Raw genomic sequence first — 43952 nt, forward strand, 5'->3', positions numbered from 1 at the left:
AGAAGAATCTTCCAACTCAAGCTCATACGCGTCCACGCGTGTGCCGTAGACAAACTCCCTTGCTGCTTCAACTTTCCAAGTTCGTCACCGGCCGCGCCGATTTCATCGGCCTTGACTTGGGATTCGACAATCCGCTCGTCGGCCTCAAGCAGGATACTTACCGCCGTCACGACCTCTTCGCGCAGCGACTCCAGATGCAAAAGTTCGTTGCGCAGAGGCTCCAAATCCGTCTTAAATGGCTGGCTCCGATGCTCCAGTTCGAAGGCCGCCTTGGCGACAGCCTGTCGCTTTTCGATGTGGGTGTTGTACTTTTGCAAATGCTCCATCTTGGCTTTAGCCTAATGACATACGTAGATCGTTCTTGCGAGCAGCGACGCATCGGCCCATGAACCTATCGGCCGACGTCGCTTCCGCCATTGGCCGGTTCGTCAGTACTTCGGCCTGCATCTGTGCGAGGAGACGCAGCGGTTGTTTACACTGTCTGGAAAATGATGAAGCAGTCGATTCCTCATGTTTCATGAACGGCCGCCCAGTCCTTCGCTTCGCCGTTCCCGCGCAAGCCGGCGAGGCCTAGAGGGTGTGCTTACGCCTCAAATGCTCAAGGAGCTCAGCAGAGCGCTTCGCAACAGGGTCAGCACCGTCTTCGGCCGACATCGATTCATGCCGCACCGCCTCTCCGACTTGCAATCCGAGATAGATAGGCGCGATGACCTGGAACGGCTGCCCGCCAGGGAAGGTCACCTCGAGACATTCATGGTCCTCCTCATTCGGATCCGGAACCGCCTGGACCACGACACCGGTTAGTGCGCAATTCACCCTATTTTCGATATGCGAGTCCTGCAGTGCTGCGTAGAACTGCGGCAGCTGGGCAAGTGCATCAATGTAGCGTTCGCTTTTGGTTCTCATCATTGCCCCTATCGGTTGTTATGGTTGTTGCCGTCCGGTTAGGCCGAACAAGTCTTCGTCGATTTGCTCAGCGTTCCGTCGTTGCAAACGAACTTTCCGCCACTGCAATGTGAAACGCCTCCCTTGCTACCTGAACAAGGTTTGCGGCCTTTAGCATGGGCTGTGTTGCTGAACATCAGGAAGCACACCAGAACTGCGGAGGTGGATTTGAGCACGTAGTTTGATCTGTATGAGAAAGGCCCTAAGTCTCCTCACCCAGAGCAATGGCGAAAACCCTTCGCGAGTAGGACTGGATTCCGCGCCCGCGCAGTCTGGTTGGGCACAGGGGCGTCCCCGCAGCAAGACTTCTTTAGGCGACCAGGGAGCTCAACGTCGGGCTGCACGTTGCCAGCTGGTCTAGGTCGTCTCCAATGAACCAGAGGCACCCTATGCCCAGCGACTTCAACAGTCCTTTCACCTCTTTTGTCGGCTCCACAGGCTGCAGGATTGCCCGGTGAGGCCTCGACGTCGATTGCAGATGGTAATCTGCGATGACACTTACCAGCTGATTGGTGTCCCGCTTTCTTTGTGCCGCTTTTTTCGACATCCGGTCGACTCTGTTTTCTTCAGTGATAGCAAGTGCAACGGTACAGACACTGCGAGACTTGACCCCACAAGAGACTGGGAACTCGTATTGAAAATGCCGGCGACCGAAACTGCCATTAAGAATTGCTAGTACCTATCCCGAAAAAGCCGAGACCAGCTGGGGAATTCTTCGCCGTTATAACCAAATCATAGCTCTGAAGCCATTGGTTATCTCGACAAAGTATCACCATCGACCGGTTATGACCCTCCTGCGAACGTATACAAGTAGGTCACACGTCGGCCGAGCGCAAAGCCGCCCGACGGGAGGGCCACCCTTTCCTCCTGAAAGGCTTCGGTGGTGACCGCCTCGTTGGTCGGCTTGATACGGCAGCGGCGAGGGGAGACTGGTCTCTGCGGGGGTAGAGCTGAGACGACCAGCGTGCGGACGAGGATAGCGCACGGCTCGAAAAGACTGTCGGAATCTGGCGATCCGCCGGACGGAAGGCAACACCCAAGCTTGCGCATAGGGGGCCTTCGGCTGTCCCTTTCATACCTCAAGAAAGATCTCCTCCCAAAAGCATAGCGTCTCTGTGAGTGAGGATATGTTTAGGGTTATTCCTTTGAATTGCTAAGCTTGAGATCGTTACTGGAATAACCTTCGTAGATGTCCGCGATCTAGATATTGCGTTTGTTTGCGTGCATGTTGCCCGCTTCGCGGTCGGCAGCCAGGGTGCAGAGGTTGATGGCGAGCAGCCGCTTCCTTGCGCCGCTCGAGTCTCACAGCGAGCCTCGGGTTGGGGGTTTCGAATCCCTCTTTTCGGGTCCGAGACTTGAGCCTCGGGACTCGGATGCTGTGTTGCCGTGGGGAAAAGTGAACTCTCCAATCATAGCCTGGGCACCCCCCTTCACCGCGGTGGGGCGTCAGACCTGGCTGCCCCCGGTGTTGGTTCGCTTCTGACTTCGCTCTATCGCTAGAGATTCGCTCCGCGAAAGCAAGAAGGGAAGCTTTGCGCTTCCCTTCTTGCTTTCTGGCGAGCCCTTGAACTTACAGGGCAGCGTCCTTCAGCTTCTTCAACGGGCGAACCTTGACCTTCACGGATGCCGGTTTGGCAGCGAACCACTGTTCGGCACCCGTGAACGGATTCTTGCCGAAGCGCTTCTTCGTTGCTGGCACTTGGATGGCCGAGACCTTGAAAAGGCCCGGCAGCGTAAATTCGCCGGCGCCCTTCTTGTGGATCGAGCTCACGATGGTGTTCTCGAGGTGAGACAGGACAGTTTGCACCGTCTTCTTGTCCAGCTCAGTCTGGGCAACCAAGTGGGCCAGAAGGCTCGACTTGTTGAACATATCCTTCAACGGCTTTGCGACCGGCGCTGCGGCTGCCGCCTTCTTCGCTACGGGTGCAGCCTTCTTTGCCGGTGCCGCTGCTTTCTTTGCCGCAGCTTTCGGGGCGGCCGTCTTCTTCGTTGCCATGTGGTTCCTATCGCAGAACTACCGGCACCATTGCCGGAATTCACTGAGCATATCGAATTTCGGCATCAACGTGCAACGGGAAGAAGTTAAGCGACCGAAGCAGTAAACGTGCGCACGTCGACAACAGCTCATCACCCTAAGGTGGGGGATGGCCTCTACACCAGCCTTCCTGATCGCCTTTTTGGCTATCATCCTTGCGCAAAGGACAGCAATACCGGCCATTGCGCTCTCGTCTCATGAGCAAGCCGACAACAAGGCAGTAACACTGAGGAGATTCGATGAAGAGGGAAGACGGGCTCGCAAGCGCAACCGCGCTCGATCCTTTTGAGCAGTGGCTGACGGAGCGCCACAAGTGGCTTCAAACAGCAGCAGCAAGAATGATCAGAACTCGCGGGCGGCCAGATGGGCCTGCCATCAAGGAGCTCGCTGATCTATGCGTACTAGAGGCCGCCAAACAGAAGAGTGACCAGTTTGAATCGGTTGGCGCCGGTGTTCTAGCGCAGCCGATAAGTCAACCTCCTATCCGGCTCAGAAAGATCTGCGAGGTGGCCGGAGTGAACGCCATCAAGGACGGGGCTTCACTCGACTTCGGAACGACCGGACTTTTCGTTGTCTACGGCGCCAACGGCTCAGGGAAGAGCGGGTACTCAAGGCTCATAAAACAGTTCTGCGGCTCTCGCGCCAAGGAAGATCTTCTTGGGAATGTCTTTGCCAAGGAGCAATGTGAACCGACCGCGAAGATACACCTCTCCGTTGGTGATGTGGAAAAGGACGGTACGTGGAAGCTGTCAGATGGCCCGATTCCCCAACTCCGACATGTGCACGTGTTCGATTCCAACGTCGCAACCATGTACTTTGGCGCGAAGAATGAAGCAACGTACGAGCCTTCTCGGATGCGTTTTGTTTCGTCTCTGATCAGGATCAGCGATCTAGTCTCTGAGGAACTGCTGGAGAGAAAGAGCAGGTTGCACTGCAAGCTGCCGAAATTGCCTGAAAGTCTCGCCGGCACCTCGTCCGCGAGCTTCCTTACTTCGATGAAGGGCGACACGTCTCCTGAAGCCATCGAAGCCGCGTGTCGTTTCACCGAGGACATGGACCGAGAGCGCATTGCAGGCGAGGCGAACCTCGCCGAGAGGAACATCCCTGGAAGACTGAAGACCATCGAACGCGAGATTACCGCCCTCAATGTGGTCCAAACAATGGTGCAGGGCTGGAAGAGTGCACTCGGCGACGAAAGCGTTTCCAAGCTAGTAGATGTGCGAGCTTCCGCTATTCGGAAACGCAAGGCGGCAAGCGAAGATGCCGAGAAGGTTTTTGCGGGGTCGCCGTTGGAGGGAGTCGGACAAGAATCGTGGCGTGAACTGTGGGAAAAGGCTCGCGAATTCTCGGTTTCTCACGCTTACAAGAACAACCCCTTTCCAAATACTTCCGATAACGCACGTTGCGTCCTATGTCAGCAACCGGTCGATGAAGAGACCAAGGCTCGTCTAACGCAATTCGAGAAGTTCGTACGGGGAGAGTTGGAGAAGGACGCCACGGCTGCTGAAGCAGCGCTGGGCAAGGCTGTGAGGGCATTGCCCGTTCTTCCTGACGCGAAGGCGTGGGTGGTAACCGCCAACCCGATCAAACTCGAGGAGAACGCTGCATCAGAATGGCTTAGCGCTTTGACTGCACGGCGCGAGGCAGCGAACGTCGCTAACAATATCAACGAAGTACCGGCGATTGACTGGTCTGCCCTCGAGGTGCCCATCGCCACTGTCCTGGGTCAACTTTCGGCAGAGAAGAAGACATTGTCAGGCATGTTAGAGGACGACAAGCGAAAGCAACTCGCTGCGCGCGTGCAGGAACTGATTGCATGCCAATGGCTGAACCGGGAGATTGACGCGGTCCGTGCTGAGGTCGAACGACTAAAGATCGCCGCGACCCTCAGCAAGGCAATGTCGCTGTGCTCAACCACGGCTCTTACCAAAAAGAACACGGAGCTCGCGGAGTTGGAGCTGAGAGGAGGCTACCAAGACAGGTTTGCTCGCGAACTAAAAGCTCTTGGCGGCACCAGGCTGCCCGTCCAACCCAAGAGCAAACAGCAAGGCAAAGGAAAAGTCACTTTCTCGCTTTCTGTCAAGGAGGCTGGGGACAACGTCAACGCGGAATCCATTCTGAGCGAGGGTGAGCGTCGAATCATCGCCCTAGCCGCATTTCTCGCCGACATCTCGGGCTCAGGTCAGCCCACACCCTTCGTGTTCGACGACCCCATCTCATCCTTGGATCAAGACTTTGAAGAGCATGTCGTTGACCGACTCGTGTCGCTGGCACAGGAGCGCCAAGTAATCGTCTTTACCCATCGGCTCTCCCTGTTGGCTCAAGTCGAAACTACGGTAAAAAAGCTCCGTGATCAAGCTGAACTCGAAAAACGGAGTGCTCCGGTCGACTTGGCAACTATTTCTCTGCGACGTCTTGGGCCCAACGCTGGCCTGGTTGCCGACATGAGCGTCCGGGATGCGAAGCCGGAAAAGGCTCTCAACAAGATCCGCAATGAATCGATTGCACAACTGAGGAAGCTTTACGAAGCCGCTGAGGTCGAAGAGTACGAGCAACGGGCAAAGAGCGTGTGTAGCGACATTCGCATCTTGGTTGAGCGCTGCGTCGAGACCGTGCTGCTTAACGGCGTACTGATTCGATTCCGCCGAAGCATCACGACTCAGAACGTCATCGGCAAGCTCGCCCGCATTCAGACCAGCGACTGCATGATGATTGATGATCTCATGACGCGCTACTCCGTGTTCGAGCACTCTCAGTCGAGCGAGTTGCCAGCCGAATGCCCCGCAATCGAGGTTCTGGAGCGCGATGTCGACAACCTCATTGTCTGGATCAAGGAGTTCTCTGGTCGCGTCGTGAAGGATGGAGAGGCGCAAGCCGAAGTGCACTAGCGGTCTTCGCACCGCCTCACTGCTTTGCTGCCTGCTGCCTGCTGCAGCAGAGCAGTGAACCGTGTCGAGGAGACGAGCGCGCACGAGTGGTCGGAGTAGGCGAATCGTCCCTCCACCCCAGTCAGCTGCAACCAGTAGGCCGTGAATGTCCCTCATGAAGGTTCCTGGAATTCCAGCCAGATCAACCCTATCACCGGTCTCTCACAACTCGAAGCCTCAAGGACCACAAGCCCCAATGCTTCACTATCTCCGGGGGTGGACGAGGACGTCGATCGCTTGCAACCAAAGCAGTGCAGCGGGCTGCGACAGAATTCCGTGACTGAAAGTATCGGCCAACTTCGGGCCTTCTATTCGTCGAACCGTAGCACAATGCCTGTATAGACCGAACTGAAATCAACCTTGAAGCGAAGGCTACTCCCGTTCTGAGACAACTCTGGCTTCACGCCGTGCCAAAAGAGGGTCGTGCCCTTCCCGACAAAGCTCGCGATATGCTCGGGGGTCTCGTTCTGATTCAAGGTGAGGCGTAGCGGCACCTCAGTTGCGGCTGTTTCGGCCAAGAATTTTTTCCAGCTCTCGATGAGTATCATGTGCTTGAACGGCCAGACTTTCACCGCGCCAAAGACAATCCGGGCGTCGAGATTCAGCGTAGCAACTTCACAGGGACGAGGCAAGTCACGCACAAAGGTGAAGGCGGTAGCGTATGTGAGTGTGTGAGTACCAATCGTTAGTGGTCGCAGATGCCGTTCCTCGGGCGCCAATCGAATCCATGCATCGACGACTTCTTCCAGAGTGCCTGGATGCAGAACAGGACGGCCTCGTACGGCACTGGCAAGCTGCTTCAACTCTTCACGCGTTGGCGCTCGTGGCTTGGGCTTCAGTTTGGGAGGTTGGCCAAGCAGGTTTGGGACTGGCACGTCTCGGACCTGAGCGGACCGAATTCGAGGTGCGCCGAGCTGCGATGACGCTTCAGTAGAGCGCGCTTCGTTTGGACAGCCTCTGACATGTCTGTCTGGCGCGACGAAGTACGTGTTCTTCTTGGTTGCGGTATGTACTTTGGCTAGACATACTTCGTGCGGGCAATAGAATGCGAAGCCTTCGCTTACCTTGGCCGCGTCCGCGTACTCCGCGGTGACTTGCGTTTCCAACTCCCAGCACAACGCATCCGACATTAGCTCGTCACGCATATCTCTCGACTATTTGGCTCTCACTACGAACACGAGGCCAGGACCTTCATTCCTCCGGTCATACCAATGGCTTCAGCGTGCTCCGCCCCGCTTCGTTATTTATCGGCCAAAGACAAGCGATCTTGAGAATGGCAATGAGAGGTTGGCAGCACAGAAGCGAAGCTCTGCGCCGAAACTAAGAGCGGTTGACGTGGTTAGTGTTTTCCCCGCCTGCACGACCACTCTGCTGCCACTGACGGCAGACAAGAATCGAGAACCGGAAGGGCCTAGGTACCAAGCCTCACATCGCAGCATGCCCGGACAATGCTCTGTCCGTGGCCTCAACGAGAGTCTTCAAGAAACGTATCGCCTTCTCCAGATCATCGCGTTTGACGAGATGAGGCGGAGGGACACCTTGCACCACCGGCCGAGCGCGATGAGCAGCATCGCCTCTTTTACTGATGAGGTCATCCAGCGTTTTCTTCACCCGCGCGCAGTCGTACTGCGGCCAGTCCCAGTATTCGGTAACGTCTATGCCTGCATACTCGTGGAAAAGGCGCCTAGTTTTGTCCGCACTCGGAGTGTGGAAGCGTTTCAGTTCCTCCTCCAAGCGGCGGTTCACAAATTGGCCAACGGGGCTCCCTGCTATAACCCTCAGCCTTACATTCATCTCCTCGCGAATCCTGTCCTCGACATACGTTTCCCATGCTGTCAGAGCCATAATTAGACCGGCACGTTTAAGAACCTCGGCACTGTCAGGAGGTGGCTTCGAGTTCATGGAGTCAAACAACGACAACAACACTTCCGCGTCTGAAATGGCGTAGGTGAACGTGTTGCTTGCCCGGGACGTTGATTGCATAGACCGTTGGCGTGATGGTGGGCTGCCGGCCATGCAATGCATGGCCCTCTTGCATCAGCAGTGAAGAGCGACTACCGTCATTCTTCACCAATCAAGAATCGCTTCGGATTCTTGCCCAACCACGCCGGTGCCCTACCCCGACCGGACCAAGTCGCACCAGTCTTCGGGTCACGATATTTCGGAGGCAACGGCTCCTTCGCTGCCTTGGCGGCACCGCTGCCGGCAGGCCGACCACGACGGCGCTTCCCTTGAATATCTTCGACGGACAGACCGTACTGCTCCATCAGCGTGCGGATCTGCTCGATAACGCCTGCCACTTCATTTGCGCGGACTTCTGCGAGTTGAGCTTCCAGAGCTTCTTTTTGGGCCAGTAGTTGCTTATAGGTTGCCATGCGGGTTCTCCTTGTGGATCCACCGCGATGATACTCCCACTCGAAGAAAGTTAAATCTAGCCTCGATTGCCACAAAAACAGCCCGGGTAGCCGCCTCAGAATTTCAGGAAGACGAAGGGATATGCTCCGAACACAAACAGGATTGCCGACAGCCAACCTGAAAATTCCGCACCTATGAAGCACCATTTGCCAGCGGCAGTATCTTTCAGAAGTTTTTTTGCCTCTGGCTCCCCAGGCCCAGGATGATTATCCCAAATCCTAAGCCTGGCATCGAGGTCCTTCATTCGCGAAAGTGCACCGAGAGAATTGAAGTACATATCAAGAACGGCGAGCGCTAGGCCGACTGCAAAAAAGACAGCGGCGGGCACTCCTAGCAATCCAGACACCTTCTTAGCCGCATCCGTACTTGCATAAAGGGCGGCAGCACCTGCCAGCCCTGCGCCATTCACGAACGCTAAGTGCTTTACGGTTTCGATTGTCCAGACGTCGTGCTGTGAACGATGGTCTTCGCGCCAAGCTACCGCTGCGGCACGGATCCTTGTTCTGTATTCTCTAATACCAGCTTCGTCATGCCCCATCTGAATCTCGCGTAATTGAAAGCGGCACGAGGTACCGCATGCACTAGCACGTCAAGAACGCCTACTGAAAGTTGACGCTGGTCTGCCATGCAACTTGTAAGCGCTCGCGACTGGCTGCTCTCAGCTTCAATAAGCCCAACTCTCGCGCCATAAGCGTCAGTGCCGCTTCTTCGTCATGGCCATCGCCTCGCAGCTTGCTGGCAAGCGAAGTAAGCTCCGAAAGAGAGATTTCGTCCACTGAGCGCGCGTTACCGACCGGTGACCGCCGGAAGCCAATGACTTCAGTACCGTCACTTCCCTTCGGCCAGAAGAATGTACCAACGTCCTCCTTGCGCGCAACGAACTGCGACTCAGCCAGACGAACGACGCGATCCTGAATGCGGGACCCCGTTCTCGACCAGCTGTGAGCTCGCGCAATACGTCGAGCGAGAACCTCATCCCGCACCGGCCCCTCAACCGAGATGACGTGCTCGATCATTCCAAGCAAGGTTGCATCGTAGTTTGCGTCGAAGAATGAATCTGGACTGATGGCATAACCCACCATCAACAAATCAACTTCCACAAACGCGTCCACAGGATCGGTGGTCGGCGCTGCGGAAACAGGATGGTTGGAGGCGAAGACGGCTGGGCCGACTTCGATATCCTCGGTCTCCACTCGAGGGGAATCGGAACGTTGCGAGGCCTGCGGAGCGGCGGCGGGTTTCGTCATGGCAGCTTCAATTGCCGCCTTGGCCAGTGCCTCTGCTCGCTCGGCTTCTTCGTCTCGGGCCGCACGCTTTGCCGCTAGCAGCGCAGTGAGTTGCTGATGGATTTTCTCAGCAACGCCATTGGCGTCGATCCACCAGTCGGTGGACCAGATGCGCACTATCTCCCATCCCAAGCCGCGAAGGACCTGTTCGCGAAGCTTGTCCCTGTCACGCGCGGTCGCAGAACGATGGTAGGTCGCCCCATCGCACTCCACCCCGGCCAAGTAGGATCCAGGTGCGTCGGGGTCTACGACACCAAGGTCAATGCGGAACGCGGATACACCCACTTGTGTATGGAGATTCCAGCCCTTGGCAGTCAGTGCCGCATGGACCGACTGCTCAAACGGGCTATCAAAGCCGCCCAAGCTTCCGGCCACGGCCTCGCCCAAGGCGCGGGCACCCCGCTCCGCAAACTCCATGAAGTGCTTCAGGTCGCGCACCCCTGCAGCTTGTGTACGCGATAGGTCCAGTTGTTCCGGACGCAAACTTGAGAACACTCTCAATTCGTGCCGAGCACGGGTGACGGCCACGTTCAAGCGTCGCTCGCCACCTTGCTTGTTCATGGGCCCGAAATTCATGGAAGCTTCACCGCTAACAGTCGGGCCATAGGTGAGCGAGAAGTACATGATGTCTCGTTCGTCTCCCTGAACGCTTTCGAGGTTCTTGACGAAGATTGGTTCGAGCTCGGTATCCATGAAGAACGGCTCAATGCTCGCGTCCTTTCGGCGCTCTTCATCCAGCAGGTCCATGATAAGGGTCTGCTGTTCGGTATTGAACGTAACAACACCAATGGTCAGCCCGGAATCACGGAATCCTGGCTGCTTCAGGCGCGCAACTAAATCTGCAACCAAGGCCTTTGCTTCTGGCTTGTTGATGCGCGCCCCGCCCTTCTCATACAGCCCCTCTTTGATGAGATGGAAGCTGACGGCCCGGTCGTTCGTCACGGGGGACGGGAACGTTACAAGACCGCCTTCGTAATAGCGATGATTCGAGAATGCGATGAGACTCTCATGACGACTGCGGTAATGCCAGGTCAAGTTCCGCGTAGGCAAGTTCGCAGCGATACACTCGTCGAGAATGCTCTCAAGGTCGCTCTCAACGTCCATGTCTTCCGAATCCGACTCCGCACGGTCAAAGAAGCTCGTGGGCGGAAGTTGCTTTGGATCGCCAACCATCACCACCTGCTTACCGCGAGCGATCGCTCCAATAGCATCCCAAACTGGAATCTGTGATGCCTCGTCGAAGACGACCAGGTCAAAGTCTGCCGAGTCCGACGACAAATACTGAGCGATGGACAAAGGGCTCATCAAAAGGCATGGCGTCAACGACAGTACAGCGCCTGGCGCCTGACTCATCAGCTCGCGGAGGGGAAGATGCTTACTCTTCTTATTCATCTCGTAGCGAAGCACGCCCCATTCCGAATCCCGCGACACACTCTTCTGCGTTGGCAACCCAGACGAAAGTCGGGCCCTGACCCAGGATTGCGTCAGTTTCGTAAAGCGTTCGTCAAGTTCCCGGAAGTCACGAATCCGTTTCTCATGTTCGGCAGACACGAAGTTGCGCAGCACATCATCGGCATCGACGACGGCGTTAAGCCACCAGCGGGCATACGCCGTGTCAAACATTTCGCGAATGTTGCCAGCCGCGACGGCACCATTTTCCACAGCGGCAACCAATGGCGCTAGACCAAGCGCGATGGCCTGGCCTCGCGCCTTGCGCCACGCGCACCACGCATTCAGTCGACCTTGTGAGTTGATGACCTGCGCTGCCTTATCCCCAATTTCTGCCGATGTGAGGTTCAGGATCGCTGCGTCATTCCCAGCAAGGCCACTCGCAATGGCAAACTCGCCAGCTGCCGCATCAAGCGCTGTTTTGGCATCTTCATACTGACGTCCGGCTACGGCAATGGGACCGCCCGCCTCCAACAGCATGTTTCCGGCGCCCAAAATGCGGCCAATGCATTCCCGAACCCCTGCCACACCTTCCGGCGTCGCCGCGAGCGGCGCAAGTGCAGCCAACAGCGACGAATGGAAAGCGTGGACGGCAGACACATCTGTTGGTTTTGTACGCAGGCCGGCCCAGAGGTTGGCAGTTCTTTGCGCCAAGTCAGCAAGACCACCTAGCTCCTGCTCCAGACGAACCAGCTTACGCATCCCTACGAGTGCGCGACCTGGCACCTCGCCGCACCGCCCCATTTCGACGAATGTCAGGCCGCTGTCCGCCCACTTGTTTCCACCCTTGGCCTCTCGGAGCGCGGATTGATACACGGCAAACGACATGGCGATCGCCAAGTCGGTTTCGTAGCCAGCCCAGACGCCCGGCATGTCGACTGCCACACTTTCCAGCCTCGTGAGTTCTGCGCCCAGGCTGCGAAGCTCCTTCATTCGTACGAGGTCAGCTCGCGCGATATCACCACATGCACCCTGTGCGATGGGTTCCAATCCAACGTCTTCCCATTCCGCGCGATTGCGGGAGGCGGAGAGTGCCTTCTGAAAGGAGACGGATGCTCGAGCAACATCCAGGTCTGTTTCCAGGGAGTTCCAGACGCCTCCAGTCGAATACTTCAGGTCGGTGATTGCAATGACCTGCGTGCGGAGATCGTCGATTTTGACGAGGCATTGCACGTCATTTTCGATTGTCGGCTCTCCTGGGCCGTCGGCACCTTCCTTCAGCTTCTTGATGAGAGCCTTACGCTTCATCCAGCTCATTGGCCACGCCGAAGCCTCCACCTCGTCCAAGTCAGCCTTCAGCTGCTTGACGAATGCGCTAGTGAGCTTTGACTTGTATGGCAGCGAGAGCTTCCGTGTCTCGTCCGCAATCGTCGACACCAGCCCGACGCCATGCTGCAGCTTCTCGAGCACAGTTGACGCCCATGGTTCAGCCAGCTGCTCGGTAAGTTGTCGATGCCGCGTAAGAGTGGCAATGGCTTTCCGAATGGTCTCGATTCGCTCGACGTCCAAAGGCGCAGGTAGCGAAGCCAGAACTTCGCCGTGCTCCTGCACTAGTTGCACCGTTCGGTTCAGACCTTCGAAAACCTGCTTCGCATCCGGCTTCAGCACGAATTGCCAGTCACGACCGGCAGCATCCGGAGGGTCTTCGCCAGCAAAGCAAGGGCCGTTCTAACTTTCCCGTCCAATGGAGTCTGAGGCAAGCCGACCGCACTTACGAACTCCGATGCAGACGTGTGGTACTGCTCAACGACCGGCTTCATCGCAGCAGACTTCGAGAGCAAGGTGGTCTGCCAACCAGGCGACCATTCACTATTAGCGACGTGAGCGAGCGGGGATGTGGTGAGATTTCGCTCGCCAACAGCTTTCGCGTTCACATCAAGCAGGTCGGCAGCGTTGCGCAGCATGTCAAGCGCGCTTCTATCGTGTACCTCTGCTCCCGGCCAGGACAGCTCAACCATCGGCAGTTCTCTGCCAGCGACGACTACTCCGATGGCTTGATAAGCGCTCAAACCGTTGGCATGACGGGCATGCAGGCGCTCGACATAGCGATTCAACTGTGCACGCACAGCACCCAATCGTTCTGCCTCAGCGATCCAGTCGTCCGGTTCAACCGCGTTGGCTGCATCCCAAGACTTTCGAAGCTGTTCGAGCACTTCGAACTTCCGGGCCTTGCTGGAATGTAGTTCCAGGCAGAAGCCGCCGAGTCCGACATCTTTTAATCGGCGATAGACAACGTCCAGCGCCGCCATCTTCTCGGAGACAAACAGCACGCGCTTTCGCTCGGCCAGGCATTGCGCAATGAGGTTGGCGATGGTCTGACTCTTGCCGGTACCGGGAGGTCCAATCAGGACGAAGTCCTTGCCCTTGCTTGCAGCAGCGACTGCCGACAACTGGGATGAGTCGGCAGGGAGCGGACAGAAGGTATCTTGCGGCGGGAGTTCTCGGTCGAGGTTCCTGGCTTCGGGGAACTCGATGGGGCTCGGGTAGACATCTCGTGGTGTATCGATGAGATGCTTAACCACCGGGCTCTGCTTCAATTGGTCGGTACGCTCTACCAAGTCCTTCCACATCAGGTACTTTGCAAACGAGAAGGAGGACAGTACGACGTCGTCGACCACCTCCCAGCCCTTGATGTCCTTGACTGCGTCGGAGACACGATCCCAGATGGCGGCCACATTGAGGCCGGAATCGTCCTTCGGCAGTTCGCCTTCCACCACGTCCAACGACAAATCGAAGTCCTGGCGGAGCATCTCAATTAGCGTGGGATTGAAGCGTGGCTCGTCATCATGCAACAGAATGCTGAACCCCGAGCGTGCGTTCTTTCGCTCAAGGCTAACTGGCACCAAAATGAGCGGCGCGCGAAAGCGTTTATCGTCGGTGGCTTCTCGCGTCCATGACAAGAAACCCAGCGCCAGAAACAGCGTATTGGAGCCGCCCTCCTGAAGGGCCGCCCGCGAGGATCGATAGAGCTCGGTCAGTCGGGCTTCCATGTCTTCAGGCGTGATTCCGATAAAGACTTCCTTCCGCTTGAGGGCATCGAGAGCGTGCTGCCGACGCACGTTCTCACGCTCCCGCGCTTCATGAAGCGCCTGACTCCGAGGATCGTTGCCTTCCATAAGCTGCGGACGCGGCAGCAGCTTGATTGCATGCCCCTCGGACAGCAGGTCTTCCAGCTCGTTGGGATCCGGCGCATCCAGCTTGACCGCCTTCTTCGTTGCCTTGAAGTTGAGCAGATTGTTCCGCAACGAGAGATCGAGCAGTTTCCGTTGCCACCGGGTCAACCGGTCTTCGGGCCGCTCCGGAGTTTCACCCTCCGATGGCTGGTGGATGTCTTCCGGAAGGTCTGGTGCATCCTCGAAATCCGGTTCAACGCTCCCAGCTTGTGCCGCAGGCTCGACGACCGTCGCGGCCTCACTGCTGGCCAAAGGCTTGATGCGCTGAAGGCGCGCGCGCCGGATGTCGACTGCCAGTCCAAATTTTTGCTCTTCTGCTTCGGAGATTTTCTCTGCGCCCTTCTCCACCGCATAGCTAAATTTTGGCAGCGGGCGATGAGTTGCCAGCGTCGTCTCGAACAGCACCAGTTCTTTGAGCCTCACCCGCTTCCGCAGCGCCGTTACATCGTCGACTACCGCAGTGGTGAACTCCTCTGGCTTTAGCCAGACGCCGGCGAATGCATGGCCCTCCGTGAACACGGCGATAGGGTGCAGCCCGGCCTGCTCCAGCGCAGCACAAAACAACAGGGTAAGGTCCAGGCAGGTCGCAAGGCCGGAGTCTGCAATCTGACCGGGGCCACGGACCTTTTGGCCCGTCCGCTCAAAGCTGGCCGGCGGAAGCGCATAGTCGAGCCCCATTGAACCGACTGCGGTCCACACTGCAGAAGTCAGTTCCCAAGCGCGTTTTGCGCCATTCGTGTAGCCATCAATGGCTCCGCTCTTGCCCGCTTTGCGAAGGACCTCCGATGTTTGCTTAAGCAGCCGCTCTACTGCCGGTTCATTAGGTTGCACGAACGCCGCAACCATATCGGGCAAATAGGATATCCCGCCCCATTGGTTTCGGGGAAGCAACTCGACGTGCATTTCAGCGACCGCCAACTCTTCGGACTCCTGAGTCAAGAGGCGGAAGGTAACAACAGCCTTCTCTGCTTCCGTAAGACGGCCTAGCAGAGCTCCATCCAACGGAATATCAAGGTCAGAAACGCGTAGAGTCTGCTCCGAACCCAGACGATCCAGATGCCAAGTCTTGGCTTTGAGGAACGCAGGTTCAGAAGTCGCAACCAGGCGGAGCGTCTGGTAGTCAACCTTCGTATCGTTGAGTACGGTAAGTTCGCGGATCGCAGGAACGGCGTTCTGAAAATCCGCCAGATTGATCTTGGCCGCCAGCGTGGCAACAATCTTTACGCGCGGAAGCTCCTCAGCTGCCGGCTGTTGTTCGGTGTGCAGGTTGTCCATCCAGCCCGTCCAAATGCTTAATCTGGTCTGCATACGGAGACCAGAAAGCGAGAATTCGTCGAATCGGCCAAGCTGGATACTGCAAGGTTAATGCATCACAACCAATACATTTTTCTGCCCAGCAGTCGCGCTTGCCGAGTTAAGGTGACCCCTTAGTCGGCAGAAATGGTGGCACAGAATTGGCCGGCGTTCCATACCACATTCGGGGTGGAACGCCCTGAAGACCTCGCTATCCGGCAAGGATAGTGACGCTTGCCTCACGAAAATGAGGAGCATTCTCAGTGGGGCGGCGGGCTCCGGAAAGGTTCGATAGCCTTAAACACTCCGGTCTTGCTCATTGTGCGACGAAGCTCGAACCGGGCAAGACTCTCTGTGACTTCGATTTGGTCGAGGTGGTCAAAATCGTTATGGCTCCACACCTCGCGCGGAACAACGACGGAGAGCAGATATTCATCCTGTAGACGCCCCGTGGCACCACTATGCCTTTGCGAATATCCTGATGCGATGACGGTGGTGGCTATCGGCAGCGCAGCGAACACCTCTCCGATAAGCCGAAAGATGACCGCATGGACATGCTCCATGTAGAGCTTCTGGACTTTCGTCGCCGACATGCCCTTGACTGAGAGTTTCAATCCGCGGGATGGCACAGTCGCGACCTTGTTCGGCATGCCCTCCACTTCGGGGAGATCAACATCAAGCATGACGGTGGCGCCACCATCTAGAACTTCGAAAGCGACTTCTGTCTCTCGCGGCCATCCAATATCTGCAAGCACCTCTTCCAGCCATTGCTCCATTGCCGTCGTATCCACATAGATATGCTTCTCAATGAACTCCCTGCGCACACCTGCCGCTTGGTGGAACTTCTCTCGTTTTTCCTGCCATTTCTGCGTGTCGGCATTGAAGGCATCCACCTTCTGGCGATGGTTCTCTTCCGCACGAAGGCGCCGTTTCTTGAACAGCTTGTCGAGAAGGCCGAGCTTGAGTGCCGCCGGCATAGTTGGAGCAGGTACATCGAAGGCTGGCATCTCGAATCGCGGAACCTGGTTGCAGTTCGGCGTTTCGAGATGAACCGTCGCCACGCTTTCTACCTCGGCATTGATGTCATCGCACTTGCTTTGAATCAGGCCCAGCAGGCCATCCTTATGTTGCTTCTTGGCAAGTTCTACGAGGTGCTCGTCGACCAACGCCCCGCTTTCGTCGCGAAAGACTAGCTGGCCGTCCTCGCCAACAGAGCAAGACATACTGACTTTGGTAGTCGCGGCGGGTGGCGCCACCACTCGAGTAGCCCGCTGGGGTCGGCTTATGGTCTGACTCGACGAAAAGCCAGCAAAGCTCGTATTGACTCGTGTGCCACGCTTGCTGATGCCCACCGAAGCACCTCGCGGACCCAACGTCCAGCCAACCCCAGACCCACTAAGATTCATTCGAACCCCGGGAGCAAGCTTTATTGATTTCCGGAATCTAACGGCCATCGACCTATCCCCTGCGCGTACTGTTATCAAAATTAGCGCACGTGATGATATACCGTCAGATTTCCCAACCCTGGGAACCGGGCACCACCCCCCCCTTTGGTGGTAGCAACGAGCTTCGCAAAGCGGGAAGCAGCGTTATGGTCATCCGAACTGGGCATCCAGCTTGACGCGCAATTCCGAAAGAACTGTGTCTTCGGCAATGCCATGTGTCGGGTCGGTGCGGACTACATGCGCACTTGTCCAGCCTGGCCACTCTTCCGGTGAGTCGTCCACTGCGATCCAGCGGGCAGGATTTCTCCGACTAACGTCCAAAAGGACCTGCTCTGGTCGCGACTTGCTTTGGAACCAAGCCTTGCGCATTTCCCGTCGATGGAAGGTTCCACCGATGCAGCGCTCTTGTAGAGTCGGCGACAGTCTCGCCTTGGCGTGATCGTACCCGCCTTTGATGAGCAGCCAGGAGGTGGACAGCACAATCTTCACCTCGGGATAGGGAGCCAGAAGTTCATCCAGGAGGGGGACATGCTCAAACAAGCTGTGACCTGGATGATGCAGAAGTTCAATGCCATTTCTGGTTCGGTAGACCGAATCGGGATGAGCGACCCCATCATAGTCAAGGTAGAGCACAAGTAGCGGTTGGACCGACGATGATTCTGAGGTCACCGCCATAGCGCCATCTCCCAATGTGCGGCACATGTGCTTCGCCCCCAACACTTCACCGGATTCATGCTCGCTCCCTTCATGACTGAGCGATTATGTGGGGCGCCATTGCTCACGGCAATGCTTTGCGCCGTCCTCTGGCTGCGAATTTCAACAAGCGGCAACATTGCGCCGGTCGCACGAGGACATTCCGGTATTTGGCTTACGTGGGTTCACAGTACATTGCTCGATGAGAGCCATTGGACCAACGGCTTGTGATCCGCAGTGACGCCTTCACCCTTCGCTTATCAGCCGCGAAGGTGAGAAATTTTGTGCGCGCGGCAAGGATGCTCGAACGAAAAATGCGCGACCAGAAGGGTCGCGCACTGGAGAGCTCTTAAGCGTATGGTCTGTATCACACGCTCACATTCGCAACGTCCTCGACAACCTCCCTCGTCCACTCCGTCACCAGCGCGTTCAAGAACAAATGACGCACTGACACACTAGGAATATCGCTGGTAGCTTCCGCCTGCAATTTTCCACTGGCGACCAAGCTGAGGAGCTGGCCCGTTGTGCTTGCGCTAGGAGCGACATTCGCGTCGCGCCGGAACTCTTCGTTGCGAAGCGGCCCGGACGGTGCGTTGACGACCCCAAGCGTCCCGTCCCAAGTTTTGCCGTTCTCCATGTAGAACATGAACGGAAAACGCCCCACCATCCGCCACGCATCGATAGCTGCCCACATCACCGGGTCGACCATGTCGGCCAGCCAGTAGAACTGCAAATCCCCCATCTGAAAGCGGATGGTCTGCAGCTTGCTCCCATCCTCGAGGTCGATACACCCAAAGCCAACATTGGTGTGTTCGTACGACGAGCCGAACAGGTGCCTGTCCTTCTGCCAGATTGGGCAGGTCAGCACAGGAAGGTTGCCCGGCAAGCCTCGCGCTTGCTTGAACCTTGCTCCGACCGCATCCAAGGCATGCAATTGTCCAACCGGCACAGCGTTCGGGCCGAAGCCCGTAATGAAGTTCGTTTCCATCTAGTGTCCTACTGAAGTTATGACAAGGATTGCGCGCTCTCCTCGAGCGCGGCAGATGAAGTCCTATGGTGCGAAACACCGTCGTGGACGTCTGCGATCAGCAACCCTGTATAGCGCCAAACCTCCTGCATCTGACATGACCCGGACTCACACGGATGCAGAGTGTTTCTGCTGCGATGGCCGCATCTTACGGCGTGAATTTCGTGCGAGAAATAGCTCGGAGGAGCCGTTCGTAAGGCCGCTCATAGAAAAATCAAAAAACTGGTTTGGAACGAGCAGATATCTCCGAATTAGAGGTAAACCTCTATTTCAGGGAGTTTCCGGGATAGAGCCGCCTGCGTGCCGCCAAGCTCATGAGGCCGATGTCTCGATGAGCCACGCATCAACATCAGTCCGACGCCATAGAAGCGGAAAGCGAGGCCCGAGATGGGCTAGCGGCGGCAACGTTTGAGGCTGGTTCCGGATGCGCCGGAGGATTGTGGCAGTGGTGACCTTGAGGGTAGCGGCAAGGTCGTGGGCGTCCAGGTAGATGGTCGATAGCGTTTGCATCCCGAGTATAGAGACGCCTGTCGACACATGGAGCAAGGCTGACGCTAGATTCGCTGCTCCAAGACCCCTTACGGCCATAAGCGGCCGGTCGATAGGACTGCGAAGAAACGCCTCGCTCGACAAAAAAAAAGGATTGAACGACACTCGCGATGCACTTAACTAATCGGCTTACGGCTCCCATCGTCGCAGACAAATGAATCTATCGCTCAATCGCATCATGCTCTACGTGAGAAACATCGATAACACCTGCCTTTTCTACGCGCGCTATTTTGGCTTCTCGGCTGAGTCGCACGACGGCGACCGAGTCGTCGAGTTGAAGTCCCCGCATGGAGGAGCGATTCTGATGGTTCATCAAGCTGCAAAGAGCGTCAAGACGGGACAAGCCTCTGTGAAGCTGGTTTTTGACGTGGAGGACGTCGAAGGCTTTAAGCAGCAGTGCTCCGCGCGCGGGCTTCAATTTGGTTCTAGGCATAAGGCCGACGGCTATTGCTTCGCGAACGCAAAAGATCCAGACGGCAACTCCGTTTCGATTTCGAGCCGGGCGTTCGCCAACCGGTAAGCCTCGTCTGGCCCGTACGAGTGCAGAACACGGGGTGCGAATGCGAAGATTTCCTGGGCTGGTACAAGGCCAATGTAGATATAGCACTGGACTTCGAGTGGCTGCTTCCGGGATAGCCGTAAGACCGTTTGGGGCCGTCACGGCCCACTTACCGAGACAGTCCCCCTACGTCCCGGGCAGGAACTCGGCGATTGAGTCTCGGCAATGAATCGGCAAGATCCGAAACTGCGCCCGCACTAAAGTTTTAGCCCTATGCTTCGGCTTTGCGGAGCCTGCGGTGCCTTCGGGCGCACGCTGAGGAAGATCAGTAACTCGCTGATCCATGGAAATCTCCGGCCGTCACATGCTGCAATCCCCTTATGCCAAGGAGATAAGCGATGGATGACCATACCCAGATTCTCGTCTGCAAATGCGGGGTACCCGTCCGGATTCGCGAACTCCACTTCGAAATCGGAGGCAATCAGGCCTTGGACTGGGCGCCATGTCCGCTGTGCTACCGGAAGCTCTACCAGATGAGCGTCGAAGGGGTCGTTTCAGCAGAGCTGGTTTCGGAGGCGGAGTGGGACTAGCGTCCTTCGCGCGAGGGTTTCGCAACAGGCGCAAAAAATAGGTTCCCATCCACTCCAGGAGCTAGTCATGACTACCTCCCAATCATCTGTCGGCCACCATGCCCCGTGGAACAAGGGAACACTGACGGGACAGAAGCCTCCGTTGAAGCTATCGGAGATCTGGGCTATCCGTACGCGCCTTCAGCTTACCGCTAACACGAGGGATTTGGCGATGTTTAACCTCACCATCGACAGCAAGCTGCGCGCGTGCGATCTGATACGCCTCCGCGTTCAGGATGTCAGCGTAGGTAGCCAAGTTGGCATGCGTGCGACGGTCATGCAACAGAAGACGCATCGACCCGTGCAATTTGAGATTACTGGACGGACTCGGGAATGCCTCCAGACCTGGATACGCGCACGGGGATTGAGCTGCGGCGACTTTCTCTTCCCCAGTCGTTTGCGTTCTTCGCCGCATCTATCGCCCGACAATATGCCCGGTTGGTCCATCGCCGGGTGCCGTCGATCGGCCTCGACACCTCCGCTTATGGAACGCATTCAATCCGGCGAACTAAGGTCTCTTTAATCTACCGACGGACCCGGAACCTGAGAGCCGTCTAACTGCTCCTCGGTCATACCAAGCTCGAAAGCACCGTCAGGTATTTGGGGATTGAGGTTGATGACGCTTTGGAGATTGCAGAGCAAACTGAAGTCTGACCATACTGCCTGGCCGGCAGGCGGTCGCTTGCCGGCCAATTGCGGCCGGTTGGTTCTCCGAAGCGAATGGCGGTTGGCCACGCGAAAACGGCCACAGCATCCGCAACTAGGTCTCACGCGCGACTGTGGTGTCATGCGATCGCGTTCAGGTAGTGCCGGCCCGGGCGTGCAAGCTGGAAGGCGAAGTGCGGATTGGCAAGCGCTCGCCACACCTGACGGGCAGTATGCTGGCAGTACGCATCGTGTCCCGCACTTGCTTCTCGGAGAAATGAAATTGCCGCACAAAGCTCGACCCGCACAGGTCATTCGCATCCAGCGCGCCTACGTGCCGGCTTCTCCCGATGACGGCTTCCGTGTGCTGGTCGATCGCGTGTGGCCTCGTGGAGAAAGCAAGGCAACGCTCGCGCTGGCCGAATGGGCCCGTGACCTTGCGCCAAGCACCGAACTACGCCAGTGGTTCGGCCACCTTCCGGAGCGCTGGGAGCTGTTCCAGACCCGCTATCGCGCGGAACTTGCCACCGACGCGCAACAAGCGCGCCTGCGCGCACTGCTGGTGGCGGCGGGCGGCCGGCCGATCACGCGGGTGTACGGCGCGAAGGACGAACAGCACAACCAGGCCATCGTCCTGCAGGAAGTGCTGCTCGCGCTGTGCCGCGCGTGAAGCGTCAGTCGTTGACCAACTTCTTGTTGAGGTCGAGCGCGATTTTCAGATGGCCTTCGAGGTCCGGCACATGAGCCTTGGCAAGATCATGCGTGAGGCCTTCGCCGGAATTGGCCATAAAGCGGAAGACATCGGGCGGAGAATATTGCGCAGCACGTACTGCCGGCGACTGAAGAGCCCGTGGCGTAGCGACCGACGTAGTCACAGAGCGGCTTGGCCTGGTCAGCAACCGGACGGTGGCACGGATCGCCGCAACAATCCGAGAAGCCGCTGGCCAGGCAGGAAGCTCGGCGTCCGAGAACGGCTGTAGATTCAACCGGTCTACGCACACCCTCCTTCGTAATAGTGGCTCCCACCGCAAGGGGCGCTGCATGTTCTGCGTCAACACGTCCAGGAAGAGCACCCGCATCACGGCTCCGATCTGGGTCTTGACTACAGGGTCGGCATTGGTGCTGGCGAAATCCAGTCGACCCTCTATCGGCAACTGACGCGGCTATGCCAAATGCGATTTAGAGACCAGTTCGGATATCGATGATTGAGCCTGCCATCGCTGCCGCTGCCGCCATTTTTGGGCTCATCAGATGGGATCTGCCCCCCGCCCCCTGACGTCCTTCAAAATTTCGATTGGAGGTGGAAGCACAACGCTCACCAAAAGCCAGGCGATCGTCATTCATCGCGAGGCACATGGAGCACCCTGGATCGCGCCACTGGAAACCGGCGTCCTGGAAGACTTCGTGAAGACCTTCCGCTTCAGCTTGCATCTTGACTACGCCAGAACCTGGCACGACCATCGCCACACGAAGTCGTTTACTGATGCGGCCCCCAAACTTCCGTACGATGTCCGCAGCGTCCCGTAAGTCTTCAATGCGAGCATTAGTACAGGAACCAATAAAGACCACGTCCGGGCGAATATCCGTGATCTTCTGGCCCGCTTTTAGTCCCATGTAGTCCAGTGCTCTTGCTACGGCATCACGACGGGGCTGCGAGGCAAAAGATCCTATAGCCGGGATCACATCGTTGACGGATCCGGACATATCGGGCGTGGTACCCCACGTCACCTGCGGGGAGAGCTTCGCGGCGTTAATGCGAACGATTCGATCAAAAGGCGCCCCCTCGTCCGAGACAAGTGAGCGCCAATAGGACTCCGCGGCGTCCCACATTTCGCCTACTGGCGCCAGAGGACGACCTTTCAGGTAGGTCAGCGTCACGTCGTCGACGGCTACGAAACCTGCCGTGGCCCCTGCCTCAATGGTCATGTTGCATAACGTCATTCGTCCTTCCATCGACAAGAGCCGCACGGCGTTCCCGCGATATTCGACTGCGAAGCCGGTGGCGCCAGCGCTGCCCACCTCACGAATAAACGCCAGCGCCAGATCCTTGGCTGAACAACCCGCTGCAAGAGATCCTTCGAATTCGACGCCAAGGCATTTTGCTTTCTTTGTTAGCAAGGTCTGAGTTGCTAGCACATGCTCGACGTCTGAAGTACCGATCCCAAATGCAATGGTTGCGAATGCACCATGAGTACTGGTGTGGGAATCGCCACAAACCACGGTGGTGCCCGGCAAGATCGCACCCTGCTCTGGCGCGGTCACATGCAATATCCCTTGGCGAACGTCCTGGAGAGGGATGAACGAAATGCCCGTCGCTGCACAGTTTCTTTTAAGCGTATCCGCCTGCAGCTTTGCCAAGGAATCATTCCATTCATCGTCCCGACCCGCGGTCGGAACGACGTGGTCTACCAGACCGATGTTTGGCTCCGATCGCCATAGTTCTCGTCCCTGTTGGGCCAGAGATTCGAAGGCTTGCGGGCTCGTAACTTCGTTGATGAGGTGCCGGTCGATGTAGAGGAGCGTTGCGCCGTCGTCTTCTGTATGGACGACGTGACTGTCCCATAGCTTGTCATAAAGCAATTGAGGTGGAGACGATCTTTCCATGAACTCAAGAAATTTCTGGAACTAACAAATCAGCGACCGCGCAGCGAAACGGAAGGATGCCTTTGAATTCTGGACCAGGTCTCTCGTCGGCGGGCCGCGATTGAGCCAGCCCATGTGCCTCGAGAAACCACACTTCCTTCGCGAATATCGAACCTAGTCGACCTGCGCTCCGGCTTGCTTGACGACAGCGGCCCATCGCTGCAGTTCTGCATTCACGAAGGCGGCTAACTGGGCAGTACCTTGCGTAGCTGGCTCCACGCCTTGCTGCGCAAGCTGCTTTTGCACCGCCGGATCCTGCATCACGGCCTGCATGGTCTGCACCAGTCGCATCCGGACCTCACTATCGAGGCCCGCTGGGCCTGCCAGCATGTACCACGCCGTCAGATCGAAACCAGGATAGCCTGACTCTGCCACAGTCGGCACCTCGGGTGCCGCCACCGAACGCCGCTGGCTGCTGACGGCTAGCGCACGCAGCTTGTGGTCCTTGAGATAAGGCAGCACCGCTACCGGGTGATAGAACATGAAGTCGACCTGACCACCCAGCACGGCGGTCAGCGCCTGGCCGCCTTCCTTGAACGGCACGTGGGTCATGCTGACGGCCGCCATCGATTTCAGCAGCTCCCCAGCCAGATGACCCGATGTGCCATTGCCGGCGGAGCCGAAAGACAGCTTGTCGGGGTGTGCCTTGGCATATGCAACCAAGTCGGCCAGCGTCCTGTAGGGCGCGTCATGGCGAATCACCAACAGCGTCGGCGTGTAGCCGGGCATGCCGATGTACGAGAAGTCCTTGCCTGGGTCGTAGGGTAGCTTGCGATAGAGAGCCTTGTTGATCGCCAACGTGCCTACGGTGCCCATCGTCAGCGTATAGCCATCACCCTTGGCCTTGGCCACGTAGTCAGTACCGATCGATCCGCCGGCGCCGGCTCGGTTCTCGACCACGATGGGCTGTCCGAGCCGCTTGGCCATGGCTTCACCGATTATGCGCGCGGTAATGTCGGTGGACGTTCCGCCACCAAACGGCACCACCATGCGCACTGGGCGCGTGGGATACGTTCCAGCGTGGGCCAGCGTAGAGCCGAATACCAGCGTGACCGATATGGCCACTGCCGCGAGTATCTTGTTCATTGTCTTCTCCATCCGGAATGGTCAGGCTTCGGTCTTTGCCGGGCCCGTCTTCTGATGTTGTGCGGTGCTCAGTTCCCGTCGCACCGCTTCGTCGTGCTCGCCGAGCGTTGGCGGAGGCACTACCTCCAGCGCGCGCTGGCCGTCGTACGACACCGGACTGCGTACCGTCCGGAACTCTCCAAGCGTCGGGTGGTGCCCCGAAACCAGCAGTTGGAGGTGTCGCGCCTGAGGGTCTTCGAGTGCCTCGCTGGTGTCGTACATTGGTGCGTGCGGCACATCTTCGGTTTCCAACCGCTCACACCAGTACGCGCGCGAATGCTTGCGAAAAAGTTCGCCAAGCAGATTTATCAGCACTTCCTGATTGTCAATGCGGGCCTCGCGCGTGGCGAAGCGAGGATCCTTGAAGAGGTCGGGCCGCTCAATCGCATTGGCGAGCCCCTGCCAGAATTTTTCAGGCGACGACATATGCAGAGCTACCCATTTTCCATCGGCGCACTGCATAACATACGACTGCGACACGCTGGGACGGCTATAGGGACCCATGACTTCGCCAGCGGAGTAGTAATGCGTAAACGCATCGAGGTTGAAATGGCTCATGGCTTCGAGCATCGACACTTCTACTTTGCGCCCTACACCCGTACGATTGCGTTCATGCAGCGCGCCCAGGATGCCGTAAGCGGCATAGAAGCCGGTCAGTGAATCGGCGATGGCCGGACCAACCACACGCGGATTGGCAGGGTTGATCAGCAGGTTCAGGAAACCGCTGGCCGCCTGGGCTACTGTGTCGTATGCGGGTCGGGTCGCCGCCGGGCCGGTGGCGCCGAAACCGCTGATGGCGCAGTAGATTAACCGGGGATTAATCTCGCGCAGCCGGGCTTCTCCCGCACCCAGTCGTTCGGCCGCACCGGGCCGGAAGTTCTGGATGTAGACATCGGCCTCGCCCACCAGCGCGTCGAACACTTCCCTGTCGTCGGCGTTCTTGGTGTTCAACGTGATGCTGCGTTTGTTCCGGTTGTAGGTCTGGAAGTGCGGACTGTAGAGGCCACCCTTGAACGCCCGGAAAGGGTCACCGGTCTCGGGCTGTTCGATCTTGATGACGTCGGCACCGAGGTCGCCTAGCAGCATGCCAGCGGCGGGGCCAGTGATAAATGTGCCTTGCTCCAGCACCTTGACGCCTTCGAGGACTTTGATCATGAGGAAGTCTCCAGCGATCTTAGGCGGCGGGATCGAAGCCGTCCGGCGTATCACCGGTGTACACCACTTCGCACGTCGCCTGGTACGACAGCGCGAAGCCGATCGACTGGCGCAGTTCCTCACTCAGGTGGGCAATCAAGCCGCCCGTGCGCGCCAAGATCGGCACCCCCTTCAGTGCATTGAGTGGAAAGCCCACCCCAAGCAGCACCGCGGGAATTGCCGCCGAAACGTTAAGGCTGAGCGATTTGCCGACGATACTTGGAATGACGGCTTCCACCGCTTCGGCGATGTCAATAAAAGTCGTGTCGGCGCCCGCCTGACGGGCGACATCGAACAAGGCCGCCACGCGCGGGTCACGCGCTTTGTGCAGCGGGTGACCATAGCCAGGAATCGCACGGCGCGCTTCTCGCCAAGCGCCAACGACGGACGCAGCCGCCTGGGCGCGGGACTCGCCAGTCTCAATGCGGGCGCTGATCTCCGAGAACATCAGGCCCGCGGTTTCGGACGCGCCAAGGATTACCGAGCCGCAGCCCAGAATACCCGCCGCCACGGCACCCTGCAGCGCATCGGGCGCCGCAGCCAGCGTCATGCGGCTGGCCTGGACGCTGGGTACGAGGCCATGCTCGGCAATGGCAACCAGGGTGGCATCGACCACCTTCAGCGCCGCCTCGCTGGGGCGTTGGCCGGTGACCAGGAAATAGAAATACTGGGTAAAACTGAGCTTGCCGATCAGGTCGCGCGCCAAATCGGCCCCTCGGACCACGATGGTCTCTGTGTTGGAAGTGCTGATCGCGGTGTGAGGCACCGTTTCCTTACCAATTTTCAATTACGGCTCCTAGCGAAAGTAAACGTTTGTAGAGAGTCTAAGGACGACCTGTCAAAGATGAAAATGATAAATAAAGCTACTTATTATCGATGCCATCGATGATAAGATGGCCAGACGCTTTATGGACTCGCCCATGGAACTCCGGCATCTGCGATATTTCGAAGCCCTAGCGGAAACCCTTAACTTCACTCGTGCAGCAGAGCGGATGCACGTGACGCAGTCAACGCTGTCTCATCAAATCAGGCAGCTTGAGGATGAGGCGGGACAACTTTTGTTCAATCGAGTTGGCAAACGGATCTCGATGACTGATGCTGGCGAGGTCTTGCTGGCGGAAATCACCCCCGCGCTGCGGCAGATCGACCGCGCGATTCGTGCCGTGCGGGAGGACGAACAACCACTTGCCGGTGAAGTTTGCGTTGGCACCACGCAAAGTTTCAGCGTGCAACTGATACCGCAATGCCTCTCAACGTTTCTGTCGCTTCACCCGTCGGTACGCGTCGTCGTCGAAGAACTAAGTGCCGACGAGATAGCCGCACGCATCGCAGAGCAATCGCTCGACCTCGCTGTTTCATACCAGCCAGATCACGCGGATTCGCTCTTCTTCGAACCCCTCTTTAGTGAAGAACTCCGCCTGGTCGTCGGCGGTGCCCATGCCATGGCGGCCCGTAAACGTGCGCGAATGGCTGAGTTGCACGGCATGCGCATGGCGCTCCTCTCCCGGCGCTTTGCCACACGGCGATTGCTCGATGATTGCTTTCGTGCGGCGGAAGCGGAGCCCCAAATTGTCGCCGAGTTAAATTCGGTCGCGCCGATGCTTGAGCTTGCCCGTCGGACCGACATCGCGACCATCGTCGGTAGCGGCGCCCAACCGCCCGATCTAGGGCTGAAGTTCATCCCGCTTGAGAATCCGACACCACTTCGCACACCGGGACTACTCTGGAAGCGGGGTGCATCGCGGGAAAAAGCAGTCAGTGCCTTCGCGGCCACCGTGCGTCGTATCGTAGGTGCGCTGAATCAGGATCTGTAGTTCGGGATGCAGACGTCCGAGAACGATTCCGCGCGCTTAGTGCAGTCCTCGATCCCAGAACGAACACGGGTATTCATGCTCACCACAACCTGTTCCTATGCATAGCCAATTCAACTGTGGCTATCGACGAAGGCTGCGATCGGATGGACACCAGTTTGGGCGGCATGGAAGCCGGCGCAGGCAAAATCTTACTGGAGGTGTTCATCGCCCCGGCTGACAAGCTAGGGGGGACACATGGTACCGACCTATACGCGCTCAAAGACGCGGCCGATGACGTGGTTCGCCCGCTTCAGGATCGATCTGTTCGCGTAGATCGTGAGACCTTGGCTCTTGGTTACGCCGATGTGTAGTCCAGCGCGAAGATCTCTGCTAGCACCTCGAACTCGTCTCTACGCGGTTACGTGTCATCCGACATCCACCAATCTTTCCTGCAAGGGCTGCGATCACATCGTGCAGGCGCCCGCACGCCGCCATTCCATTGATAGAGTCATCCGCGGCTCGAGATTGCTCGCCAACGTGCTGGTCTCGAAGTTCCGCGCCCACCAGTTGCTGTATCGTCTGCGCGTTCGCGGGGGGTCTAAGGGAGCGACCTGCCCGAATCCACGCTGGATGACTGAGTCGGCGGCTGCTCGGCATTGCTCGACCCGCTATCTTGACAAGCGGCAAAGAAAATAAACGCACTCCTGGACGCGCCGACGAGCCACACGCCCGTCGCCTCTGCGAGAAAGTCATTTGTCACAGGAAGTCCGCGTCACAGGCGGATCGTCGATCGGTTACGCTGCAAGAGTTCATGCTGAACTGCGGAACGAATTACCGTGGAAGGCACGCTTCTCTGGTGCTCGCGCTTGAGGCGTCCCGGCGTTGTTCCAAGTTCTCGTTTGAACACGCGGTTGAAAGTTCGCTCCGATTTATAGCCGATGCTATGCGCAATCGCGTGCAGGGAGAGCTCACTTCGTTGCAGCAGCAGGACCGCCTTAAACATCCGCCATCGTATCAGATACTCGTATGGCGTCAGGCCAGCCTTTTCCTTGAAGCGTACAGCGAAGGCCGAACGTGACATCCCTGATACCTGCGCCAACAACTCGAGGGTCCAGTCTCGACCGAGATCAGAATGCATGGCGCGGGCCGCATGCTTCAAATGCGGATCGACTGTGATGGCGAGCCATCCCGTTTGTGGTAGCGACTGCTGGTCGCAATACGCACGCACCACATGGATGAACAGCAGCTCGAAAAGCCTGCTTATCATCGCTTCAGACCCAATCTCAGTTCGGACGGTTTCGCGCAATAGCAGGCCAAGCAGTTTGGCCACCGTGAGACTGGCATCTCTTCCCCCGTCAAGCACCAAAACGGACGGCAAGACAGACAGTAACGGGACTGCTTCGTGCGCGTCGATCTCGAAGCAACCACAGACAAAGTGGCAGGACGCGCCTTCCCCACCAATCACCAAGTCTTCGCCGGACCGGTGGGGCAACATGGACGAGCAATCAAGCAGCGCGGAGCCTGGCTGATCGTAGGTATCGTACGGCGTATCGTCGAGGGCAATGAAGACATCGCCAGTACGCAGGCAAAGAGGAGAAGGCGTAGCACTCGTAGCGACGACGCACGAACCCTCAACAAGTACGGCGAACTTGATCGTCCCTTTCGACCCTGATCGAACTCCCCAGGGCGCCCTGGCTTGAACCCGCGTCAAGATTGCGCTTCGCACACGCATCGCTGAACAGATTTCCGATAAGGGGTCCATTCGTCGCCTCATCTCGCACAGGTTTGTACGCTCGAACAAAGAAAATCGACGCTCCTCACTGGAACGCTCACCTCATTCTATCGGAACATCCATCTACCGGAGCGCCCCCGTCGAGAGGGCCAAAGTCAAGATTTGGAGATCGAAAGGTGATGCGTGAAATGATGGAACGGTGGGTCGCTCAACGACCGACCATTGAAGATATGAGCATTGAGCGTGCCGTGCGACCCACGGCGGGGCCAGGAGAGGTATTGGTGCGGTGCAGCGCAGTGTCGCTGAACTATCGGGACCTCGCCATGCTAGAGGGCAAATTTGGCGCATGGACGGGCCACCATTATCCAGGCTCAGAGCTAGCCGGAGAGGTGGTTGAATTAGGGGCGGGGGTTACCCGTGTCGGACTTGGCGACAGGGTCATCAGTGTCGATATACACCATTGGATTGATGGACCTGCGCCAGAGGCGCATACGAATACAACGCCTCTATCAGGAGCTCTAGCCGAGTATGTAGTACTTCCCGAAGAGCAATTGGTCCAGGCGCCCAAAACGCTGGACTTGCCGTCGGCAAGCACACTTTCTGTTGCCGGCCTGACTGCTTGGTTCGCGCTTGTTGAACTGGGAAAAATGCGAGCCGGCCAGACTGTGGTAGTACATGGGACCGGAGGCGTCTCCCTCTTCGCCATTCAATTTGCGGTCGCGCAGGGAGCTTCGGTCATCGTCGTCTCTCGCTCCAATGACAAGCTTTCCAAGGCAAGATTTCTCGGCGCAGACCACGGAATCAACCGCACTGAACACGAGAATTGGGACGCAGAGGTGCTCGCGGTGACTGAGGGGCGAGGTGCGGATCACGTCCTTGAAATGGCCGGGGGCGACATTACGCGATCGCTGAACGCCATTCGCCTCGGCGGAAGAATCTCGGTCATCGGCCTGTTGGATGATGCAGAGCTCCGTGCTCCCCTTCCTTTGATCATGTTCAAGCGAGCACAACTCATCGGACTAGGCGTAGGGCACCGCCGTGCGCTGGAAGACATGGTCTCCGCGGTAGACCAGATCAAGCTTACCCCGGTTGTGGAATCGGTCTATCCATTCGCTCGGGCAAACGAAGCCTTTGCCCATCTCAAGCGCGGCGCTTTCGGCAAGGTTGTAGTTCGGATTTTGCCTCCCGATGGCGCTCGCTCGAGCCTGAACCCTGCACTGCCTAATGCAAGAGACCGTTCGCACTCTTCCTACAACGACCGAACAATCTGAGCGTGTCCTACCGAGTAAGGAAGCGGACATGTCGCGAATCAGCGCACTACTGCAAAGCTTGGCAGCTACCCCCGCAATCAATGGACTGCAGCAAAAAACATGGGCCGACGACCGAAGCACCAATACCAGCCTCGCCACGACGGTCCATCACGAGCAGTTTGCCTCTGCCTAATCGGGCCAATTCTGGACGAAGATGCCGCTTTCTAAGACGCTTGATGTCGCAGGGGGAGGGAAAGATCGTCGCAATGGGAAGAGGGATAACGGATTTTCAGCCTGGCCCGCGGGTCGCTTTGGCGTATGCCCCGGGGGGGTACGTCACTTGGTGTTACCTGCCGCGTCCTTGGCGAGGCTACCGGAGTCCATTGATGACAAGACGGCGGCATCGATGGCTCCGAGGACAATGGCAGCTACTTCGCAACCGCTGTCTACCCCGTTAGGCCTGGCGATGTCGCTTCGGTTCATGCAGTCTCTAAAGGTGTTGGACTGCTGCTGACACAAATCAGCAGCATTATCGGCGGCCACGTCTTTGAGCGTGTGTCATCACCCCGCAAGGTTGGGCCGCACAGGGTGCAGGAGCGGATCATTTCCTCCTCAACACCGCAGGGAAATTTTCCGATGAAGCGTTCCGCCCCAGCTTTTCACTCTGATTTTGTTAACTTCAAAGGATGCAAAAATGAGCTTCGTTAAAACCAAAGATGGCGTTGATATCTTTTTCAAAGACTGGGGTCCTAAAAACGCGACACCGATCTTCTTTCACCACGGTTGGCCGCTGAGCTCGGATGACTGGGACACTCAGATGCTCTTCTTCCTGGAGAAGGGATTTCGCGTCATCGCGAATGACCGGCGAGGACACGGCCGCTCAGCGCAGGTGAGCGATGGACACGATATGGACCACTACGCTGCGGACGCGTCCGCGGTAGTCGAACATCTTAACCTCCAGAACGTCATTCACATCGGCCATTCCACAGGCGGTGGACAAGTGGCACGCTATATCGCCAAATACGGACAGCCACAGGGTCGAGTAGCCAAAGCCATACTCGTCAGCTCGGTGCCTCCACTGATGGTCAAAACCGAGAAAAACCCGACAGGGACCCCGATCGAGGTCTTCGACCAGTATCGCGCTGCATTGGCCGCCAATCGAGCCCAGTTCTACATCGACGTCGCGAGTGGCCCGTTCTATGGCTTCAACCGACCGGGAGCTACAGTCTCCCAAGGCGTCATTGAAAACTGGTGGCGCCAGGGAATGATGGGGAGCGCCAAAGCGCATTACGAAGGCATCAAAGCCTTCTCAGAAACCGATCAAACGGAAGACCTGAAGGCAATCACCGTACCCACGCTGGTGCTTCAAGGCGATGACGATCAAGTCGTACCGTATGAAGACGCCAGCCTTCTCCAAGGCAAGCTTCTGCGCAATGGGACACTTAAGATCTATAAAGGATATCCACATGGCATGCTGACGACGCACGCCGACGTTATCAACGCTGACATTCTGGAATTCATTGAAAGTTAAGCAGCCTTTCGTGATCACCGGACCCGCGCGGCGCGACGATCAAAGAACATCGTCGCGTCGTGTGACTTGCTATATTCCGGCTCAATAGTGAAGATTATAGAATAATAAACTTCGATATAGCATCCTGAAAATAATAATCAGAATATCATTTGTACAAAATCTTTTTATCCAATTGAAAGACTATATATTCAGGCTTGTTCATTTTTTATTACAGCGGTGACGAGACCCATGACTTTCCCGTTTTATACGATCGGTCATTCCAATCTTCCTGTGAGAGCCTTCATCGATACGCTGCTTGATGCGGAGATCAGCATAGTCGTCGATGTGAGGAAGATTCCCCAATCCTTGGCCAACCCGCAGTTCAACGAAGAGTCACTTTCCGAAGCTCTTGAAACGTATGGAATATCGTACGAACATCTACCGGCGCTTGGCGGGCTTCGCGGCAAACAAAGGCTCGTTGCGCCAAATATCAATGCCTATTGGCAAAACCGTAGCTCCGCAACTATGCCGACTATGCGCTATCCGAAAGCTTCAGTACGGGAATACAACGGCTAATTGATCTCGGACGCGGCGGCAGATGTGCCGTCATGTGCTCCGAAGCGGTTTGGTGGCGCTGCCACCGGCGGATCGTGGCTGACTACTTGATATCCCGCGGGGAAACCGTCGTGCATATCATGGCACGGCACCGAAAGGAGCCTGCACATCTCAACGAAGCGGCATCCGTCCGTAGCGATGGAACGATAACGTACTCTGTCCCAGATAGGTGCGCGGACAGATGAGGACGATACCCGAGGCTTTCGATCTTCGCCCCCACCTCACTCCGGCTTTAGAACGCGCTGCGTACAGTGCCGCCGTCTACGCGCAGAGTTGCCCCACTCACATAGTCGGCCAATGGACTTGCTAGATAAGCCACAGCTGCGGCCACTTCCTCTGGGCGCCCCAACCGCCCTACGTCATTGGGAACCAAGTCTCGCACGCAGCCGTCCTCAATCTCTTTCCAGGTGGATCCCCAGCCGTTCGTCTGCGCAAGCTTTTTGAGGAATTCACGGACCGAAGGAACAAGAATCGCACCAGGCGCTACGACGTTGGACGTTACGCCACTACCTTTGAGCTCACGCGCGAGAGATACCGCGAGGTTGTGACGGGCGGCAAGAGTCGCTTTGTATTGAGGCATGGGGGCAATTGGCTGCGATGCCAATCCGCCGCCCACTTGGATGACTCTTCCCCACCCGCGCTCCCGCATCACTGGGACCAGATGTTGGACCATACGTACGGCGGACACGACGTTGGTCTCATAAGCTGCCACCCACTCTTCCGGAGTCGCCGACGTCCAGTCGAAATGATGGTAAAAGTCTGCATTGTTCACCAGTATGTCAACGACTCCACCTGCAAGCGCGGACGAGGCAACTTCCTGAGCTCCTTGGTCATTTGCGAGATCGCCCAACACAGATACCGCTACACCGCCGGCAGCCCTGATTGAGTTGACCACGACTGCAGCACGTAGACTGTCTCGACCGTGCACGACAACGTGCACACCCTCTGTCGCCAGAAACTTTGCAATTGCTTCACCGATACCATTTGTAGCACCGGTAACTAGTGCCTTCTTTCCATGCAATTGTAAGTTCATATACCGAGATTGAATCTAAAGAACGTAAGCCAGCGACAAACCTGATTTATGCAGTCGTATCAACAAGATTTTTGGTATAAGCGCCGCTCGTGACCGCGATCACCTCCGCGAGCTTCGCGACCGCCTGTTGCAGCTGAACGGAGGTTTGGGTCATACCCGCCTGAAGAGACGCCACGCTGCTCATGGCATTTGGGTCCTTGGATGCACGAGCTTGCAATTTCTGAAGCTGCTGCATCTGCGTTTGCAATTGATCCTGAAGGGCTTTGATCTGGTCCTTTAATGCCTTGATGATCGGCGACTCCTGTTTCGAGTCATCATCGTTCTTCTCTGCAGCCACTTTATTCTGTGTCCAGCCGCTAAGGGAGACTTTGATATTCTCCTGAGTAACCGACCCGGCTTCTTGCCTACCGGAAGTACCGCTTGAATCAGCAGTTGTGACAACCGCCGATTCTTCGAAAACTTCATACCCCGCGGCTACTACGTTATTCATCGATGACACATTCACGACCCACTCCTTATTATTCGATTAATCGTTTTACACAGAAATGAAGACAGCCGCCAAAGTTATCGGCATGCCGCAAAAGCGATCATTCTTTGCGAATAGCTCTAATTATCGAAGTACGTGCTTTGAGCGACTTCTCGATAAGCGTCGTACTCCGCTTTCTGTGCGGATTCCTTCGCCATAATGGCATCCCAACTATCGGTACCGAGGATGAGCCGCCGAGGCAAACTTCCAGAGTTGACGAGCTGCACAATGATGTCTGCCATTCGCTTTGGATCGCCTGGCGCCAAAGTGCCGGTCTCGTCCGCAAGGAACATATCCATGAGCGCGTGGACGGTGCTCTCATACCCGGGAATACGCGGACTGCGCAGATTACGTTCCACGATCCCCGTTCGGAATCCGCCCGGCTCGATAGCCATCACCTTAATACCGAGTGGACCAACCTCGTCATGCAGGGATTCCGAAAGCCCTTCTAGCGCGAACTTCGATGCTGAGTAATATCCAAAAGCAGGGAAAGCCACGACGCCCGCAACGGAAGATACATTGACAATAATGCCGCGGCCCCGCTTGCGCATAGCTGGCAATGCGGCGCGAATTGTCGATGCGACGCCGAAAAAATTAGTCTCGAAGAGCTTGCGGATATTCTCGTCTTGGCCTTCTTCGACAGCCGCCATATACCCGATTCCCGCGTTGTTCACCAGGATATCGATGCCACCTGACCACGCTTCCGCCGCCGCAATGGCCTGACCGATCTCTTCCGGCTTCGTTAGATCCATGGCGAGCGGCAGTACGGCGTCGGGATATGCCGATCTCAAAGTGCAGAGGCGAGACTTGTCTCTTGCGGTGGCCGCTACTCTGTGTCCGGCCGCGAGGGCGGACAAGGCGAGAGCCTCTCCAAAACCACTCGATGCCCCGGTGATGAACCACGTTTGTACGCTCATATCAGTGTCCCTAACAATGTGAAGGCGCGAGGCCGTCAGGTAATGTCGTTAGGGTAGCGGGATCTACTGGATGAGGAGTGCGTACTTTTTGCTCTTGCGTACAGATCTTGAGCTACGGCGATGAGAGCGAATCTTCGTCGGACTGCTGCCGTCTGTACTTGCCGGGAGTAACCCCAATCTGTTTGACGAAACTACGGTTAAATGCGGCCTCAGACTTATAACCGACCGCGCGTGCAATCTGTCCGAGAGACTGATTTCCCGCGCGCATGAGGCGTGCGGCCTTGTGCATACGCCACCGTGTCAAATAGTCGAGTGGTGTCTGCTTCGCTCGTTCGCGAAATCGTGTGGCGAAGCTCGTTCGAGACATGCCGGCCTCCTGGGCCATCATCTCAAGCGTCCAGTCTCGCCCCAAATCCTGATGCATTGCATATCCGGCCTTGCTGAGCTGAGGGTCCGCCATTACGCCCAGCCAGCCATTCGCAGACGGCGCCTCCTGTACGCAGTAGTGCCGGACCGTGTGGATAAAGAGTATTTCGAAGAGCCTCGCGATAATCGCCGCAGCGCCCACTTCACGCGTTGCAGACTCGCGCCCGAGCATCTCAAGAATCGCCTCGAAGGCCTCGTTTGCTTCCCGACCTGCGCGCATGTAAAGAAGAGAGGGCAAGTATTCAAGTAGCGGAAGCGAGTCCACTGAATCCAATTCGAAGACTCCGCTCAAGAAAGTCGTTTTGGGGCCCTCTCCGCCTATCTCGATCGTATTCGATTCAATTTTTGAAAGGAGCGCCTTACAGTCAACGAGAGTTGCCCCCTCTGCATCATAAATTTCATAGGGGAGCGCTTCCAACTCGATGAACGCGTCTCCGGCTGTCAGAAAGGTTGGCTTTCCACCCTGAGATCTAAGCGTGCAGCTTCCGCCTAGGACAAGGACAAATTTGAAGCCAGACTCACCGTCGGATTTGATCCCCCACGGCGTCGAGGCCTCGACGCGCGTGAACAGAGCATCCTTGACTCTAATGGATGTACAAATCTCTGAGAGCGGATCCACTCGATTACTCCTTAGGGGTTCAAAAATGCCCGGGGCATCACTCATTGACATAACAGGGATACGCCGCTTTCTGTGTACTCGACCACTCCAGATCCACGTCGATGACCACCAGAGAGTCCGTACTACTCGTTCTCGAAATCAGGAGTCCATCCGGCGTGCTCGCCAGACCTGTCCCACCGAACATTAATCCGCCAGGAGTGTGACCTGCTCGATTTGAGCTGACCACGTACGCGCCAGATACGATTGCGGCCATCATGGTGGCTGTCTGCCAGGCCTCTACTCCTTTGCCAGAAGCTCGCGGCACAACAATGAGGTCAGCGCCTTGCCTGCCATAATGCCGCGCATTCTCATTGAAAAAAAGCTCCGTGCATAACAAGACGCCAACCCTCAGCTGACCTACTTGGATGCACTCAAACCGGTCTCTGTCGCGTGCAAACCACGCTTCCTCGTACCAGCCCTCTTCTTGCGGAAAGTATTGCTTGCGATGAATTGGGCGGACGACGCCGCCCTCCACAACAAAGGCTTCGTTGGTCAGCCGCTCGCCTACAAAAATCGGGCGCGAAGAAATGACTGCACCGACTTCGAGGCGACTTAACGCGGACAGCGCCTCATGATGCAAGTCGACACTGCGACGGGCGGCATCCTTGTCAAAGCTCTGTGACTCGGCTAGCCACGGCCCGAAGGGCATTTCGTTGGTGACAAGGATATCTGCGTGAGAAAGAGCCACGGTCCGGCGAATCGTCTCCCACGCTGCTCCATCCGGCAGGAGCCCCTCGGGCCACTCAACAAAGGCAACACGTGATACGGTCATTTAAGTTCTTTCTGATCTGCGTGAGTATCTACGCTCGTGACCGCTTATCAGCGCGGGGAGAGGTCGAAGCCGGCGATCATACTCGCTGCGACAGAAACAGGTAATAGTCATAGGCATCGCAGCCATCGGCTCGGGTGCGGCGCTTCCGCGCGCGTTCGGAGTACGCGTAGGCAAGCATACAACTATCGCGAGATGTGGAGAGTCACACGCTTCTCGTACCTGGTGTAGACGCCCGTAGCGGACCCGACGGGAAGTCGGAGCTCATCAAGTCCAGGCAAAATCCCCAAATAAGTCTGGTTCGCCGGCAACTGCCGCCTCGGGCGATGCAGTGATTCATGGCATCTCATTGCTAATGGCAGGAATCAACCGAAACCTCACGCGAACCGGTTAGATGAGCTGTCCAACAAAAACTGCTTCGGCCAATTGACTTACTGCCTGGCCGGCAGGCGGTCGCTTGCCGGCTGCATTTTCGTGGATAAACGTCTGCTCGAAGGCTAAACCTACCTTGACTCAAGCCTTTGGCGACTGGTCAACAACTGGGCGCCGTTCCCCAACCAAAATCTGGCAACTACTAGCCACTCCCGAAGGCGGCGCAGAGGCGGCACGTTGCATGCGCTCCACCCTGCATCTGTACTCGGTTAGGGGCGGCCAGAACGACCGCCCCGTCCTCAGCCCCACACCAAGCATTCGAACCTTCCCCAAACCGCACGCTCGGGCGGACATCTGGAGACTTCCGGCCTACGATGAACAAAGCCCACACAAGCGCAGGAACTTCCCTACATGTCACGAATATTGTATGAGACCGGACTCTTCGCGTTAATGTCGCGCTTAAATTCACTGTATGAGAGGGACGATTCCAATTTTTTCCGCAAGCATGCGCTCGTACACCCCGAAGTGAAGGTCGACTTCAGCCTGGCTAACAACGGTCATCTCTATACTAATCTGGTCCATTTTTAGCCCAAATATTGTGGCCAGTGCCAGTTCCAGATGCGGGACGACATCCTTATCCTTTGGAAAAGTCGTGCCTATATTTATTGAGTACGAATTCGAGCGATCCGCAACAACTTCCAGCACGCGGGCGGCGGCGCTCATGTTGTGCTCGACGCCAATGCGGGCGAGCTCAGCGATGCTGCGCATTTTTTCAGTCGGAAACCCACGAACACACCGAAGTCGGATGCGGTGAGGACCTAACGTGATCCAGTCTGTATCGAACTCCATAGTCGCCTCTTTTCTTGGGCTTGCTTCTGGAAGCCACCGCTTTGCCGGGAGATTGAGAAGGGTCTCCCGGCCTCCCATGGCACCTACGAAATTTTGATTTCAATGCGTCTTGGACGCGCCTCGTCACGGCGTGGGATGATGAGTTTCAGGACACCGTCCTCTAACTGGGCTTCGATTTGTGTGGGGTCTAGATCGGCACTGATGACAAACGACCGCGCAAAATGAGGCTGGCGAATCTCGGCGTGCTGAACCCGCAGATCCGCCGGCATCGGCACGACGGCCTCTGCTTCCATATGCAAAGTCCCGTCGTTGACATTTACCTGAAGCTTTTCACGGCTTACTCCAGGAAGGTCGGCCCACAGCGTCACGCCATTCTTGTCTTCCACGATGTCAACTGCGGGGACCAAGGTCATTGTGCGGGTGGCCTCGTTCTCATGGCGTTGGGCCATGGGACCATCATTGCGGTGCGCGACTTGGGTGGTGTCGTTCATGGCAGGCTCCTTCACTTATTTGACCGTAATCGCTCTCGGCTTGGACGCCTCCCGCCTACCTACACTGACTGAGAGGCAACCGTTGGCATATTTGGCCTGAACCTTGTCAGGGTCAGCGCCTTCCGGGAGCTCAATGACTCTTCTGAAAGAGCCGATAAAGCGCTCCTGCGCATAGCGTCTTGCCTCCGGCATGTCTTCTTGCCAAACCGCATGTCGTTCGCCGCTGATGGTCAACAGCCCACGGTCTATAGCAACTTCGAGATTCTCCTGCTTGATACCCGGTGCAAACGCAACGATCTCGATTGATTCGTCAGTGGCACCAACATTAATTGGAGGGAATGCGCCGAAGCGTCCGGCGCGGATGCTGGAAGGAAATCCTCCAAACAGGCCCGTCATCTGCTTTTGCAGTCGTTCGAGGTCACTGAAGAGGTCGGTCCCGAAGAATGCGTCAGCCATGGTCGTATCCTCCTGAAAAGCGCAGTGAGGAGTGAGGGGCATTACGCGCTCCCATTCACCTGCCTCCCTGACGGCAAACAAATAGAAACACGCAGCGCGACGTCGCGACTGCCTGAGCGGAAGTAAAAATAGCAACAGAACAGCGGCTTTTCAAGAGGACGATTAAGCACATAAGACCGGATCTGCAGAAGATCACTTGGCGCGCTGAGTATTTGGAGGGTCTCGCTAAGTTTGCGTATGCATGAAATCCCAGAGGGGTCGAAAGTCGCCCCTTAACAGGCAATTTCCTGGCAAGGTGGAAGTCCTGGCAAAGGACGTCCTGCCTCGCTACGATGAAAGGACCTGAATTGCTCCCTGCTTGCCATGCACATAGTTCTGCTGCGCCGCGGCAGCCGCGCCCTGATCCTGCCCCGCGGTAAGGACCTGATCGACTGCCCGCTGCTGGTTCGCCATTGGCTGGGCGCGCCTTACACGGTCTGTGCTACCGAGCTGACCAGGGACACGCCGTTACCTGGGATAGCCCCCCCTGTGGTGCTCGCAGAGGTTCTGCAGAAAGGCTTCTGCGCGCTTGATGTGTATGGCGTGGTGCACGGGTTCGAATCGCCCTTGCAGTCAGATTTCACCGCCGATATTGCCCGGGATGCGGACACTAGTGCTACCGATCTGTTACGCGGCGCGGGGGCTTCGACCGAAATCCGCGTGGTTAAACCAGAGTAAGACTCCGCGTTTGCCCTTATGCTCAAGCCGAAAAGACGTCGCTGCAGACCGCTCGCTGCCAATTTGCTCTGATATTGGTCATCCTGTTCTACGCCGCCGCATGGCGACTATGAGTCGCTTAGACGGCCGCTCAAGGCGGGCCCCTGTTGGCAACGGTCAGTTCAACATCTGCTCCGTCACCTGATACAGCGACACGAACAGGTTGGTCTGCAGATCCATACCTCAGCGCATTAATCACCAGGTTGGATAAGAGTTGTTGAACACGACGGTCATCCCAAACGCCCACCAGATTGCCAGTCATTTCCAGCTCAATCCGATGGTCCGGATACGCACCTCGCAGTTGGTCAATGCCGTCGCCGATCACACGGGTCAGGTCAGTGTCTTCCGGTGTGATGTCATCGATACCCAAGCCAAGCTTTGCCCGATTAAAGTCGTTCAAATCATTGATAAGGGCATTCATGCTGGCACTGCTTCGTTCGAGCGGGTCGGCAGCCTCGGATACCTCTGCCCCAGCGTCCAACATTGTGAGGTATGTGGCTGTCATCTGAATGGTATGCAGAGGGCCACGCAGGTCGTGGCCCAACATTCCGAGCAGCAGGTTGCGAGATTCCTCTAACTCGGCCTCGAGGAACTCGACCGATTCTGCCACCGCCTGATCAATCGCTTCGTTGAAGCGCATCAGATCGACCAGGTCCGCCGCGATCAGTTGGAAGTCGTCTATCCAGCGACGCAGCACACTTGCGCGTAGCGCCCGGTATTCCGCCACCATCTGATTGATGTTGGAACCCCGGCGTGCACACATGAGGGCGTGCGTTTGGGCCGCTGTCTCCCGCGCCTCAGGCGGCGAGGGACCGCGCCCGAGAGACTTTTCACGCTGTTCATGAGACTTTACGTGCACGCGAAGCGCGACTGGGGCAAGGCGTCCGGGCCAAATAGCACTCTTTATCGTCGGAGCGGACCTTTGCCGTCGCCCGGCACTCTGAGGACTCTCGTGCTACTGCCCCGCCGGCTGACGTCCCCAGACACCCTCCATGAATATTTTGCTCGTCCGAACGGCGACAAAGCGCTATCCCTCCCTGCTGCCCTGACCCCTCAGGATTGCCCAGTCGCTGCAACTCGGTGGCTAGGCGCTCCGGTATCCCAAGAACTCACCGAACTGAACACTCATACAGCGATGCCAGGTATTGATCCGCAGGGCGTGCTTGACGAGATTTTGAGAGCCGGTTTCTGCGCAATTGATGCCGCCGGCATACTACGGGCGGCTTTCTGGAAGCGATCAAGCATGGTGAACTTCGGCGCATGCAAACGAGCTTGGTAAGTTGCAACCCAACGGAGTCGGCTGCTTTGGACTGAAACTCGTGTGAAACTCAGCAGGTCCCGCGAATGGCGCGATAAAAGCGGCGCCAGCTTGCTCCGCAAACGCAGCCCAGCCTGTGCCATCGGGCGAAAAGAGCTTTCGCAGTTGACAATTACCACCCTTTCGGTCTGGGGGCAGAGCGGAGATCGCACGCGGTGCTTAACTTGGAAGATAACGACCCATCTTGGGTCAGACCGGTCCGTCCGCTCCACTGAAACTCGATGTGGCGGCAGAAGGGTCGGGTAGCGCCGACCGGCTCCTTTCCCTCGGCCGTCCGGAATCAGCGCTTTGACGCGTTTCGTCCGGACGGTCATGCGCTCCCGGGCGCGACATAACCGTCGCGACCGGGGCGCCGACGGGTAGGCGCAGAAGCCACGTTCAATATGCCCAATTTGTCGGTACATACCGAAAGGCGTTGCCATCGACCGCAATGCGGCCCAGTGACGGGAACGATAGATGGCTGGCCAGGAATAGCTCGCCGGTTTCTGCTGCTTCTTGCAGCAGGCGGACTCTGACTCGGGTTGCCTCTTCAGGTTCGTGATCGAATGCGTTCTCCCATTCGGGGCTTTCGACTCCCGCGGGAACTACGGCGTCCCCAGCGAACGTCAGCCGCTCACCGCCGGACGCCACGCGGACCACACTGTGGCCAGGCGTGTGGCCGCCCGTGAGTGTGACAACGACCCCCGGTGCAACTTGGTACTCCTTGTCGAACGGGCGCAACTCGCTCTTGTACGCGTCAAGAAAGTTGGTCGCACTTGTCCGGATAATGTCCTGAATCCCGTTAAACGTGTTGTGGGAAAAATCGGGGGACTCAAAGAACTCGACATCGGTGCGCGACACGTGGATCCGCAGGTCGGGACGCATCTGACTCCTCAATCGCTCGTCGAGCAGGCCGCCGATGTGGTCCATGTGAATGTGGGTGGCAATCACGTCGGTGATCGATCCAGGCGCGATACCGGCACACTTCAATCGGAGTGCCAATCGCCCGGTTCGCGTGGATTCCGGCATCTCCGATCCCATCCCGGCGTCGATCAGAATTGTCCTACCGCCACTGCGAACCACGACGACATTCAGCCCCCAATCGATCACGTCTGGCAGAAACCTGCCCCGCAGCGCAGCGTCTCGGATGGCCGGGTCGATGTTGGTACCCAGGACGTTTGCCGGAACGGGTATCGCACCGTCGCTGATTACCATTACCTCGATGTCGCCGATACGCGTCGCGTAGCGCGAAGGAACCACATCGTGCTCTGGGTAGAGTGATCCGTGGCATAGGCACATGTCCAACTCCTCATTCTGAGAAAATTGCATTGCCGGCGCACTTCGCGTAACGCGATACCTTCTCGCCGGGCCAGTCGTTGGTGGCGAGAGCAAGCTTACGCAGACGGGTCATTGCGCGGTAGCCACGCTGAGCAACACACTGTGGTGTGCGCAGGGAAACAGTTCAGGCCGTTGGTCCTGTCGCTAATCGGATACGAGAATTGCAGCGAGGGCCGGTGCTGCCAGCGCTGACCCATCCATTGGCATTAGTGACCCATTCCCTTGAATGACTGACATTCAGGTGGGTGGCGATTAGGTTTATCGCTACACGCGTATTTGAAAGCATCACAACAACGACATGCCTCGGAAAACCAGACTTTCAATGACCGATAAGCGATTGGGCGAGATGCGCTCGCATGCATCATTTACGTTGCTCACATTGTTGCGCTCGATACCCGCGTTGTGTCACACGCAGTGCTTTGGTGACGCCTTGCAGCTTTTTGAGAGATATTCCGAGGCCTCGGCACTGACCGTCTTATACAGTGACGCTCCAGTGGGACTAATTATCCGCAGCTCGATCGTCGACACAGTCTCACTGCCCTGTTACCGCAACTCAATTGCTCAAACGATCGGGCGTGAAAGCTGCCTTTGCTTCGTCTCAATTGCGCCGATCATAGTTGCTCACGATTCCTCCAAGCACGAAATCAGGCGGCTATTGTGGTCTCGCGGTACGGACTGCCTTTGCGCACCTCTTGTTGTGACCAAACGAAGCCGATACTTGGGAATGATCGAGCGAAGTGCGCTGGATGCAGCCCTCACTGAACTCGAAACCAGTCCACGAATGCGGTGCCTAGCCTCACACTAGCACTGCTGCGTACCGCTTATGCCAAAGAGATACGCGATGGATGTCCATACCAAAATTCTCGTCAGCAAATGCGGAGCGCCCATCCGAGTTCGCGAGCCGCACTTCGAATCGAAGGTAGTCAGGCTCCGGACTGGGCTCGCTGACCGCAGTGCGACCGAAAGCTCTGTTATGACCGTCAATAGAGGTAAGCTAGGTTGGGCCCGAATTCCAGATGGACCGACCTGGCTGGCCGACGAGCCCTGAAGCCGGGTGACAACAGTGCGCAGCGATCGCTGTGTGCGTGAGCACGAGATTCGATGGATGCGCGAGCACGGTAATTGATGGTCGGCTGCGGCACCGTCCATCACCAATGTTGCGTGCCGTCGGGCAACGCTGATGGACGTGGCG

Annotated in this window: 37 protein-coding genes and 4 pseudogenes; 11 read left to right on the top strand and 30 right to left on the bottom strand. The window is 57.2% G+C overall.

The genetic code is table 11. The features are described from left to right. The 4 genes from FFS21_RS22915 to FFS21_RS22925 form a co-directional block, all read right to left on the bottom strand. Positions 1-326, bottom strand: a 326-nt coding sequence (locus FFS21_RS22915) for a hypothetical protein (RefSeq protein WP_137927030.1), incomplete at its 3' end; no start/stop codon positions are given. A gap of 244 nt (positions 327-570) precedes the next feature. Beyond that, positions 571-909 (bottom strand): hypothetical protein, encoded by a 339-nt coding sequence (locus tag FFS21_RS22920; protein WP_137927031.1) that lies wholly within the window; start codon positions 907-909, stop codon positions 571-573. 35 nt (positions 910-944) lie between these two features. Continuing rightward, positions 945-1082: a YdcA family protein gene (locus FFS21_RS32955; RefSeq protein ID WP_502705193.1), complete on the bottom strand. Its 138-nt coding sequence runs from the start codon at positions 1080-1082 to the stop codon at positions 945-947. 1433 nt (positions 1083-2515) lie between these two features. Next, entirely contained in the window at positions 2516-2941 is a 426-nt protein-coding gene (locus tag FFS21_RS22925; protein ID WP_137927032.1) for an HU family DNA-binding protein, read from the bottom strand. A gap of 278 nt (positions 2942-3219) precedes the next feature. On the opposite strand from FFS21_RS22925, the gene FFS21_RS22930 reads away from it, so the two are divergent. After that, positions 3220-5868 carry an AAA family ATPase gene (locus FFS21_RS22930; protein ID WP_137927033.1) on the top strand — a complete coding sequence of 883 codons (2649 nt, stop codon included), beginning with the start codon at positions 3220-3222 and terminating at the stop codon, positions 5866-5868. Between the two features lie 347 nt (positions 5869-6215). On the opposite strand, the gene FFS21_RS22935 is transcribed toward FFS21_RS22930, so the two are convergent. The 10 genes and pseudogenes from FFS21_RS22935 to FFS21_RS22970 all read right to left on the bottom strand — a co-directional run bounded on the left by FFS21_RS22935 (position 6216) and on the right by FFS21_RS22970 (position 18649). Beyond that, the gene (locus FFS21_RS22935) at positions 6216-7052 is read right to left on the bottom strand and encodes a hypothetical protein (RefSeq protein ID WP_137927034.1); all 837 of its coding nucleotides are present in this window, start codon (positions 7050-7052) and stop codon (positions 6216-6218) included. A 280-nt stretch (positions 7053-7332) separates the two neighbouring features. Continuing rightward, a complete protein-coding gene (locus FFS21_RS22940) occupies positions 7333-7890 on the bottom strand; it encodes a HEPN domain-containing protein (RefSeq protein WP_137927035.1) in 558 nt (185 codons plus the stop codon). A gap of 77 nt (positions 7891-7967) precedes the next feature. Beyond that, the gene (locus tag FFS21_RS22945) at positions 7968-8282 is read right to left on the bottom strand and encodes an H-NS histone family protein (RefSeq protein ID WP_137927036.1); all 315 of its coding nucleotides are present in this window, start codon (positions 8280-8282) and stop codon (positions 7968-7970) included. A gap of 95 nt (positions 8283-8377) precedes the next feature. Beyond that, positions 8378-8860 carry a hypothetical protein gene (locus tag FFS21_RS22950; RefSeq protein ID WP_137927037.1) on the bottom strand — a complete coding sequence of 161 codons (483 nt, stop codon included), beginning with the start codon at positions 8858-8860 and terminating at the stop codon, positions 8378-8380. 61 nt (positions 8861-8921) lie between these two features. After that, entirely contained in the window at positions 8922-12665 is a 3744-nt protein-coding gene (locus FFS21_RS32570) for a DUF3320 domain-containing protein (RefSeq protein WP_249359573.1), read from the bottom strand. Then, positions 12659-15505, bottom strand: coding sequence for a DUF4011 domain-containing protein (locus FFS21_RS32575; RefSeq protein WP_249359575.1), 2847 nt, complete (start codon positions 15503-15505; stop codon positions 12659-12661). The genes FFS21_RS32570 and FFS21_RS32575 overlap by 7 nt, the downstream gene beginning before the upstream one ends. Positions 15506-15783: 278 nt before the next feature. After that, positions 15784-16746, bottom strand: a complete 963-nt coding sequence (locus tag FFS21_RS22960; protein ID WP_249359577.1) for a DUF4236 domain-containing protein — start codon at positions 16744-16746, stop codon at positions 15784-15786. An 87-nt stretch (positions 16747-16833) separates the two neighbouring features. Next, a pseudogene (locus FFS21_RS32960) lies at positions 16834-16977 on the bottom strand (DUF4236 domain-containing protein); the annotation flags it as partial. A gap of 141 nt (positions 16978-17118) precedes the next feature. After that, complete coding sequence (locus FFS21_RS22965; RefSeq protein WP_137927039.1) at positions 17119-17643, bottom strand: HAD domain-containing protein; 525 nt, start codon at positions 17641-17643, stop codon at positions 17119-17121. Between the two features lie 385 nt (positions 17644-18028). After that, on the bottom strand, positions 18029-18649 hold the full coding sequence (locus tag FFS21_RS22970) for a hypothetical protein (RefSeq protein ID WP_137927040.1): 621 nt from the start codon (positions 18647-18649) through the stop codon (positions 18029-18031). A 742-nt stretch (positions 18650-19391) separates the two neighbouring features. Between FFS21_RS22970 and FFS21_RS22980 the strand changes: the two genes are divergently transcribed. The 4 genes and pseudogenes from FFS21_RS22980 (at position 19392) to FFS21_RS22995 (ending at position 21680) form a co-directional block, all read left to right on the top strand. After that, a complete protein-coding gene (locus FFS21_RS22980) occupies positions 19392-19757 on the top strand; it encodes a VOC family protein (protein ID WP_137927042.1) in 366 nt (121 codons plus the stop codon). A 377-nt stretch (positions 19758-20134) separates the two neighbouring features. Next, positions 20135-20326 carry a hypothetical protein gene (locus FFS21_RS22985; RefSeq protein WP_137927043.1) on the top strand — a complete coding sequence of 64 codons (192 nt, stop codon included), beginning with the start codon at positions 20135-20137 and terminating at the stop codon, positions 20324-20326. A gap of 67 nt (positions 20327-20393) precedes the next feature. Beyond that, a pseudogene (locus FFS21_RS32580) lies at positions 20394-21019 on the top strand (tyrosine-type recombinase/integrase). 268 nt (positions 21020-21287) lie between these two features. Continuing rightward, positions 21288-21680 (top strand): DUF488 domain-containing protein, encoded by a 393-nt coding sequence (locus tag FFS21_RS22995; RefSeq protein WP_137927044.1) that lies wholly within the window; start codon positions 21288-21290, stop codon positions 21678-21680. A 4-nt stretch (positions 21681-21684) separates the two neighbouring features. Here the strand turns inward: FFS21_RS22995 and FFS21_RS23000 are convergent, their stop codons facing one another. From FFS21_RS23000 to FFS21_RS23020, 5 genes are all read right to left on the bottom strand, one after another. Further along, positions 21685-22089 (bottom strand): hypothetical protein, encoded by a 405-nt coding sequence (locus tag FFS21_RS23000; protein WP_137927045.1) that lies wholly within the window; start codon positions 22087-22089, stop codon positions 21685-21687. A gap of 100 nt (positions 22090-22189) precedes the next feature. After that, entirely contained in the window at positions 22190-23614 is a 1425-nt protein-coding gene (gene leuC, locus FFS21_RS23005; protein ID WP_137927046.1) for a 3-isopropylmalate dehydratase large subunit, read from the bottom strand. Between the two features lie 153 nt (positions 23615-23767). Further along, positions 23768-24739, bottom strand: a complete 972-nt coding sequence (locus FFS21_RS23010) for a Bug family tripartite tricarboxylate transporter substrate binding protein (protein ID WP_249359579.1) — start codon at positions 24737-24739, stop codon at positions 23768-23770. Positions 24740-24760: 21 nt separating this feature from the next. Then, positions 24761-25933 (bottom strand): CaiB/BaiF CoA transferase family protein, encoded by a 1173-nt coding sequence (locus tag FFS21_RS23015; protein WP_137927048.1) that lies wholly within the window; start codon positions 25931-25933, stop codon positions 24761-24763. Positions 25934-25952: 19 nt separating this feature from the next. After that, a complete protein-coding gene (locus FFS21_RS23020; RefSeq protein ID WP_137927049.1) occupies positions 25953-26759 on the bottom strand; it encodes a citryl-CoA lyase in 807 nt (268 codons plus the stop codon). A 133-nt stretch (positions 26760-26892) separates the two neighbouring features. On the opposite strand from FFS21_RS23020, the gene FFS21_RS23025 reads away from it, so the two are divergent. Together FFS21_RS23025 and FFS21_RS23030 are read left to right on the top strand one after the other, a co-directional pair. Beyond that, positions 26893-27786: a LysR substrate-binding domain-containing protein gene (locus FFS21_RS23025; RefSeq protein ID WP_137927050.1), complete on the top strand. Its 894-nt coding sequence runs from the start codon at positions 26893-26895 to the stop codon at positions 27784-27786. Between the two features lie 8 nt (positions 27787-27794). Then, a pseudogene (locus FFS21_RS23030) lies at positions 27795-28133 on the top strand (hydroxymethylglutaryl-CoA lyase-like TIM-barrel protein); the annotation flags it as partial. A gap of 404 nt (positions 28134-28537) precedes the next feature. Here the strand turns inward: FFS21_RS23030 and FFS21_RS23035 are convergent. Then, positions 28538-29539 carry an AraC family transcriptional regulator gene (locus FFS21_RS23035; protein ID WP_349304721.1) on the bottom strand — a complete coding sequence of 334 codons (1002 nt, stop codon included), beginning with the start codon at positions 29537-29539 and terminating at the stop codon, positions 28538-28540. Between the two features lie 137 nt (positions 29540-29676). On the opposite strand from FFS21_RS23035, the gene FFS21_RS23040 reads away from it, so the two are divergent. The 3 genes and pseudogenes from FFS21_RS23040 to FFS21_RS23050 all read left to right on the top strand — a co-directional run bounded on the left by FFS21_RS23040 (position 29677) and on the right by FFS21_RS23050 (position 33057). After that, complete coding sequence (locus tag FFS21_RS23040; RefSeq protein ID WP_249359583.1) at positions 29677-30768, top strand: zinc-dependent alcohol dehydrogenase family protein; 1092 nt, start codon at positions 29677-29679, stop codon at positions 30766-30768. Between the two features lie 673 nt (positions 30769-31441). Next, the gene (locus FFS21_RS23045) at positions 31442-32278 is read left to right on the top strand and encodes an alpha/beta fold hydrolase (protein WP_137927053.1); all 837 of its coding nucleotides are present in this window, start codon (positions 31442-31444) and stop codon (positions 32276-32278) included. Positions 32279-32506: 228 nt separating this feature from the next. After that, a pseudogene (locus FFS21_RS23050) lies at positions 32507-33057 on the top strand (DUF488 domain-containing protein). 47 nt (positions 33058-33104) lie between these two features. Here FFS21_RS23050 and FFS21_RS23055 read toward each other — a convergent pair. The 8 genes from FFS21_RS23055 to FFS21_RS23090 form a co-directional block, all read right to left on the bottom strand. Beyond that, positions 33105-33905 (bottom strand): SDR family NAD(P)-dependent oxidoreductase, encoded by an 801-nt coding sequence (locus FFS21_RS23055; protein ID WP_137927054.1) that lies wholly within the window; start codon positions 33903-33905, stop codon positions 33105-33107. Between the two features lie 46 nt (positions 33906-33951). After that, positions 33952-34410, bottom strand: a complete 459-nt coding sequence (locus tag FFS21_RS23060; protein WP_137927055.1) for a hypothetical protein — start codon at positions 34408-34410, stop codon at positions 33952-33954. Positions 34411-34511: 101 nt separating this feature from the next. Next, positions 34512-35348, bottom strand: a complete 837-nt coding sequence (locus FFS21_RS23065) for an oxidoreductase (protein ID WP_137927056.1) — start codon at positions 35346-35348, stop codon at positions 34512-34514. A 112-nt stretch (positions 35349-35460) separates the two neighbouring features. Then, positions 35461-36393, bottom strand: coding sequence for an AraC family transcriptional regulator (locus FFS21_RS23070; protein WP_171020476.1), 933 nt, complete (start codon positions 36391-36393; stop codon positions 35461-35463). A 37-nt stretch (positions 36394-36430) separates the two neighbouring features. Then, complete coding sequence (locus FFS21_RS23075; protein ID WP_137927058.1) at positions 36431-37204, bottom strand: carbon-nitrogen hydrolase family protein; 774 nt, start codon at positions 37202-37204, stop codon at positions 36431-36433. Between the two features lie 834 nt (positions 37205-38038). Next, positions 38039-38422 carry a hypothetical protein gene (locus tag FFS21_RS23080; protein ID WP_137927059.1) on the bottom strand — a complete coding sequence of 128 codons (384 nt, stop codon included), beginning with the start codon at positions 38420-38422 and terminating at the stop codon, positions 38039-38041. Between the two features lie 83 nt (positions 38423-38505). Beyond that, positions 38506-38913, bottom strand: a complete 408-nt coding sequence (locus FFS21_RS23085) for an Hsp20/alpha crystallin family protein (protein WP_137927060.1) — start codon at positions 38911-38913, stop codon at positions 38506-38508. A 15-nt stretch (positions 38914-38928) separates the two neighbouring features. Further along, a complete protein-coding gene (locus FFS21_RS23090) occupies positions 38929-39369 on the bottom strand; it encodes an Hsp20/alpha crystallin family protein (protein WP_137927061.1) in 441 nt (146 codons plus the stop codon). A gap of 363 nt (positions 39370-39732) precedes the next feature. Between FFS21_RS23090 and FFS21_RS23095 the strand changes: the two genes are divergently transcribed. After that, a complete protein-coding gene (locus FFS21_RS23095; protein WP_137927062.1) occupies positions 39733-40086 on the top strand; it encodes a hypothetical protein in 354 nt (117 codons plus the stop codon). A gap of 130 nt (positions 40087-40216) precedes the next feature. Here FFS21_RS23095 and FFS21_RS23100 read toward each other — a convergent pair whose 3' ends face one another. Both FFS21_RS23100 and FFS21_RS23105 read right to left on the bottom strand, forming a co-directional pair. Next, positions 40217-40888 (bottom strand): histidine kinase dimerization/phospho-acceptor domain-containing protein, encoded by a 672-nt coding sequence (locus FFS21_RS23100; protein WP_137927063.1) that lies wholly within the window; start codon positions 40886-40888, stop codon positions 40217-40219. Between the two features lie 933 nt (positions 40889-41821). Further along, on the bottom strand, positions 41822-42751 hold the full coding sequence (locus tag FFS21_RS23105; protein WP_249359585.1) for an MBL fold metallo-hydrolase: 930 nt from the start codon (positions 42749-42751) through the stop codon (positions 41822-41824). Between the last annotated feature and the right edge of the window lie 1201 nt (positions 42752-43952).

Origin of the sequence: Cupriavidus sp. 2SB (assembly GCF_005503625.1) — a bacterium.
In the GTDB taxonomy this organism is placed as follows: Bacteria; Pseudomonadota; Gammaproteobacteria; order Burkholderiales; family Burkholderiaceae; genus Cupriavidus.

What these genes read in the sequence shown, in the direction of transcription:
- FFS21_RS22920 (WP_137927031.1), bottom strand. Translation starts at nt 909, where the DNA reads ATGATGAGAACCAAAAGCGAACGCTACATTGATGCACTTGCCCAGCTG.
- FFS21_RS32955 (WP_502705193.1), bottom strand. Translation starts at nt 1,082, where the DNA reads ATGTTCAGCAACACAGCCCATGCTAAAGGCCGCAAACCTTGTTCAGGT.
- FFS21_RS22925 (WP_137927032.1), bottom strand. Translation starts at nt 2,941, where the DNA reads ATGGCAACGAAGAAGACGGCCGCCCCGAAAGCTGCGGCAAAGAAAGCA.
- FFS21_RS22930 (WP_137927033.1), top strand. Translation starts at nt 3,220, where the DNA reads ATGAAGAGGGAAGACGGGCTCGCAAGCGCAACCGCGCTCGATCCTTTT.
- FFS21_RS22935 (WP_137927034.1), bottom strand. Translation starts at nt 7,052, where the DNA reads ATGCGTGACGAGCTAATGTCGGATGCGTTGTGCTGGGAGTTGGAAACG.
- FFS21_RS22940 (WP_137927035.1), bottom strand. Translation starts at nt 7,890, where the DNA reads ATGCAATCAACGTCCCGGGCAAGCAACACGTTCACCTACGCCATTTCA.
- FFS21_RS22945 (WP_137927036.1), bottom strand. Translation starts at nt 8,282, where the DNA reads ATGGCAACCTATAAGCAACTACTGGCCCAAAAAGAAGCTCTGGAAGCT.
- FFS21_RS22950 (WP_137927037.1), bottom strand. Translation starts at nt 8,860, where the DNA reads ATGGGGCATGACGAAGCTGGTATTAGAGAATACAGAACAAGGATCCGT.
- FFS21_RS32575 (WP_249359575.1), bottom strand. Translation starts at nt 15,505, where the DNA reads ATGGACAACCTGCACACCGAACAACAGCCGGCAGCTGAGGAGCTTCCG.
- FFS21_RS22960 (WP_249359577.1), bottom strand. Translation starts at nt 16,746, where the DNA reads ATGTCTTGCTCTGTTGGCGAGGACGGCCAGCTAGTCTTTCGCGACGAA.
- FFS21_RS22965 (WP_137927039.1), bottom strand. Translation starts at nt 17,643, where the DNA reads ATGGCGGTGACCTCAGAATCATCGTCGGTCCAACCGCTACTTGTGCTC.
- FFS21_RS22970 (WP_137927040.1), bottom strand. Translation starts at nt 18,649, where the DNA reads ATGGAAACGAACTTCATTACGGGCTTCGGCCCGAACGCTGTGCCGGTT.
- FFS21_RS22980 (WP_137927042.1), top strand. Translation starts at nt 19,392, where the DNA reads ATGAATCTATCGCTCAATCGCATCATGCTCTACGTGAGAAACATCGAT.
- FFS21_RS22985 (WP_137927043.1), top strand. Translation starts at nt 20,135, where the DNA reads ATGGATGACCATACCCAGATTCTCGTCTGCAAATGCGGGGTACCCGTC.
- FFS21_RS22995 (WP_137927044.1), top strand. Translation starts at nt 21,288, where the DNA reads ATGAAATTGCCGCACAAAGCTCGACCCGCACAGGTCATTCGCATCCAG.
- FFS21_RS23000 (WP_137927045.1), bottom strand. Translation starts at nt 22,089, where the DNA reads ATGCGGGTGCTCTTCCTGGACGTGTTGACGCAGAACATGCAGCGCCCC.
- leuC (WP_137927046.1), bottom strand. Translation starts at nt 23,614, where the DNA reads ATGGAAAGATCGTCTCCACCTCAATTGCTTTATGACAAGCTATGGGAC.
- FFS21_RS23010 (WP_249359579.1), bottom strand. Translation starts at nt 24,739, where the DNA reads ATGAACAAGATACTCGCGGCAGTGGCCATATCGGTCACGCTGGTATTC.
- FFS21_RS23015 (WP_137927048.1), bottom strand. Translation starts at nt 25,933, where the DNA reads ATGATCAAAGTCCTCGAAGGCGTCAAGGTGCTGGAGCAAGGCACATTT.
- FFS21_RS23025 (WP_137927050.1), top strand. Translation starts at nt 26,893, where the DNA reads ATGGAACTCCGGCATCTGCGATATTTCGAAGCCCTAGCGGAAACCCTT.
- FFS21_RS23035 (WP_349304721.1), bottom strand. Translation starts at nt 29,539, where the DNA reads ATGAGGCGACGAATGGACCCCTTATCGGAAATCTGTTCAGCGATGCGT.
- FFS21_RS23040 (WP_249359583.1), top strand. Translation starts at nt 29,677, where the DNA reads ATGCGTGAAATGATGGAACGGTGGGTCGCTCAACGACCGACCATTGAA.
- FFS21_RS23045 (WP_137927053.1), top strand. Translation starts at nt 31,442, where the DNA reads ATGAGCTTCGTTAAAACCAAAGATGGCGTTGATATCTTTTTCAAAGAC.
- FFS21_RS23055 (WP_137927054.1), bottom strand. Translation starts at nt 33,905, where the DNA reads ATGAACTTACAATTGCATGGAAAGAAGGCACTAGTTACCGGTGCTACA.
- FFS21_RS23065 (WP_137927056.1), bottom strand. Translation starts at nt 35,348, where the DNA reads ATGAGCGTACAAACGTGGTTCATCACCGGGGCATCGAGTGGTTTTGGA.
- FFS21_RS23075 (WP_137927058.1), bottom strand. Translation starts at nt 37,204, where the DNA reads ATGACCGTATCACGTGTTGCCTTTGTTGAGTGGCCCGAGGGGCTCCTG.
- FFS21_RS23080 (WP_137927059.1), bottom strand. Translation starts at nt 38,422, where the DNA reads ATGGAGTTCGATACAGACTGGATCACGTTAGGTCCTCACCGCATCCGA.
- FFS21_RS23085 (WP_137927060.1), bottom strand. Translation starts at nt 38,913, where the DNA reads ATGAACGACACCACCCAAGTCGCGCACCGCAATGATGGTCCCATGGCC.
- FFS21_RS23090 (WP_137927061.1), bottom strand. Translation starts at nt 39,369, where the DNA reads ATGGCTGACGCATTCTTCGGGACCGACCTCTTCAGTGACCTCGAACGA.
- FFS21_RS23095 (WP_137927062.1), top strand. Translation starts at nt 39,733, where the DNA reads ATGCACATAGTTCTGCTGCGCCGCGGCAGCCGCGCCCTGATCCTGCCC.
- FFS21_RS23100 (WP_137927063.1), bottom strand. Translation starts at nt 40,888, where the DNA reads ATGTGTGCACGCCGGGGTTCCAACATCAATCAGATGGTGGCGGAATAC.
- FFS21_RS23105 (WP_249359585.1), bottom strand. Translation starts at nt 42,751, where the DNA reads ATGCAATTTTCTCAGAATGAGGAGTTGGACATGTGCCTATGCCACGGA.